Origin of the sequence: Rhizobium sp. NZLR10 (assembly GCF_019685125.1) — a bacterium.
In the GTDB taxonomy this organism is placed as follows: domain Bacteria; phylum Pseudomonadota; class Alphaproteobacteria; order Rhizobiales; family Rhizobiaceae; genus Rhizobium.
In genome coordinates this window covers 169,242-223,816 of the sequence record NZ_JABDWE010000004.1, presented here as the reverse complement: position 1 = coordinate 223,816, position 54,575 = coordinate 169,242, and the positions used below count along the sequence as shown (strand labels likewise).

At 61.7% G+C, this 54,575-nt stretch carries 61 protein-coding genes and 1 pseudogene (2 of these 62 cut by a window edge); 36 read left to right on the top strand and 26 right to left on the bottom strand.

Features of this window, described 5'->3' with window-relative positions; translation table 11 throughout:
- A protein-coding gene (locus HJB82_RS08675) for a DHA2 family efflux MFS transporter permease subunit (RefSeq protein WP_207583491.1) crosses the window boundary here: on the top strand, positions 1–1,329 show its 3' portion. It extends 138 nt beyond the left edge of the window; the window shows 1,329 of its 1,467 coding nt (coding positions 139–1,467); the start codon falls outside the window, past its left edge; it ends in the stop codon at positions 1,327–1,329.
- A gap of 34 nt (positions 1,330–1,363) precedes the next feature.
- On the opposite strand, the gene HJB82_RS08670 is transcribed toward HJB82_RS08675, so the two are convergent.
- A complete protein-coding gene (locus HJB82_RS08670) occupies positions 1,364–1,882 on the bottom strand; it encodes a DUF1697 domain-containing protein (protein ID WP_207583492.1) in 519 nt (172 codons plus the stop codon).
- 99 nt (positions 1,883–1,981) lie between these two features.
- Entirely contained in the window at positions 1,982–4,090 is a 2,109-nt protein-coding gene (locus HJB82_RS08665; protein ID WP_221139824.1) for a S9 family peptidase, read from the bottom strand.
- A 252-nt stretch (positions 4,091–4,342) separates the two neighbouring features.
- Here HJB82_RS08665 and HJB82_RS08660 point away from each other — a divergent pair, with 252 nt between their 5' ends.
- Both HJB82_RS08660 and HJB82_RS08655 read left to right on the top strand, forming a co-directional pair.
- A complete protein-coding gene (locus tag HJB82_RS08660; RefSeq protein WP_007626817.1) occupies positions 4,343–4,732 on the top strand; it encodes a DUF930 domain-containing protein in 390 nt (129 codons plus the stop codon).
- Between the two features lie 104 nt (positions 4,733–4,836).
- On the top strand, positions 4,837–5,634 hold the full coding sequence (locus HJB82_RS08655; RefSeq protein ID WP_221139823.1) for a polysaccharide deacetylase family protein: 798 nt from the start codon (positions 4,837–4,839) through the stop codon (positions 5,632–5,634).
- A 225-nt stretch (positions 5,635–5,859) separates the two neighbouring features.
- Here HJB82_RS08655 and HJB82_RS08650 read toward each other — a convergent pair whose 3' ends face one another.
- From HJB82_RS08650 to HJB82_RS08640, 3 genes are all read right to left on the bottom strand, one after another.
- Positions 5,860–7,152, bottom strand: a complete 1,293-nt coding sequence (locus HJB82_RS08650; protein WP_221139822.1) for an FAD-binding oxidoreductase — start codon at positions 7,150–7,152, stop codon at positions 5,860–5,862.
- A gap of 18 nt (positions 7,153–7,170) precedes the next feature.
- Complete coding sequence (locus tag HJB82_RS08645) at positions 7,171–8,337, bottom strand: AI-2E family transporter (RefSeq protein WP_207583496.1); 1,167 nt, start codon at positions 8,335–8,337, stop codon at positions 7,171–7,173.
- Between the two features lie 262 nt (positions 8,338–8,599).
- Positions 8,600–9,460, bottom strand: a complete 861-nt coding sequence (locus HJB82_RS08640) for a VOC family protein (RefSeq protein WP_221139821.1) — start codon at positions 9,458–9,460, stop codon at positions 8,600–8,602.
- 280 nt (positions 9,461–9,740) lie between these two features.
- On the opposite strand from HJB82_RS08640, the gene HJB82_RS08635 reads away from it, so the two are divergent.
- The 4 genes from HJB82_RS08635 to HJB82_RS08620 all read left to right on the top strand — a co-directional run bounded on the left by HJB82_RS08635 (position 9,741) and on the right by HJB82_RS08620 (position 12,385).
- A complete protein-coding gene (locus HJB82_RS08635) occupies positions 9,741–10,160 on the top strand; it encodes a universal stress protein (protein ID WP_207583498.1) in 420 nt (139 codons plus the stop codon).
- 125 nt (positions 10,161–10,285) lie between these two features.
- Positions 10,286–10,954 carry a PAQR family membrane homeostasis protein TrhA gene (gene trhA, locus HJB82_RS08630; RefSeq protein WP_221115337.1) on the top strand — a complete coding sequence of 223 codons (669 nt, stop codon included), beginning with the start codon at positions 10,286–10,288 and terminating at the stop codon, positions 10,952–10,954.
- A 99-nt stretch (positions 10,955–11,053) separates the two neighbouring features.
- Positions 11,054–11,563, top strand: a complete 510-nt coding sequence (locus tag HJB82_RS08625; RefSeq protein WP_207583500.1) for a GNAT family N-acetyltransferase — start codon at positions 11,054–11,056, stop codon at positions 11,561–11,563.
- A gap of 120 nt (positions 11,564–11,683) precedes the next feature.
- Positions 11,684–12,385, top strand: a complete 702-nt coding sequence (locus tag HJB82_RS08620; protein ID WP_207583501.1) for a pentapeptide repeat-containing protein — start codon at positions 11,684–11,686, stop codon at positions 12,383–12,385.
- Between the two features lie 192 nt (positions 12,386–12,577).
- On the opposite strand, the gene msrB is transcribed toward HJB82_RS08620, so the two are convergent.
- On the bottom strand, positions 12,578–12,991 hold the full coding sequence (gene msrB, locus HJB82_RS08615; RefSeq protein WP_207583502.1) for a peptide-methionine (R)-S-oxide reductase MsrB: 414 nt from the start codon (positions 12,989–12,991) through the stop codon (positions 12,578–12,580).
- A 187-nt stretch (positions 12,992–13,178) separates the two neighbouring features.
- Between msrB and HJB82_RS08610 the strand changes: the two genes are divergently transcribed.
- The 9 genes from HJB82_RS08610 (at position 13,179) to HJB82_RS08570 (ending at position 20,557) form a co-directional block, all read left to right on the top strand.
- The gene (locus tag HJB82_RS08610) at positions 13,179–13,394 is read left to right on the top strand and encodes a hypothetical protein (protein WP_207583503.1); all 216 of its coding nucleotides are present in this window, start codon (positions 13,179–13,181) and stop codon (positions 13,392–13,394) included.
- A 126-nt stretch (positions 13,395–13,520) separates the two neighbouring features.
- Positions 13,521–15,884, top strand: a complete 2,364-nt coding sequence (locus tag HJB82_RS08605) for a putative monovalent cation/H+ antiporter subunit A (protein ID WP_207583504.1) — start codon at positions 13,521–13,523, stop codon at positions 15,882–15,884.
- Positions 15,884–16,324, top strand: coding sequence for a Na(+)/H(+) antiporter subunit B (locus tag HJB82_RS08600; protein WP_221139820.1), 441 nt, complete (start codon positions 15,884–15,886; stop codon positions 16,322–16,324). Before HJB82_RS08605 ends, HJB82_RS08600 begins: the two co-directional genes overlap by 1 nt.
- The gene (locus tag HJB82_RS08595; protein WP_207583506.1) at positions 16,324–16,701 is read left to right on the top strand and encodes a Na+/H+ antiporter subunit C; all 378 of its coding nucleotides are present in this window, start codon (positions 16,324–16,326) and stop codon (positions 16,699–16,701) included. The genes HJB82_RS08600 and HJB82_RS08595 overlap by 1 nt, the downstream gene beginning before the upstream one ends.
- 250 nt (positions 16,702–16,951) lie before the next feature.
- Positions 16,952–18,538, top strand: coding sequence for a Na+/H+ antiporter subunit D (locus HJB82_RS08590; protein WP_221115334.1), 1,587 nt, complete (start codon positions 16,952–16,954; stop codon positions 18,536–18,538).
- Entirely contained in the window at positions 18,535–19,008 is a 474-nt protein-coding gene (locus tag HJB82_RS08585; protein WP_207583508.1) for a Na+/H+ antiporter subunit E, read from the top strand. Before HJB82_RS08590 ends, HJB82_RS08585 begins: the two co-directional genes overlap by 4 nt.
- Positions 19,005–19,358, top strand: a complete 354-nt coding sequence (locus tag HJB82_RS08580; RefSeq protein WP_207583509.1) for a cation:proton antiporter — start codon at positions 19,005–19,007, stop codon at positions 19,356–19,358. Before HJB82_RS08585 ends, HJB82_RS08580 begins: the two co-directional genes overlap by 4 nt.
- On the top strand, positions 19,355–19,687 hold the full coding sequence (mnhG, locus tag HJB82_RS08575; RefSeq protein ID WP_207583510.1) for a monovalent cation/H(+) antiporter subunit G: 333 nt from the start codon (positions 19,355–19,357) through the stop codon (positions 19,685–19,687). The genes HJB82_RS08580 and mnhG overlap by 4 nt, the downstream gene beginning before the upstream one ends.
- Before the next feature lie 438 nt (positions 19,688–20,125).
- Positions 20,126–20,557, top strand: a complete 432-nt coding sequence (locus HJB82_RS08570) for a MucR family transcriptional regulator (RefSeq protein ID WP_007626776.1) — start codon at positions 20,126–20,128, stop codon at positions 20,555–20,557.
- A gap of 204 nt (positions 20,558–20,761) precedes the next feature.
- On the opposite strand, the gene HJB82_RS08565 is transcribed toward HJB82_RS08570, so the two are convergent.
- Together HJB82_RS08565 and HJB82_RS08560 are read right to left on the bottom strand one after the other, a co-directional pair.
- A complete protein-coding gene (locus tag HJB82_RS08565; RefSeq protein WP_207583511.1) occupies positions 20,762–21,184 on the bottom strand; it encodes a SufE family protein in 423 nt (140 codons plus the stop codon).
- 304 nt (positions 21,185–21,488) lie between these two features.
- Positions 21,489–21,983 carry a DUF5330 domain-containing protein gene (locus HJB82_RS08560; protein ID WP_207583512.1) on the bottom strand — a complete coding sequence of 165 codons (495 nt, stop codon included), beginning with the start codon at positions 21,981–21,983 and terminating at the stop codon, positions 21,489–21,491.
- 451 nt (positions 21,984–22,434) lie between these two features.
- Between HJB82_RS08560 and HJB82_RS08555 the strand changes: the two genes are divergently transcribed.
- The 3 genes from HJB82_RS08555 (at position 22,435) to HJB82_RS08545 (ending at position 25,345) form a co-directional block, all read left to right on the top strand.
- A complete protein-coding gene (locus tag HJB82_RS08555; RefSeq protein WP_207583513.1) occupies positions 22,435–23,976 on the top strand; it encodes a HAMP domain-containing sensor histidine kinase in 1,542 nt (513 codons plus the stop codon).
- On the top strand, positions 23,948–24,871 hold the full coding sequence (locus HJB82_RS08550) for a peptidoglycan-binding domain-containing protein (RefSeq protein ID WP_207583514.1): 924 nt from the start codon (positions 23,948–23,950) through the stop codon (positions 24,869–24,871). Before HJB82_RS08555 ends, HJB82_RS08550 begins: the two co-directional genes overlap by 29 nt.
- A 129-nt stretch (positions 24,872–25,000) precedes the next feature.
- Positions 25,001–25,345: a DUF1491 family protein gene (locus HJB82_RS08545; protein ID WP_207583515.1), complete on the top strand. Its 345-nt coding sequence runs from the start codon at positions 25,001–25,003 to the stop codon at positions 25,343–25,345.
- A 30-nt stretch (positions 25,346–25,375) separates the two neighbouring features.
- On the opposite strand, the gene HJB82_RS08540 is transcribed toward HJB82_RS08545, so the two are convergent.
- Positions 25,376–26,425, bottom strand: coding sequence for a DUF2336 domain-containing protein (locus tag HJB82_RS08540; RefSeq protein WP_207583516.1), 1,050 nt, complete (start codon positions 26,423–26,425; stop codon positions 25,376–25,378).
- A 249-nt stretch (positions 26,426–26,674) separates the two neighbouring features.
- Positions 26,675–26,881 (bottom strand): hypothetical protein, encoded by a 207-nt coding sequence (locus HJB82_RS08535; protein ID WP_207583517.1) that lies wholly within the window; start codon positions 26,879–26,881, stop codon positions 26,675–26,677.
- 540 nt (positions 26,882–27,421) lie between these two features.
- Here HJB82_RS08535 and HJB82_RS08530 point away from each other — a divergent pair.
- Positions 27,422–27,589 carry a hypothetical protein gene (locus HJB82_RS08530; protein WP_207583518.1) on the top strand — a complete coding sequence of 56 codons (168 nt, stop codon included), beginning with the start codon at positions 27,422–27,424 and terminating at the stop codon, positions 27,587–27,589.
- A gap of 13 nt (positions 27,590–27,602) precedes the next feature.
- Here the strand turns inward: HJB82_RS08530 and HJB82_RS08525 are convergent, their stop codons facing one another.
- From HJB82_RS08525 to HJB82_RS08515, 3 genes are all read right to left on the bottom strand, one after another.
- Positions 27,603–28,151, bottom strand: coding sequence for a DUF1254 domain-containing protein (locus tag HJB82_RS08525; RefSeq protein ID WP_207583519.1), 549 nt, complete (start codon positions 28,149–28,151; stop codon positions 27,603–27,605).
- Positions 28,144–28,731, bottom strand: a complete 588-nt coding sequence (locus tag HJB82_RS08520) for a DUF1214 domain-containing protein (protein ID WP_207583520.1) — start codon at positions 28,729–28,731, stop codon at positions 28,144–28,146. Before HJB82_RS08520 ends, HJB82_RS08525 begins: the two co-directional genes overlap by 8 nt.
- Positions 28,732–29,071: 340 nt before the next feature.
- Positions 29,072–31,246: a transglycosylase domain-containing protein gene (locus HJB82_RS08515; protein ID WP_221139819.1), complete on the bottom strand. Its 2,175-nt coding sequence runs from the start codon at positions 31,244–31,246 to the stop codon at positions 29,072–29,074.
- 217 nt (positions 31,247–31,463) lie between these two features.
- On the opposite strand from HJB82_RS08515, the gene HJB82_RS08510 reads away from it, so the two are divergent.
- Complete coding sequence (locus HJB82_RS08510; protein ID WP_207583522.1) at positions 31,464–31,943, top strand: YcgN family cysteine cluster protein; 480 nt, start codon at positions 31,464–31,466, stop codon at positions 31,941–31,943.
- Positions 31,944–32,051: 108 nt separating this feature from the next.
- Here HJB82_RS08510 and HJB82_RS08505 read toward each other — a convergent pair whose 3' ends face one another.
- On the bottom strand, positions 32,052–32,615 hold the full coding sequence (locus tag HJB82_RS08505) for a TetR family transcriptional regulator (protein ID WP_207583523.1): 564 nt from the start codon (positions 32,613–32,615) through the stop codon (positions 32,052–32,054).
- A 91-nt stretch (positions 32,616–32,706) separates the two neighbouring features.
- Between HJB82_RS08505 and HJB82_RS08500 the strand changes: the two genes are divergently transcribed.
- Entirely contained in the window at positions 32,707–33,621 is a 915-nt protein-coding gene (locus tag HJB82_RS08500; protein ID WP_221115332.1) for an SDR family oxidoreductase, read from the top strand.
- Between the two features lie 111 nt (positions 33,622–33,732).
- On the opposite strand, the gene HJB82_RS08495 is transcribed toward HJB82_RS08500, so the two are convergent.
- From HJB82_RS08495 to HJB82_RS08475, 5 genes and pseudogenes are all read right to left on the bottom strand, one after another.
- Positions 33,733–34,800, bottom strand: a complete 1,068-nt coding sequence (locus tag HJB82_RS08495; RefSeq protein ID WP_246762734.1) for a fatty acid desaturase — start codon at positions 34,798–34,800, stop codon at positions 33,733–33,735.
- A 315-nt stretch (positions 34,801–35,115) separates the two neighbouring features.
- Positions 35,116–35,259 (bottom strand): hypothetical protein, encoded by a 144-nt coding sequence (locus HJB82_RS08490; protein ID WP_204330206.1) that lies wholly within the window; start codon positions 35,257–35,259, stop codon positions 35,116–35,118.
- Positions 35,260–35,628: 369 nt separating this feature from the next.
- The gene (locus tag HJB82_RS31525) at positions 35,629–35,907 is read right to left on the bottom strand and encodes a hypothetical protein (protein ID WP_311044274.1); all 279 of its coding nucleotides are present in this window, start codon (positions 35,905–35,907) and stop codon (positions 35,629–35,631) included.
- A 142-nt stretch (positions 35,908–36,049) separates the two neighbouring features.
- Complete coding sequence (locus HJB82_RS08480) at positions 36,050–36,427, bottom strand: hypothetical protein (RefSeq protein ID WP_221131451.1); 378 nt, start codon at positions 36,425–36,427, stop codon at positions 36,050–36,052.
- 94 nt (positions 36,428–36,521) lie between these two features.
- Positions 36,522–37,921 (bottom strand): annotated as a pseudogene (locus HJB82_RS08475) (MFS transporter).
- A 124-nt stretch (positions 37,922–38,045) separates the two neighbouring features.
- Here HJB82_RS08475 and HJB82_RS08470 point away from each other — a divergent pair.
- A complete protein-coding gene (locus tag HJB82_RS08470; RefSeq protein ID WP_221131452.1) occupies positions 38,046–39,008 on the top strand; it encodes a LysR family transcriptional regulator in 963 nt (320 codons plus the stop codon).
- Here HJB82_RS08470 and HJB82_RS08465 read toward each other — a convergent pair.
- The 3 genes from HJB82_RS08465 to HJB82_RS08455 all read right to left on the bottom strand — a co-directional run bounded on the left by HJB82_RS08465 (position 38,989) and on the right by HJB82_RS08455 (position 40,619).
- Positions 38,989–39,501 (bottom strand): hypothetical protein, encoded by a 513-nt coding sequence (locus HJB82_RS08465; RefSeq protein ID WP_221139868.1) that lies wholly within the window; start codon positions 39,499–39,501, stop codon positions 38,989–38,991. The genes HJB82_RS08470 and HJB82_RS08465 overlap by 20 nt on opposite strands.
- A complete protein-coding gene (locus HJB82_RS08460) occupies positions 39,419–39,799 on the bottom strand; it encodes a VOC family protein (protein ID WP_221131453.1) in 381 nt (126 codons plus the stop codon). Before HJB82_RS08460 ends, HJB82_RS08465 begins: the two co-directional genes overlap by 83 nt.
- A gap of 202 nt (positions 39,800–40,001) precedes the next feature.
- Positions 40,002–40,619: an NADPH-dependent F420 reductase gene (locus HJB82_RS08455; RefSeq protein ID WP_221131454.1), complete on the bottom strand. Its 618-nt coding sequence runs from the start codon at positions 40,617–40,619 to the stop codon at positions 40,002–40,004.
- A 102-nt stretch (positions 40,620–40,721) separates the two neighbouring features.
- Here HJB82_RS08455 and HJB82_RS08450 point away from each other — a divergent pair, with 102 nt between their 5' ends.
- Complete coding sequence (locus HJB82_RS08450; protein ID WP_221131455.1) at positions 40,722–41,609, top strand: LysR family transcriptional regulator; 888 nt, start codon at positions 40,722–40,724, stop codon at positions 41,607–41,609.
- Positions 41,610–41,676: 67 nt separating this feature from the next.
- On the opposite strand, the gene HJB82_RS08445 is transcribed toward HJB82_RS08450, so the two are convergent.
- Complete coding sequence (locus tag HJB82_RS08445) at positions 41,677–42,582, bottom strand: S1C family serine protease (RefSeq protein WP_221139818.1); 906 nt, start codon at positions 42,580–42,582, stop codon at positions 41,677–41,679.
- A gap of 288 nt (positions 42,583–42,870) precedes the next feature.
- Here HJB82_RS08445 and HJB82_RS08440 point away from each other — a divergent pair, with 288 nt between their 5' ends.
- Both HJB82_RS08440 and HJB82_RS08435 read left to right on the top strand, forming a co-directional pair.
- Positions 42,871–44,274 (top strand): PLP-dependent aminotransferase family protein, encoded by a 1,404-nt coding sequence (locus tag HJB82_RS08440; RefSeq protein ID WP_207583537.1) that lies wholly within the window; start codon positions 42,871–42,873, stop codon positions 44,272–44,274.
- Between the two features lie 342 nt (positions 44,275–44,616).
- Positions 44,617–44,985: a DUF983 domain-containing protein gene (locus HJB82_RS08435; protein ID WP_003587713.1), complete on the top strand. Its 369-nt coding sequence runs from the start codon at positions 44,617–44,619 to the stop codon at positions 44,983–44,985.
- On the opposite strand, the gene HJB82_RS08430 is transcribed toward HJB82_RS08435, so the two are convergent.
- A complete protein-coding gene (locus HJB82_RS08430; protein ID WP_207583538.1) occupies positions 44,955–45,881 on the bottom strand; it encodes a LysR family transcriptional regulator in 927 nt (308 codons plus the stop codon). The two genes, HJB82_RS08435 and HJB82_RS08430, sit on opposite strands and share 31 nt — an antisense overlap.
- Positions 45,882–46,026: 145 nt before the next feature.
- Here HJB82_RS08430 and HJB82_RS08425 point away from each other — a divergent pair, with 145 nt between their 5' ends.
- The 4 genes from HJB82_RS08425 to HJB82_RS08410 all read left to right on the top strand — a co-directional run bounded on the left by HJB82_RS08425 (position 46,027) and on the right by HJB82_RS08410 (position 48,809).
- On the top strand, positions 46,027–46,638 hold the full coding sequence (locus HJB82_RS08425) for a glutathione S-transferase family protein (protein WP_221115328.1): 612 nt from the start codon (positions 46,027–46,029) through the stop codon (positions 46,636–46,638).
- A gap of 60 nt (positions 46,639–46,698) precedes the next feature.
- Positions 46,699–47,652 carry a pyridoxamine 5'-phosphate oxidase family protein gene (locus HJB82_RS08420; protein WP_221139817.1) on the top strand — a complete coding sequence of 318 codons (954 nt, stop codon included), beginning with the start codon at positions 46,699–46,701 and terminating at the stop codon, positions 47,650–47,652.
- A gap of 107 nt (positions 47,653–47,759) precedes the next feature.
- On the top strand, positions 47,760–48,221 hold the full coding sequence (locus HJB82_RS08415) for a nuclear transport factor 2 family protein (protein WP_207583541.1): 462 nt from the start codon (positions 47,760–47,762) through the stop codon (positions 48,219–48,221).
- Between the two features lie 27 nt (positions 48,222–48,248).
- Positions 48,249–48,809, top strand: a complete 561-nt coding sequence (locus tag HJB82_RS08410; RefSeq protein WP_207583542.1) for a TetR/AcrR family transcriptional regulator — start codon at positions 48,249–48,251, stop codon at positions 48,807–48,809.
- A 108-nt stretch (positions 48,810–48,917) separates the two neighbouring features.
- Here HJB82_RS08410 and HJB82_RS31520 read toward each other — a convergent pair whose 3' ends face one another.
- Positions 48,918–49,049, bottom strand: coding sequence for a hypothetical protein (locus HJB82_RS31520; protein ID WP_259669581.1), 132 nt, complete (start codon positions 49,047–49,049; stop codon positions 48,918–48,920).
- 156 nt (positions 49,050–49,205) lie between these two features.
- Here HJB82_RS31520 and HJB82_RS08405 point away from each other — a divergent pair, with 156 nt between their 5' ends.
- Positions 49,206–49,892: a hypothetical protein gene (locus HJB82_RS08405; RefSeq protein ID WP_207583543.1), complete on the top strand. Its 687-nt coding sequence runs from the start codon at positions 49,206–49,208 to the stop codon at positions 49,890–49,892.
- 20 nt (positions 49,893–49,912) lie between these two features.
- Positions 49,913–50,218 carry a Dabb family protein gene (locus HJB82_RS08400; protein ID WP_221131459.1) on the top strand — a complete coding sequence of 102 codons (306 nt, stop codon included), beginning with the start codon at positions 49,913–49,915 and terminating at the stop codon, positions 50,216–50,218.
- A gap of 286 nt (positions 50,219–50,504) precedes the next feature.
- Here the strand turns inward: HJB82_RS08400 and HJB82_RS08395 are convergent, their stop codons facing one another.
- Complete coding sequence (locus tag HJB82_RS08395) at positions 50,505–51,728, bottom strand: MFS transporter (protein ID WP_221139816.1); 1,224 nt, start codon at positions 51,726–51,728, stop codon at positions 50,505–50,507.
- Positions 51,729–52,015: 287 nt separating this feature from the next.
- Between HJB82_RS08395 and HJB82_RS08390 the strand changes: the two genes are divergently transcribed.
- From HJB82_RS08390 to HJB82_RS08375, 4 genes are all read left to right on the top strand, one after another.
- A complete protein-coding gene (locus tag HJB82_RS08390; RefSeq protein WP_207583546.1) occupies positions 52,016–52,264 on the top strand; it encodes a hypothetical protein in 249 nt (82 codons plus the stop codon).
- Positions 52,265–52,318: 54 nt separating this feature from the next.
- Positions 52,319–52,990 (top strand): response regulator transcription factor, encoded by a 672-nt coding sequence (locus HJB82_RS08385; protein ID WP_207583547.1) that lies wholly within the window; start codon positions 52,319–52,321, stop codon positions 52,988–52,990.
- Positions 52,980–54,383 (top strand): HAMP domain-containing sensor histidine kinase, encoded by a 1,404-nt coding sequence (locus tag HJB82_RS08380; RefSeq protein WP_116405261.1) that lies wholly within the window; start codon positions 52,980–52,982, stop codon positions 54,381–54,383. The genes HJB82_RS08385 and HJB82_RS08380 overlap by 11 nt, the downstream gene beginning before the upstream one ends.
- A gap of 118 nt (positions 54,384–54,501) precedes the next feature.
- On the top strand, positions 54,502–54,575 hold the start of the coding sequence (locus HJB82_RS08375) for a hypothetical protein (protein WP_207583548.1). 352 nt of this gene lie beyond the right edge of the window; only the first 74 of its 426 coding nucleotides appear in the window; the start codon lies at positions 54,502–54,504; its stop codon lies off the right edge, out of view.

The following is a 54,575-nucleotide window of genomic DNA, read 5'->3' as shown; positions in this document are numbered from 1 at the left end:
GCGCGCGATTTCAGCGTCAGCGCGCCGGCCATGTCGATCGCCCTGACCTCCTATCTCCTCAGCCTGGCGATCTTCATTCCCGCGAGCGGCCGGATGGCCGACCGTTTTGGCTCTCGCACCGTCTTCCGCGCGGCCATATCCGTCTTCGTGATCGGCTCGATCTTTTGTGCGCTGGCGCCGACGCTGTCGTTCCTGGTGCTGGCGCGGCTGCTTCAGGGCATAGGCGGTGCGATGATGATGCCGGTCGGCCGCCTCGTGCTGATGCGCAGCGTCGACCGCAAGGATATGGTCAGCGCCATGTCCTGGCTGCTGGTGCCGGCGCTGATCGGGCCGATCGTCGGCCCGCCGCTCGGCGGCTTCTTCGTCACCTATCTCGACTGGCGCTGGATCTTCTACATCAACGTGCCGATCGGCATCATCGGCATGATCTTCGTGTCGATCTACATCGACGAGGTGAAGGGCAAGGCGAGCGGCCCGTTCGATACGCTCGGCTTCGTCCTTTCCGGCATCTCGCTCGGTTCGTTGCTCTTCGGCTTCGAAATGTCGAGCCACGAAGGCGAGGGCGCCTTCTCGATCTTCCTGATCGCTATCGGCCTGCTCTTCGGCATCGCCTATCTCCGGCACGCCCGCAAGCATCCGTCGCCGATCATGGATTTCTCGCTGATGAAGGTAGCGAGCTTCGGCACGTCGGTGATCGCCGGGTCGCTGACGCGCATCACCCAGGGCGCCCAGCCCTTCCTGCTGCCGCTGCTCTTCCAGATCGGCTTCGGCCTGTCCGCCGCTGCGGCCGGCCAGATCGTCATCGCCACAGCACTTGGCGCTCTCGCCATGAAACCGATGGCGAAGTTCGTCTTCCGCCGGCTGGGGTTCCGCCGAAGCCTGGTCCTCAACGGCATCTTCGGCACGGTCGGCTATGGCCTCTGCGCCGCCTTCCGGCCGGATTGGCCGATGCCGCTGATCTTCCTCGTCCTGATCCTCAGCGCCTTCTTCCTGTCGTTCCAGTTCACCGCCTACAACACCATTGCCTATGACGAGATCGACAAGGAGCGGATGAGCTCGGCCACGAGTTTCTACACCACCTTCCAGCAGCTCATGCTGTCGCTCGGCATCTGCATCGGGGCCTTAGCGCTGCACGGTTCCATGGCCTTTAGCGGGGCTGAAACGCCTGCGCTTGGTGATTTCTCGGCCGCCTTTATCGTCGTCACGATCATCTCGATCACCGCCACCTTCTGGAACCTGCGCTTCTCGCCGACCGCCGGCGAGGAGATCAGCGGCTACAAGGTGAAACGGACGAAAACTGATGCGACATGCATAAAAACAAAGGCTTGAAGCCCCTCGCTTGAATCAAATTCTGCGCCGGACTTCAGCCCTCCATCGCTGCCGCCATGTCCGCGAGCTTGCGCACGGTGTTGAGGTTGCGCGACGTTCCTGGCTTCAGCGCCGGCAGCTTCAGCTTCGAGCGGCCGGACCCATTGGGGTAATGCACATAGATTTCGCGGGCCGCGAGCTTTGCCTCCTCGCCATCAGGCGCCACCATTTTATCAAGCGCATCGGCAGGCGGTTTTTCGGGCAGGAAATAGACGAGCAGGAAGTTCGGTTTGGCCTTGGGAAAAGGTGCGTTGGCGGCAATGGCGTCGAGCTCGTTGCGGCTTCGCACCATCACCCCCGGCCGCTTGCCCATCTTCTGCCCGAGCGCTGCGTCGAGCTTTTCCTCTACGGTCGTTTCGGATTCGTCCGAGCGGAAGAGTACATTGCCGCTTTGGATGTAGGTTTTCACGTCGGCAAAGCCGAGGCCTTCGCAGATAGCCTTGAGCTCAGCCATCGGGAGCGACCCGGTGCCCCCGACGTTTACGGCGCGGAGGAGGGCGATGTAGACTGCCATTTCTTTCTCCCTCGACTGTCGTGCCGTTCCAGCCCCCTCTGCCATGGGGGAGATGCCCGGCAGGGCAGAGGGGGGCGACCACGGCGCTCCCTAAAGATTTCACATCTTCCCCGCCACCTTGATGGCAAACGCATACTCGAACGCAATCTCTTCCAGCCGCTGAAACCGCCCCGACGCGCCGCCGTGGCCGGCGTCCATGTTGGTCTTGAGCAGGATCGGCGCCTCGCCGGTCGTTTCCTCACGCAGCTTCGCCACCCACTTGGCGGGTTCCCAATAGGTGACGCGCGGGTCGGTCAGGCCGCCGAGCGCCAGGATCGGCGGGTAGGCTTTGGCGCCGACATTGTCGTAGGGCGAGTATGAGGCGATCTGCTCGTATTCTTCCCGACTGTCGATCGGGTTGCCCCATTCCGGCCATTCCGGCGGGGTGAGCGGCAAAGTATCGTCGAGCATCGTGTTGAGCACGTCGACGAAGGGAACGGCGGCGATGATGCCGGCAAACTTCTCCGGCGCCATGTTGGCAACCGCCCCCATCAGCATGCCGCCGGCCGATCCGCCCTCGGCGATGATCTTCGCGTAAGAGGTGAACTTCTGTTGATTCAGATAGTCGGCGGCAGCGACGAAGTCCTTGAAGGTATTCGTCTTCTTGTCCATCTTGCCGTCTTCGTACCAGGAAAACCCCTTGTCCTTGCCGCCGCGGATATGGGCGATGGCATAGACGAAGCCGCGATCGGCGAGCGACAGGCAGTTGGTGTTGAAACCGGCCGGAATGGTGATGCCGTAGGCGCCGTAGCCATAGAGCAGGCAGGGCGCGCTGCCGTCGAGCGCGGTGTCTTTGCGATAGAGCAGGGTGACCGGCACTGTCTCGCCGTCCCATGCCGGGGCGAAGACGCGGCGGGTGATGTAATCGTCGGGATTGTGACCCGACGGCACCTCCTGCGTCTTCAGGAGCGTGCGCTCGCGGGTCACCATGTTGTAATCATAAAGCTGCGACGGCGTCGTCATCGACGAATAGGAGAAACGAACGACATCCGTGTCGTATTCCGCCGCGCCCGAGAGCCCGAGCGAATAGGCTTCCTCGGCAAAGGCGATCGCATGTTCCTCGCCGGTCCTGCGGTCGCGGATCATGATCTGCGGCAGTCCGTCCTTGCGCTCCAGCCACAGAAGATTGCGGGCATAGGCCATGTGGCTGATAATCAGCGTGCCGGGCTTGTGGGCGACCACTTCGCGCCAGTTTTCCTTGACCGGATTGTCGGCCGGCGCTTGCATGATCTTGAAGTCCTTGGCGCCGCCATCATTCGTCAGGATGTAAAAGACGTCGCCGCCCTCGGTCAGCGAATACTCGATGCCTTCCTCGCGCGCCGCCACCAGCTTCGGCTCGGCGGTGAGATCCTTGGTCGACAGCAGCCGGTATTCGCTGGTCTCGTGGTCGTGAATATCGATATAGATGAAGTCGTCGAGCAGCGAGCCGCCGACGCCCATGAAAAAGCCGGCATCGGCTTCCTCATAGACCAGCTGGTCTGCCGATTGCGGCTGGCCGACTATATGGTGGAACACCTTCGAAGGCCGGTGGTTCTCGTCGAGCGCCGAATAGAAGAAGCTCTTGCCGTCGGGCGCCCAGACGCCGCCGCCGCCGGTATTCTCGATCCGGTCTTCGAGGTCTTGTCCGGTCGCGAGGTCGCGCACCTTCAGCGTAAAGAATTCCGAACCCTTATCGTCATAGCCCCAGATGCCGCGGCTATGGTCGCTCGAATGGTCGAGACCGCCGAGACGGAAATAGGCCTTGCCTGATGCCTCCTTGTCGCCGTCGAGCAGCACGGTGCGGATCGTCTCGTCGGCGACGTTGCCGTCGCGGGCGATGCGGAAAAAGCGCGGCTGTTCGCCGCCTGTGACATAAAACGTGCCGTAGGCATAGGCGCCGTCCTTCATCGGCACCGAACTGTCGTCTTCCTTGATGCGGCCGCGCATTTCGGAAAACAGCACCTTCTGCAGCGGCTTGGTGTCTTCCATCGCCGCATTCATATAGGCGTTTTCAGCTTCGAGATGCCGGCGGATCTCGGGATCGAGGATCGAGGGATCCTTGAACATCGCCTGCCAGTTGTCGGCGCGCAGCCAGGCATAGTCGTCCGTGCGGGTGATGCCGTGGCGCGTATCGGAAACGGGCTTTTTCGGTGCGGCAGGCGGTGTCGGCAGGCTTTTGAAAACGGACAAGGAATGGCTCCGGTGGGAATGTCGGGTTGGCAAGAGATAGAGGCGCACTGGTCCCGGATCAAGCGTCAAAGGTGCGCCAAGGGTGCGGGTGGCCTTCCACAAGCAAGGAGGCGGCTCCGCCCGCCTTGCCTTGATGTCACCACAATATTTAAGAATGTCCGCTCTCACAGAGCGAAAATTGCACGCGCCAAGCCTCCGGCAAGCTGCCTGCGGCAGGGTGAAAAATGGACAACAGCAAGGGATTTCTCCGCAATGCCGAAACGTCTGCTCCTGTTTGTATCCCTCGTCAGCCTTGCTGCCCCTGCCTTTGCCGTCGATCCCGCCATCAAGAAGCAACTTGAAAAACTCGATCCCTCGACCCGTCTGGAACAGAGCTGCGACACCGAGGCGATGAGCCGCATCAACCAGGAAAGCGCCGGCTTCAAGCCCGACAAGGTGATCGCCTATACCTTCAAGGACCCGATCCCCGGCGATAATTCGCTGCAGGCCCCGGGCGCGGTCTTCCGCAGCAAGGGCGATTGGTATCATCTCTCCTACAATTGCATCACCGGCCCGCAGCATATCAACGTGCGCGAACTCGACTACCAGATCGGCGACAAGGTGCCGCGCGAGAAGTGGGACAAGTATTATCTCTACGATTGATGCCCTTGGCTTTGTTCGGGCGGCAGCGGTGACATCCGGCCACATGGCGCCATGCAAAAGCATCCGCTAAAATCTGTCGAAACCGACTTGTAGAAGCCTCTGATATGAACCGCATCCTGCTCGTTTCGGCGTTCCTTCTGACCACCATCGCTCCCGTACTGGCGGACGAGCTACCGTCAGCGCTGCCAGCCTCGGCCGCTGTGAGCGCGGCCCCGAGAGCGCCGGTGGCAAAGCTCGTCGAGCCGCATCTGCATATCGCCCGCTCCAACCTTGCTGGCCATGCCCGCATTGCGCTGACCTTCGATGCCTGCATGGGGCAGGCAGATGAGCGCATCCTGTCGACGCTGGTGCGCGAACGCATCCCGGTGACGATCTTCGTCACCGCCCGCTGGCTGAAGCATAACCCTGCCGCGGTTGCCGTGTTCCTGCAGAACCCCGATCTCTTCGAACTCGAAAATCACGGAGAGAACCATATTCCGGCCGTCGACACGCCGACGCTGATCTATGGCATCGCCTCGGCGGGCTCGCCGCAGGCGGTAAGGCAGGAGGTCGAAGGCGGCGCTGCCGCCATGGTCGCGGCCGGGATTCCGGCGCCGCGCTGGTTCCGCGGCTCGACCGCCAAATATGACCTTTCCGCCATCGGCGAAATCCGCGCCATGGGATATCGCATCGCCGGTTATTCGGTAAACGGCGACGGCGGCTCGCTGCTTGGGGCTGCGATTACCGAAAAGCGCATCGCCTCGGCCAAGGATGGCGATGTCGTCATCTCCCACGTCAACCAGCCAACCCATGCCGCGGGCGAGGGCGTGGCCAAGGCGCTGGTCGACCTGAAAGCCAAGGGCGTGCAATTCGTCCGTCTCGAGGACGTCGAGGATATGGGCGACGACAAAACGACGGAGTAGTTTTGTAGGGCGTGCCGTGTGAGCCCCCTCTGCCCTGCCGGGCATCTCCCCACAGGTGGGGAGATCACAAGTGGCCAAACCTTCGCGCTCGTTTACCGCTCCGGCGGGCTGCAACGCCAGTTGTTTGGGGAAGCCGTTGCGTCCAGCCAATCTCCGCACCTGTGGGGGAGATGCCCGGCAGGGCAGAGGGGGGGCTGGCACGGCACAACAGTCAATCCGAAGCCTTTACCGCAGTTCACTCCCAGCCCCCAACCTATCCTCTCCAAACCGCCGCAGCCCCGGCCCATCCCTGTCGAGCGCGAAATCCTCGAACCAGTCGCGATGCATGCCTGCGAGCATCGCCCCGATCATCTGGGCTGCGAGATAGGAAAAGGTGATGCCGTTGCCGCCGTAGCCGTAGGCGGCGAACACATGCGGCATCTCAGGCACCGGGCCGATCAGCGGCAGGCCGTCGGTCGTTTCGCCGAAGGTTCCGCACCAGGCATGTTCCACCCGCGTATCAGCCTTCGGCCATAGCCGCCTTACTTTCTCCTGGATCGCGATGGTCTTGGCCGGCAGCTTGCGGTCGCGGGCTTCGGGATCGGCCGTGCCGTCATCCTCGCCGCCGGCGACGATGCGATTATCCTCGGTCGTGCGCATGTAGAGATAGGGGTGACTGTCCTCCCAGATCAGCGCCCTGTCGCGCCAGAAATTTGCCGGGTCCTGAGGCACGGTGGCGAGCGCCCAGCTCGAGCTGGTGCGGTGCAGCTTCGGCATGTCGATGCCCGGCATCGAATAGCCGGTCGCAAGCACGGCGCGCCGCGCCTCGATGATATGGCCTCCGTCCGTCTCCGCCGTGACGTGATCGCCTTCGCTGTGAAGTGCTGTGACGGAGGCGCTCACCAGTCGCGCGCCGCGCCGGACGGACATTTCGATCAACGCCCAGGTCAGAAGCAGCGGGTCGCACTCCGCCGAACCCGGTGAATAGATCGCCCCATCCCGGTCGAACTCAAATTGCGTGAAGAGATCGGGATGTTCGAGATAGACTCCGGGCAGGCCGGCCCGGCGGCGAAGCTGGCGCTCATCGAGGAGATTGCGTGCCCCTTCGCGACCCTCGGCGAGATAGAGCGTGTTGCGCGGCCGGAAGCCGCAGGCAATCCCGTTTGCGGCGATCAGCTTGGAAAGGCCGGCGACCGCAGCACCGCTGCGGCGATAGATGCCGGCGGCGCGTTCGAAGCCGTAATAGTCCTCAAGCTCGATGAGCGTGCTGTCGATTTCCCATTGCAGCATCGCCGTGCTCGCCACGGTGCTGCCGAAACCGGGCTTCTCCCGGTCGATGATAACAACGGAAAAACCGCGCGCCGTCAGGTGTTCGCCGACCAAAGCGCCAGTGATGCCGCCGCCGATCACGGCGACGTCGGTGGAAAAGCTTTGCTCCATCGGCCGCCACTCCGGCCGTACGCCGCTTTTTCCCCAGAGAGAACGGCCGCTGACCATCTGGTCGTGATCGGATTCGTCGAGATCGAGATCAGAGGCCACGCATGTCTCCCCGGTTGATCATTTCGGCAGTTGCGGCTGCGGCTTTTCCTCGATCAGCAATTCCTCGATGATCGTGATGACGATCAGCGACAGCGGCAGCGCCAGCATAGCGCCGACGGCGCCCCACATCCATGTCCAGAACAGAATGGCGAGAAAGACGACGAAAGGGTTGATTTCCAGCCGCCGTCCCATCACCGCCGGGAAGATCAGGTTTTCCATGAGAAGATGCACGGTAAAGAAGGCCGCGGCCGGTATCAGGCCAATGACGAGGTCATCATGGGAGAGAATGCCGGCGACCGCGACGGCAAGCGTCATCAGCGTGATGCCGAGGTAGGGAATGAAGCTCGACAGGAAGGCGAAGAAGCCCCAGAGCACCGGCGCCGCCAGCCCGCCCGTATAAGCGATGACAGTCATGACGACGCCGAGCCCGATATAGATCAGCGAGGCTGTGGCGAAGTAGAAGCCAAGCACCTGCTCGACGGCATTGATGACGCGGATTGCCGCCAGGCGTTGCGTGCGGGTGCGGAAGGTCATGATGATCGTCTTGCGCAGGTTGACCCGGCTGGCCAGGAAGAGCAGCAGCGCCGCAAAGAAGATCATCCCCTGCACGACAGCCGGCGTCAGGCTGGTCGTCACCACATGCAGCACGTTGCCGGTGTTTTCGAGCAGCGCACCGATCGACATCGGCCCGCTTTCGAATGTCGCCGGCGTGATATGCAGCCATTGGATGCGCTCGAGATAAGGCATGACGCGGTCCATGGTCCGCTCGGCAAAGGCCGGCCCCTCATTGGCAAACGTCATCAGCGGGCCGGCGAGCGAGTTGATCACCAGGAAGATCACCAGCGCCACGCCGCTTGACAGCATGAAGGCGTTGGCCAGTCGCGGCACGCCCATCCTGCTGAGTTTTTCCGCCGCCATGCCGAGGATCATCCCGACGACGACGGCAAGTGTGATCGGAATGAGGATCAGCGACATCATGTAGACGGCGGCAAGGCCGAGAATGCCGAAGATGCCGATGATCGCCCAGGCCATGCTGATATCGAGACCGTCCTTTTCCAGCCGGTGCAGCGGTGGCGGCGGCAGCTCTTCGGCTGCCTCCTTCAGCGTCTGCGCCCAGGCGCTGGTGCGGCGTTCGCCGATCGCGATCTTCTTTGCCTGTTTGCGGATGCCGTTGGCGATGCCCATGCGGTGAGGTCCCCGAAGCCTCATTGCTTCGTCACGAAAACGCGCCGATGCGGTTCCGGTTCCGTGGGGGCCTCCAGGGCGCTTGCCGCGTGTCTTCGCGCATGGAGCATTCCATGCGTGAACGTCTCCAGTCGCTAAAGCGCGTCGCATCAAATTTGATGCATGCGACGCGCTTTAGTCCTTTGTTTGTATGCATGTCGCCCGGAAACACCGGGCACTTCTGGGCAACATGCATCAAGGCTGATCTGTCACGGCAAGGAAATTACGCCAAAAGCGTCAGGCCGATGCCCCACGGGTCCCTGAGGAACACGCCGCCATCGCGCTTCTCGCTCTTGATCTCCAGCGCGTCGAGCTTGGAGATCGCCGCATCCAGCGTCGCCTTGTCGTTGAACCGGACCTTGTAGTCCGAAAGTCCGGTCATATTGTCGGCGCGTGCGACAGCACCCCTGCTGTTCCAGATATTGGCGGCGATATGATGATGGTAGCCGCCGGTTGCAAAGAAACTCGCGCCGGGTCGGCTCGCCATCAGCTTGAGGCCGAGGACGTCGCGGTAAAAGGCGTCGGCCTGAGGGATGTCGCCGACCTGCAGATGCAGGTGGCCGATCGCCGTTCCCACAGCCATGCCGCTCCAGTGCTCATCGGCCGCGCTGTCATAGAGCGCCTGCAGGTCGAGCCGCAGCGTTGCCATGTCGACCATGCCATCCTGATCGAATTTCCATTGTTCGTGAGGCCGGTCGGCATAGATTTCGATCCCGTTGCCTTCGGGGTCGGACAGATAGATTGCCTCGCTGACGAGGTGGTCCGAGGCGCCGTCGAGCACGACGTTATTGTTGGCGGCATGGCGTAGCCAGCGTGCGAGTTCCGCCCGATCCGGCATCAGGAAGGCGGTGTGGAAAAGGCCGGCGGCATTGCGCGGCGCGATTGCGGCGTCCTTGGCAGTCGTCAGCGTCAAAAGCGGCAGATCCCCGACACCCAGCACTTGCCCGCTCGCCGTCTTCTCGATGACCTTCAGCCCGAGCATCGATTGATAGAAGCCGGAAACGACAGCGAGGTCGGTCACCACGAGATGCGACTGGTCGATATAGGCTGGCCGCGTCAGCGCATAGGAAGTTTCGGTCGTCATGGATTGTTCTCCTGCTCCTGATCTGGCCTGTAGAATGGACGGCGCGCCGGCGGTGGCGGCGAATGGCAAGGCCGAGAAAGCTTCGTCGATTCATCCGCCTCTGCATCCTCTGGGCTGCCGTACCTGATCCCTATATGGCGGATTCCGATTGTTCACAGAAGATCCGTTTTTGAAGATGAAGCGTTGAGCAGGTGTTGACGATGACGTCCACTTGATCGCGGTCAAAGCGTCCATATCTTCTTTAGAGGAAGCTTATGCATCTCAGTCATGGAGGGAAGCCATGTACAGGAAGATCATCGTGGCGATCGCGCTCGGCGGCATCGAAAAGGGAGGCACGATCCTCCGCAAGGCCGCGTCCCTGCTCGACGACGGCGGCGAGATCGTAGCGCTCAACGTCATCGAGGATGTGCCGACCTATGTCGCGATCGAACTGCCGGCCAATATGGTCGAGGACGCCATGCAGGACAGCCGCGACACGCTAAAAGCGCTGATCGCCGCAACCGGAATTGCGGCAACCGTCGAGATCCGCAACGGCCCACCTGCCAAAGCGATCATTTCGACCGCCGAAAGCCACGGAGCCGACCTCATTATCGTCGCCTCGCATGTTCCGGACTTTTCCAATTACTTCATCGGCGCCACCGCCGACCGGGTCGTGCGCCACGCCAAATGCTCGGTGCTGGTCGACCGGCAGAAGGTTTGATGCGTAGCTGCTTCGCCGTCAATCAGCCTGTCACGAAGATTTACCGCCCGTGCGCTTTGCCGCAGTTGCGCACCCGTCGGTTCGATGCGACGATTGCAGTCGGGGTCTGAAACGGATTGGCGGGCATGGCCGAGTTCAACGGCATTCGCTGGGCTTACGACAGATATGAACTAATCGCCGATGGTATCGTCCATGGCGTCGGTCTCGTGCTGGCGCTGATCGGGGCCACCGTGCTGATCTTCTACGCCACGCTCTGGAGCTCCTACGGCGCGCTCGCTGCCGCCTGGATCTATGGCGTCGGGCTGGTGTTGACGCTGGCCATTTCCTTTTCCTACAACGCCTGGCCGGTCTCGCGCACCAAATGGTACCTGCGCCGCTTCGATCATTCGGCGATCTTCCTGTTGATCGCCGCCACCTACACGCCCTTTCTCGAACGCGGCGCCGACGACCCGCTGCTCTTGTTCATGCTGGTTGCGATCTGGCTATTCGCCGCCGCCGGCATTATCCTGAAATGCGTCTTTCCCGACCGTTACGACCGTGTTGCCATCCTGCTTTATCTCGCCATGGGCTGGAGCGGCGTGCTGGTGGCCGGGCCTGTCGCTTCGCGCATTCCCTCCACCTCGATGCTGCTGATCGTCATCGGCGGGGTCATCTATTCGCTTGGCGTCATTTTCCATGTCTGGGAGAAGCTGCGCTTTCAGAATGCCATCTGGCACGGTTTCGTCGTCACCGCCGCGGCGGTGCATTATTCGGCCGTCTTCACCTGTTTTAGCCTGCCGGGGCCGGGCCTCTAATCACGGCCGTGCCCAAAGTCGCCGGTATTTCGCATCCGCCGTTTACATCGTTCGAGGCCGGGCGTATGCCCCTTTCGCAGACAATACGAACGGGCAATCATGACAGACGCTGTCCTCCTCCGCGATGCCACCGAAGCCGATCTCCCAGCCATCCGCGATATCTACAATCACGCCGTCGAGCACACGACGGCGATCTGGAACGATACGCTGGTCGATCTCGAAAACCGCCAGGAATGGATGAAGGCGCGCAAGGGCCGCGGGTTTCCGGTCATCGTCGCCGAGCTGGCAGGCAGGGTCGCGGGCTATGCCTCCTATGGCGACTGGCGCTCCTTTGATGGCTACCGCCACACCGTCGAGCATTCCGTCTATGTCGACAAGGATTGCCGCGGCGCCGGCATAGGCGAGCGCCTGATGCGGGAACTGATCACCCGTGCTGCGGCAGGAAATATCCACGTGATGATCGCCGGCATCGAGGCGGAGAACACCGCTTCGATCAGGCTGCATGAAAAGCTTGGTTTTCGCATTGCCGGCAGATTTTCCGAGGTCGGCACCAAGTTCGGCCGCTGGCTGGACCTCACCTGCATGGAGCTTCGCCTGCCTCTGGACTGATCCGGCATCCCATTGTGAAGGGCGCGCCATCTTTTTATTGTAGTCTGAGCTGTGTAAGAAAGTGGAGGCAGCCTGCTTCGCGCGAGGCGGCCTCAGAATGGTATGGAGGTGAACAGTTCAATGGCAATGCACGGATCGTCGCTCGGTCTCCTTGCCCTCGTCCTTCTGGCATTTGCGCCGGTTGCCGCCCCGGCGGCCGATTGCGGCAGCCTGGCCTCGCCGAAGCTCGACTGGCAGGAATGCACCAAGAAGAACCTGATGCTGCAGGGCAGTGATCTCGAAGGCGCCGACCTCGTCGGCACCGATTTCTCGCTGACGGATCTCGCCGGCGCCAACGTCAAATCCGCCAATCTCGAAAAGGCAACTTTGGTGCGTGCCTCACTCGAGGGCGCCCACGCCGAAGGCGCCAACTTCGCCAAGATCGAGGCCTATCGCGCCAGTTTCGCCAATATTGCCGCCGACGGCGCCTCCTTCGCCGGCGCCGAACTGCAGCGGGCCAATTTCGCCGGCGCCACGCTTGCCGGCGCGAGCTTCGAAAAGGCCGAGCTCGGCCGCGCCGATTTCGACAAGGCGGTGCTGACGGGCACGAAATTCTCGTTCGCCAATCTCTCCCGTGCCGATCTCTCCGGCGCCACCTTCGAAGGCCCGCCGATATTCGAGCGCGCTTTCATGTTCCTGACCCGCATCGAAGGCCTTGACCTCTCGGCCGCAGCCGGGCTCGAACAGGCGCAGATCGATCTCGCCTGCGGCGATGCCTCGACCAAGCTGCCGGCCGGCCTTTCGGCGCCGACAACCTGGCCATGCCCTGCCGAACACGAGTGATTGGGCGGGGGCCGGTTAGCGCCGGACGCTGCCCCTCACCCTAACCCTCTCCCCGTAAACGGGGCGAGGGGGCTTGCCATACGAGAGGTTTGTGGGGAACGGAGAGGGTGCGGCACCCCACCTTCACCCCGCAAGCGGGGAGAAGGTGCCGGCAGGCGGATGAGGGGCAAGGCTGGCTTCTGCGCCGAACGCTTACTTCCCAGCCTCGAACACCATGGAATGGCCATTGATGCAGTAGCGCAGGCCGGTCGGCGGCGGGCCGTCGGGAAAGACGTGGCCGAGATGGGCTTCGCAGTTGCCGCAGCGGATTTCGGTGCGCACCATGCCAAAGGCCGTATCGCGATGCTCGGTCACCGCATCCGGCGACACCGCTTCGAAATAGCTCGGCCAGCCGCAGCCGGCATCGAATTTCGTGTCGGAGCGGAAAAGCGGGGCATTACAGCCGACACAGCGGTAAAGTCCTGTCTCGAAGGAATCCCAATAGGGGCCGGTGAAGGCGCGCTCGGTGCCGTGCTGGCGCGTGATGCGGTACTGCTCGGGGGTGAGCTGCTCTTTCCATTCGGCATCGGTCTTATGGATCTTGGCGGTGGTTGCAGTTTCGGACATGCCATGCTCCTTTCGCCGAGGGGCGGTTCCGTTTCGCGAGAAATGTGGTGTGCCGTCGTCAGTTCATCAAGTCTAGAGCGGCGCGCCGTGAGATTGGCCGCATACCGCAATTGGGGGAAGACGCTTGCTTTTACATCCGTTAGGGAGTTTCTGTTAGGGTTAATGTTACGTGCATTGGGGATCACTGGTGTTTGAAGCAGCAATCGTCCTGCTCTACGGCCTCGTAGCCGTGGCCGCCTTGGCGGTCACGCTGTTGGAAGGCTGGGCCAACCATGACGGCTTGACGCTCCATCGTCTCGCCGGGCTTTTCGCCTGCCTGCTTTGGCCGCTAACGCTGCTGATCTTCATCCTGCACGGTTTCGTCGCCCGGCTGCTGACGCGCCGTTCTCGATCGGCGGCCTGATCCATCACCATCGCTGCGCCCCTTCGCCCTCCGATCGAAATTGCTTGAGACGCTCTACCATTTCGCCTAAGTCAGAGGGCAGCCGGTTTTCTCCGGCTTTCGTCTGTTGCTGGTAGAGGAGGAGACATGGCCGATGTCACGGCTCTGACATTTTTGGCCCTGTGTCTGCCGCTCGCCGGCGCTCTTGCCGCCCCCTTCGTCATCCGCATCTTCGGCGCTAACGGCGCCTGGCTCCTGGCGATCGCTCCGTTGCTCGCCTTCCTGCATTTCCTGCGTTTCGTTCCCGAGGTTGCGCGCGGCGAGGTCGTCACCGGCGGCTATTCCTGGGTGCCGAGCTACAATCTCTCCTTCTCCTGGTTCCTCGATGGCCTGTCGCTGGCTTTCGCGCTGCTGATCACCGGCATCGGCACCCTGATCGTGCTATATGCTGGCGGCTATCTCAAGGGACACAAGGATCAAGGCCGCTTCTTCTCCTTCATCTTTCTGTTCATGGGCGCCATGCTTGGCGTCGTCGTTTCCGACAGTTTCCTGATGCTCTTCATCTTCTGGGAACTGACATCGATCACCTCCTTCCTGCTGATCGGCTTCGATCACGAGCGTCAGGCGGCTCGCCGCGCCGCCCTGCAGGCGCTGGTGGTGACCGGCGGGGGAGGGCTCTGCCTGCTGGCCGGCCTGCTGCTGCTCTGGAACATCTCAGGCGTCACGCAGATGTCGCAGCTTATGGGATTTGGCGATGCCGTGCGCGAAAGCCCGCTCTATCTCGCCACTCTCATCCTGGTCCTTGGCGGCGCCTTCACCAAGTCGGCGCAGTTTCCCTTTCATTTCTGGCTGCCGAACGCCATGGAGGCGCCGACGCCGGTGTCTGCCTACCTGCATTCGGCCACCATGGTGAAAGCCGGCGTCTATCTGCTGATGCGGCTCAACCCGGTCATGGGGGCGACGCCGGCCTGGGAAATCCTTCTGCCCTTCTTCGGCGGGCTGACGCTGTTGGTCGGCACCGCGCTTGCCATCCGCCAGACGGACCTGAAGCTCAAGCTCGCCTATACCACCGTCTCTTCGCTTGGCCTGCTCGTCATGCTGATCGGGTTTGGCTCCGAACATGCGGTGGAGGCGGCGGCGCTCTATCTGGTGGCGCATTCGCTGTTCAAGGGCGCGCTCTTCATGGTCGCCGGCATCATCGATCACGAGACCGGCACACGTGATATCACCAGGCTCCGCGGCCTGATGCGGGCGATGCCGCTGACATGGGTGATTGCGCTTGCGGCGGCGTTCTCCATGGCCGGTCTGCCGCCATTCTTCGGCTTCCTCGCCAAGGAGGAGATCTATACGGCCCTGGTCGGCGGCGATGTCCGCGCGCTGACCTTCACCGCAATCACCGTTTTCGGCAACGCGCTGATGTTCGCCGTCGCCTTCGCGGTATCGCTGAAACCCTTTCTCGGCCAACCGGCGGAAACGCCGAACCATCCGCACGAAGCGCCTGTGCTGCTCTGGCTCGGCCCGGCCGTTCTCGCCTCCCTCGGCTTTCTTGGCGCGATCTTTTCAGACTTCACTCACGCCGTCCTGTCCTCTTCCATCGCCGCCGCCATCCGTCAGGACCCTGTAGAGATCGACATTTCGCTGACGCCGCATCTCGGCGGGCCGTTGGCGCTCTCCGCCCTGACCGCGCTGCTTGGTATCGGCGTCTATTGGCAGCTCGATCGCGCCCGCTTTTTGATGGTTGTCTTCCTGCGCGCCGCCGGGAGCGGCCCGGATCACGGTTTCGACCTTGCCATATCCGGCCTTGTTCGCTTCGCCGCCCGCACCATGCGTGTTCTCCAGCCGGGGCGGCTGCAGACCTATGTTGCCTGCACCTTCCTCTCAGTCGCCGCCATCCTCATCATTCCCCCTATCGTCTACGGTGAGCTGCCGCACCCTCCCGCCTGGCCGGCCGATGTCGAGCTTTATGAATGGGCGGTTTTGCTGATTGCCACCTTCGGCCTTGCCGCCGTGCTCGTTGCCCGCGACCGGCTGACGGCGATCGTCTCGCTCGGCATCCAGGGTTTTGCCGTCGCCATCATTTTCCTGCTGTTCGGCGCGCCGGATCTGTCCTTCACCCAGTTCATGGTCGAAACTCTGTCGGTGGTCATTCTCGCCCTGGTCATGACCAGGCTCCGTCTTTTGCCGGCCGACGGGCGCCCGCTCGGTCGCAGGGTCTTCGATGGTGCGCTTGCACTCATTTGCGGCCTCGGCTTCACGCTTCTGCTGCTGCGGGCGACCCAGGTGCCGTTCAACGACGCGCTGACGGTATTCTTCAACGCCTATTCGAAAACGATTGCCCACGGCGCCAATGTCGTCAATGTCATCATCGTCGATTTCCGCGGCACCGACACGCTCGGCGAAATCGCCGTCGTCGCCGTCACCGGCCTTGCCATCCTTGCACTGATCCGCATCCGCGCCGGCACCGAGCGCAAACTTGCGGCCAATGACCCTGCGGTGGAGACAGAGGGCTGATGAACACCCTGATTTTCCGCACGGTTGCTCCGTTCCTCACGGCATTGATGCTGCTATTTTCGGTCTTCGTGCTGCTGCGCGGCCACAACGAGCCGGGCGGCGGCTTCATTGGTGGGCTGATCGCCGCCTCGGGACTGGCGATCTATGGCATTGCCCGCGGGGTTGCCCCCGTTCGCCGCGCGCTGTTTTTCCATCCGCTGTCGCTTGCCGGCTTCGGCCTGCTGCTGTCGACGGTAGCAGGTCTTCTCTCCATTCTCTTCGCCGTTCCCTTCATGACCGGCCTCTGGATCTATCCGAACCTCTTCGGTCTCGAAGTGCCGCTGTCGAGCGTCATGCTCTTCGACATCGGCGTCTATCTCGTCGTGCTCGGCGCCATCACCTCGATCGCCCTGACATTGGAAGAAAAGGAAGTGGCATTGGAAGAAAAGGAGATGGAATGATGGAACCGCTTCTCGCGATCCTCGTCGGCCTGTTCTTCGCCGCAGCCATCTATCTGATGCTATCGAAATTCACGATCAGCATCATGCTCGGCATCGCCATCCTCGGCAATGCCGTCAACCTTCTGCTCTTTACCAGCGGCCGGCTGACGCGTGGGGTGCCGCCGATCATCCCGGCCGGTCTCGACGCCTTGCCTGCCGGCACGGCCAACCCGCTGCCGCAGGCCCTCATCCTGACGGCGATCGTCATCTCCTTCTCCTTCCTCGCCTTCCTGCTGGTGCTGACCTACCGCGCCTATCAGGACCTCGGCACCGACGACACCAGCGAAATGCGCGCCGCCGAGCCCGACGACCGGCCGCTGCCGCCATTGGGGTATTGAGGCGGATGTCGGTGTCGGTGATTACCCCCCTCAGCCCTGCCGGGCATCTCCTCCACAAGGGGGGAGATCGGCTGGGGGCGAAATCTCACCCTGGTCAGATGCCTGGGATGGGCGAAGCGGATGGGGGTGCAATTAATATATCGGGAAGCGGGCGCGTCTTGCCGACCTCCCCCCTTTTGGGGGAGGTGCCCGGCAGGGCAGAGGGGGGTGCGCCACGGTACGCCCCCTGCGATGCCGAGGGCCGTACTTGATGGCCGCTCCCACCTCCACCGTCGATCTCGCCGCCGCCCTGATCACCGCCCCGGTTCCCATCGGCCATTGGCTGGTGATCCTGCCGGTCGCCCATTGCATCACGCTGGGTGCTGTTCTGCTCATGCTGCGCAACCATCCCCGCCTGCAGGCATGGCTCGCCATCTCAGGCCTTGCGATGCTGGCACTGATCGATGCGGCGTTGCTCGCCAAGGTTTCGGCCGAAGGGCCGCTCACCATGGTCATGGGCCGCTGGCTGCCGCCCTTCGGCATCGCCTTCACTGTCGATCTCCTTGGTGCGCTGATGGCCTTCACCGCAGCCCTTGTGGCGCTTGCCGCCGGCATCTATGCGCTTGCCGATATCGGCGAAAGTGGCCGGCGGTACGGTTTCTTTCCGCTGCTCATGTTGCTGATGGCCGGTGTCAGCGGCGCCTTTCTCACTGGCGATGTTTTCAATCTCTATGTCTGGTTCGAAGTTCTGCTGATCTCTTCCTTCGGCCTGATCATCCTTGGCTCCGAACGTCAACAGATCGACGGTGCGCTGAAATATGCGGTGCTGAACCTCATCGCCACGACGCTGTTCCTGATTGGCGTCGGCATCCTCTATGCTGCCTTCGGTACGCTCAACATGGCCGATATCGCGGCAAGGGCGAAGGATTTGCGCGGTACCGCGCCGCTGATGACCCTGGCCAGCCTCTTCCTGCTCGCCTTCGGCATGAAGGCGGCAGCCTTCCCGGTTAATTTCTGGCTGCCCGCCGCCTACCATACGCCGCGCATCGTGGTCTCCGCGCTGTTTGCCGGCCTACTCACCAAGGTCGGGATCTACGCACTGATCCGGGTGATGGTCATGCTGCTGCCGGTAGAGCGACAGGAATTGAGCCTGGTGATCGCGCTTGCCGCCGCCGCGACCATTGTCGTCGGCGCTCTCGGCGCCCTTGCCGAAAACGATATCCGCAGGCTGTTCGGCTATGTCGTCATCTCGGGCATCGGCAACATGCTCGCCGGCGTCGCCCTTGGTGGCCCCGGCGGCGGCCCAGGCGGTGGCCCAGGCGGTGGCATTGACGGCGTCAGCGGCGCGGTCTTCTATGCGCTCCATTCCATGGTTCTGATGACGGCGCTTTATCTGGCTGCCGGCGAGATCGCTCGGCGTGGCGGTGGCTTTTTACTGTCCGAGCTCGGCGGGCTCTATCGGCAGAGCGGCGCCTTCGCCGCGCTCTCCCTCGTTCTCTTCCTTGCCGCCTGCGGCCTACCGCCTTTTTCCGGCTTCTGGCCGAAGGTCATTCTCGTCAAGGCCTCGCTCGATCTCGGTGACTGGTGGCTGGCGGCCGTAATCCTCGTCGGCGGTTTTCTAACGACGATCGCCTTCGGCCGCCTCTTCCTGCTCGCCTATTGGCGCCCGGCGCCGGTAGAACTGATGCCGTCCGAGGCCAGATGGCGCACCGGCCTGCCACTGGCGGCATTAACGGCGCTCACCATCGGCTTCGGCATCCTGCCGGAACAGCTGCTGGCGCTGTCGCAATCGGCCGCTGCCGGTCTTGCCGATCCAGCGGCCTATCTCCATTCGGTCTTCCCCGGAGACGCGCGGTGATCGCCTTTCTCTTCAACCTGCTGCTTGCCATTGCCTGGGTCGCCGTTACCGGTAGCGGCTCGCTGCACAATCTCGTCTTCGGCTTCCTGCTTGGCGCCCTGGCGCTGGCCGTCATCCGCGAACCTTTCGGCGGCACGGGATATCTGCGCCGCGCTCGTCTGGTGCTCTCGCTCGCCGCTCTGTTCCTGAAGGAATTGTCGTTGTCGGCTTGGAAAGTCACGCTCACCATCCTCTCGCCTGATATGAAGCTGAAGCCGGGCATCTTCGCCTTCCCTCTGACGGTGACGAGTGATTTCGAGATCACTTTGCTCGCAAACCTCATCACCCTGACACCCGGCACGCTTTCGGTCGATGTCTCCACCGATCGCCGCACGCTCTATGTCCACGCGCTCGATTGCTCCGATCCCGAGACAACCAGGCGGGATATCGCCAATGGTTTCGAACGCAAGATCATGGAGGCTTTCCGGTGATCACACCTGCCGCCATTATCGCGGTCGCATCCTCGGCTGCCCTTGTCATCCTCGGCCTGGCGTCGATTCTGACGGTCTGGCGCGTCGTTGCCGGCCCGACATTGCCGGATCGCATCCTCGCCCTCGATATGCTGACGGGCATCGCTATCGGTTTCATCGCCGTCATCGCGATCAAAACAGGCTTTTCGCTCTATATCGATATCGCCATCTCGCTCGGCCTCGTCGGCTTCCTGGCGACGGTCGCCTTCGCCCGATTCGTGCTGTCGCGCGGCAACATCAAATCGCCGGCATCTGCCTCTCCGGTAAAGACCGGCGCGAAAGGGCGTCATGCGGGAGGAAAGAAGCGATGATCGATTATATTCTGGCTGCCATTGTCGCTCTGCTGCTGATCGCCGGTGCGTTTTTTGCTCTTTCGGCGGCGATCGGCCTGGTCAGGCTGCCCGATCTCTATACCCGCATGCACGCGGCCTCGAAGGTGGGTACCGTCGGCGCCGGGCTGCTGCTCCTTGCCGCCGGTCTCTATTCGCAGGACCTGGCGATTCTCGTCCGCGCCATTGCCGGCTTCGTCTTCCTGTTGCTGACGGCGCCGGTCTCTGCCCATCTGTTGGCCAGAGCCGCCCACCTCTCGGGATATGAGCTCGGGGCTGTTTCGGTCCGCGACGATATGCACAAGCGCTGAGCCTATGCTGTGCGCTGCTTTACCAGATTTATGCAAAACTTATGCACAGGAACCTGTGAGTAAAGCTTGCCCGTGGGTGCCTTAATTCTTCATCTGTCATTTTTTCTCAAGAAAAACGACAAATAATAATTGGCCTTTTGGCCAAACGATGCTATTTGAAAATGCAAGTAGAGTTCTGATTGTGAGTTACAATCGTACTGCTTCCAAGTCCCTCAGTTTTGATTTTTTATGTCTAAACTGCGGCCATCGCCTGGGGCATGACGTAGTGGTTTGCAGTCAGGCAGTATAAGAACAGGTCTCGCTCTTCGGAATCTAGGGGTGGATTTCGCGTTTTTCGAAACAGAAGGTCGGTCATGTGCTTTTGCTGTTCGCTTCTACGAGGCGGGTCTTTGACGTAACAGTCAAAGGCCGTTTGAGCATGCTAACAGGAGAAAAAATATGACGGAAATGGCGACCGGCAATGCGCCGGAGCTGCTTGTGGAACTGACGGCCGACATCGTCGCGGCTTATGTCAGCAACCATGTTGTCCCGGTCAGCGACTTGGCAAATCTGATTTCCGACGTGCATTCGGCACTGAGCAACACGTCCGTACCGCAGCCTGCTGCGGCCATCGTCGAAAAACAGAAGCCTGCAGTCTCTGTCCGCAAGTCCGTACAGGACGAGCAGATCACGTGTCTGGAATGCGGCGGCAACTTCAAGTCCCTCAAGCGTCACCTGATGACGCATCACAGCCTCTCGCCGGAAGACTACCGCGAGAAGTGGGACCTGCCGACCGACTACCCGATGGTAGCGCCCGCTTATGCCGAAGCGCGTTCGCGCCTGGCAAAGGAGATGGGCCTGGGTCAGCGCCGCAAGCGCGGCCGCGGCTGAGCTTTTTCGAAAGCCACCAACGACAAAAGCCGGGTCTTGTGCCCGGCTTTTCTGTATGCGCTCGAGGCGGGGGCGCTGCTCTATGCTTCGCTGGCGGCCGCAGACTGTATTCCTGTACTATCAGCAAGTGTTAATATACTGATCCGCTGAGCCGGCGCTGTGCGAATCGCTTGGCCCGGGATCTGGCAAAGCCCGTCAAACACTTCAAGCCGCGGCGCGAATCGTCGCTTCTTCCCGGATCCTGTTGACCATCGACCGCAGTCCGTTCGAGCGCTGTGACGACAGGTTCTCCACCAGACCGATCTTCGAGAAAATCTCGAAGGCATCGAGCCCGGCGATCTCGGATGCCGTCTTGCCGGAATAGGTGGCGAGCACGATGGCGACGAGGCCGCGCACGATATGGGCGTCCGAATCACCCTCGAAGCTCATCACCGGGTTGTCGGGATCGCCTGTCGTATGCGTCACCAGCCACACCTGGCTGGCGCAGCCCATTACCTTGTTTTCGGACGTACGCTTCTCCTCGGCCAGGTCGGGCAGCGCCTTGCCGAGTTCGATGACATAGCGGTAACGGTCTTCCCAATCGTCCAGGAAGGCGAAGTCGTCGATGATCTGGTCGAGGGATGCCATGGAGAAGCCTTTCACGATTCAAGCAATTCCAACAAAGCTGCGCAGCGGTTCGGGTCCGGAATGCGTCAGGAAATGCTCTAGATGTGCATATAGGTGAAAGATCGGCGGATTTGAACCGTTAAAGCAATTCCGGGAAAAGTGCGAAGCGGTTTTTCGTCCGGAATTGCGTACACAAAGATAAAAAGAAACGCCGCGAGGGATGGGCATCCTCACGGCGCAGCAACATGCTGAATTAAACAGGGCAGGCACGTCAGGCATGGGGCATTTCCGCGTCATGCGGACCACCGATGCAAGTTCAGAAAAATCAGATCGCCGGCTTCGGCGTGGGTAGCGGGATCGCGCCGGTGACAACGGTCTCGGCAGAGGCGTCATCCTCGACCGGCGGCCGGTAAGGCATCGGCTGGTTCAGCGCGGCCTTTGCCTCACGCAGCTTTTCCTGGATTGCAGGTGCGGCCAGCGAAGGCATGTTGAGCGCCACCGGCACCTGCGGTTCGGCGCGCTTTGCGGTCGCCGGCGCCTCGTCCTTTAACTGGCTGTCGAGAAGTTCGTAGGCCACGCGAGCGCCTTCACGGGCCCGGTAGCCGAGCGCCGTGGCGGTTTCGGCGCCCTTGGCGCAGACCTCGGGCTTTTCCGAGCACATGCCTGTGAGATAGTCATAGGCGCCGCTTGCCGCCGTAAACGCGTCGGAAAGCTGCAATTGCGGGCCGTTGGCGAGCTTGTCGGAACTCTCCGTGCTGAAGACGGAAAGAAGCACGAGCACAAGGCCAAACCAGAAGGATCCTTTGATCAGAAACCACATTGTCGTTGCCCATCCTGTTTTCCCGTCCGGTTCTTGTCGCCGAATCAGGCCGGTTGTCCGGTGTGTTTTCACCCTACCGCCAAGTTGCGAACGCCGCTTTTCGAAACTCACGGGCATTTGCGGCAAATTTAGTTCAAATTTTAGCGAACGGTATTTGACGGACATTTTAGTCGAATGCGAGCGATCGCCGTTAAGCATCAGGGCAGCACCTGCTTGCAATTGCAGGGCTTTTGCCCGCTCGCCTTGCCACAGGAGTTAATGCAATGCTGAAATATGAGGAAAATCCGTCGCTTACCTGCTATTAACCACAAAAGGCAAAGAGCCTTCCAGATGCTTCAAAACGGGAATTTCGGGGGTTTCGGGCTGTGAACAGCGCTTTTGCCTTAGCCTTTCTTTAAGTCGCCAAGGCCTATTGTCCGGATCGATAGACAGCCTTTCGGGCGGGTATTGCGTGCGTGTATTGAGTAACATTGGCGGCTGGGTGACGGCCCTCGTAGACCGGGCGGCGACAAGCTGGCTCTCCCGGACGGGCGGCGGCGAAGCCGTGCGCCAACGCGAGCTCGCGATCCTGCGCCGCCTCGTGCTGTTCTCATCGGCCGCTCTTATTGCCGCTCCTGTCGGCCTCTCGGCGGTCACCAGTCCGGCCGTCGCCTTGCCGGCAGGTGTCGCCATGGTCTGCGCTGCCTTTCTCTTTTCCGCCGTCGGCAGCATCGCGCTCGCCCGTCAGGGCTCATCCGCCGGTATCGCGACGCAATCGGCCGAGGATTTCTTCCTTGCCGCCACCCCCGGCCTCGTCTTCTTCCTCGACCCGCATGGCAGCGTGGCGACTGTCGGCGGCCGTGACCGGCGCGATTTTCTCGCCTGGATGCGCGATCCCAAGGGCAGGGGTTTCCTAGAACAGGTGCATGTCTCCGACCGCATCCTTTTCCTGCAGGCGCTCGATGGCCTGCGCCGGGGCGAGGATGCTCAATGCGTCGATCTGCGCATCGACCGCCCCTCGGTCGCGCGTGATCAACGCCAGTTCGCTTATCTCAGAATGGACATGACGGCCCGGCGCGACGCCGATGGCGAACTTGCCGCTGTCATTGCCCAGTTGCACGATGTCTCCGTCGAACAGCAGCTGCGTGCCGAGGCTCAAAACCGCGTCGCCGATGCCGAATCGGCAAACGACGCCAAATCGCGCTTCCTCGCCGCCGTCAGCCACGAGCTGCGCACGCCGCTGAACGCTATTCTCGGTTTTTCCGACATCCTGATCGGAGAATATTTCGGCAAGTTCGAAAACGATCGCCAGCGCGAATATGTCGGCCTTGTGCGCGAATCCGGCGCGCACCTCTTGTCCGTCGTCAACACCATGCTCGACATGAGCAAGATCGAAGCCGGCCGTTACGAGCTGATCCTCGATGCCTTCGATATATCAAGCTCGGTCAAATCCTGCGAATCGATGCTGGCATTGCAGGCCAAGACCAAGGGCCTGACGCTGACCAGCCGTATCCAGCGCGGTCTCGGCGAGATCGTCGCCGATCAGCGCGCCATCCAGCAGATCCTAATCAATCTCGTCGGCAATGCCATCAAGTTCACCGAGGCAGGCGGCGTCGTCTCGGTCGATGCGGCGGCGCGCGACGGCATCCTCAAGCTAACGGTCAGCGATACCGGCATCGGTATTGCGGCCGACAAGCTGGCATTGCTCGGCCAGCCCTTCGTCCAGATCCAGAACGACTATACCCGCCGCTTCGAAGGCACCGGCCTTGGTCTTTCCCTGGTCAAGGGGCTGGTGGCGCTGCATGGCGGGCATTTCGCCATCGCCAGCCAGCCCGGCGAAGGCACGATCATCACCATCGAGATCGCGGTGGACGGCTCGGGCGCCGTGTGCGCCGAAGACGCCGGTCATGGCGCGACTGTCGAGTTCCCGCCGCGGCTGAAGGGCGCGGTCCATACAGGTGCAGAACTGGGGGAGGGGCGTTTCGATGGCCGCGCGCAAGCGAAAATCGCCTAAGGGAAAAAGGGGACGGCAGCAGCCGGGCCTCCTGATGTCAGGTGCCGCCGCCCTGGGCGGTCTCAGCCTGCAGGGCGCATCCGTGCTCGGCGGCGTCATCGGCCGCAATCCTTCGGTTGCCGGCGGCACGATCACCTTCGTCGTCATCTTCTCCTTCGTCGCCGCCAACGCGCTCTGGTATCAGCCGGGCCTGCATCCGCATCCGATTTTCCGCACCCGCGATCCGCAGTCTCCAAATGTGCTCGGCGCCCGCCGCCCAGCCGAGGAGCAGCAGGGCGACGTCACCACCTTCCGGATCGAACGGCCGGAGGATACCGCGACCACCACCAACGCAACGCCGGCGCCTGCCGCGCCCGGCCAGCAGCCGAACCAACTTGTCATGGACATCCAACAGCAGCTGGTGCGCCGTGGCCTCTATAACGGCATACCCGACGGCGTCATCGGCCCCCGCACCAGTGCGGCCATCCTGTTCTTCGAGGAAACCGTCGGCATGGTCCAGACCGGCGATCCGACACCCGGGGTACTGGCGGCGCTGAAGACCGATGCCGCCGGCCCATCGACCGTGCCCGCGGAAAAGCCGCCCGAGGATGTGAGCTCGAAGGCGGCGGCGGAAGACCCGGTGGCAGCGGCGATCCGCAGCGCCGAGAAGACCGTCAGAACCGCTTCGTCATCCGCAAAGCAGGTTCCATCAAGCGAAATCACCAATGTCGACCTGGTGCTGAAGATCCAGAAGGGTCTTTCCAACATGGCCTATGCCAATGTCGGCGTCGACGGCGTCGCCGGCGAGCAGACCCGCGCGGCCATCCGCCATTTCCAGAAGCACTACAACCTGCTCGAAGATGGCGAGCCAAACCAGGCGGTTCTGAAAAAACTCAAGGAAATCGGCGCGATTTAAACTCGAAACCGCCCTTACCATGACCGGAAACTCTCGCAGCCTCAGGGGCCTGGCGATGTTGTCTGGAACACCGCCAATTGCGGCGATCGCCGCATTGCCGCCGTCCGCGCCCCGGTCTATACCGCCCCGATGAGATTACGCGCCGACATCTTCGTTTCCGCACTCCTGCGCCGCGTCTTCGCCAGCGGCGATTTTGCCGCCGTCGAAAAGAAGGGTGCGGAGGAGGCGGGTGCGATCTTCATCCTCCAGCACTTCCGCGATGGCCTGGAAACGCTCTATGCGCCAGCGCCGCAGACCGCCTTCGGCGAGAGCGAGGCCGGCGACCGGCTGTTCGAAATCCGCCTGTCGCGCAGCGATCCGGAAGCGGTGCGTGCCATGCTGGAGCGCGAACGCAGGTTCGACCCCGATCTCTGGATCGTCGAGCTGGAGGCGGAGGAATTGGGAGACATGCTCCCGCTTGCAAAAGATGGCTGACAGCCGAGCCGAATGACCGAGGCTGTCAGCTCAGCGCGATCGCCGTCCGAGGACACGCAAGTCGCGTTGCGGCGGTGACTGTCGGATGAAGCGGTGGTTTTCCGTTTCCTGGAGCGCCGGCGCATTAGCCACTTCGGGCTTATAGGTGTAGCGATCGGCGCGGCGCCAGGCGTCCACACGTTCATGGCATTCTTCTGGATCGAGCGCATCGAGCACCATCCAGCCGCGTGTGACGTTGTGCTGCTGTTCGGCAAGGTGTGGATAGAGCTTCTCGAGTACGAAGACGGCGTCCAGAAAGCCCATGCCGAGGCTCGTCAGCGTCGTCGCGAGCTGTTGGCCGGAAAGATCGAGCATGATGCGCTCGGCAAGCCAGCGGCTGGCCGACAGCGCATCGGCAAGCGCGGTTGCGAAATGCGTCGCCTCGCGCGAGCGGGCGAAGCGTACCAGCAAAGCCTCCTGAATATCGGTGAGCGTGCGCAGGCCGAGCCTGTCCTCGTCGGCCCGGCCGAGATGACCGGCAAGACCGAGGATACGCTCGCGCAGCGCCTCCTCATTGGCAATCCTCTGCCCCTGTAGCGCCTCCGCCTCAGTGGTCTCGGTCGGCGCCGGCGAAAGCGCAACCGTCTGCGCTTCTGTGATTGGCGCTGGCGCGGCCGCCGGCCGCGGTTGGCTCTGGCGCAGCGCCACCAGCGCATCGATGACCTTCGGCGAGAGTGAATCGCGGCTGACGATCGCCCTGACATGCGCTGCACCCTGCGTGCGCGCGATGGTAATCAGCGTGTCGTCGGCAATTGCCTTGGAGGCGGCAAGAAAAGGGGCTGCGATCTCGATCGGCTGGTTGCCGATGAACAGCGCCACGGCTGCCGGCATGTTTGCGCATTGGGAGAGCGCCGCGACCGCTTGGCGCTTGGCCTCATCGGAGGAGGCCTGGAATAGCGGCATGAAAAGCTCGGCGAATTGGCGCAGTTCGGACCGTGTCGGATGAGACAGGTTCTCAAAACTGCTGACAGTCGCCATCAATACCACGTCCTTTTTCCTGACGGCCAATGGGCCCTCTAGGTCTCGAAACCGGTCACGCACAAGAACACCCCGAAAACGCCGAACCAAGGGGAACCACGGGCCGATATGCGCTGGCGGAACGCATGTCGGACCACATGGGTTATGAACAAATCCTACACCGGTACGGTTAATGCATGCTGAAGATTTTATTAAAATTTGACGGAATTATACACGCGGGACGTGTCGCGACATCATCGGCCGGCAGTCCAACAATGCCGATTTGAAAAGGCGTTGCAGCGATTGCTCATCGCTGGTGACGGGGGGGAAAGTTCAGGCGGCCCTGCGATCGCGTAGCGCGTGCAGCAGGGTTTCGCGGCTGTCGTGACCGGCCTGATAAAGGTCGAGGGCTGCGGATGCCGCAAACTGCGCCTCGACGCTCTTGACGTCGATGCGCCGTTCCGCGCACCAGGCATCGAGCGCACCGCGCAACACGTCGAGATCCTCAGGCGAGAAAGATGAATTCACCAGCAAAGACATCGCCGGCCCTCCGCATTCCGGCAAGAGCGCGCAATATCCGCGATCGACCGGTGCCCGGAAACGTGTGATCGACGATTGAACCATACGCGCATCCGAATCGGTCGCAATTAAATATTTTCATGAAGTATTTTTGCAACAGTATGCATTTCCGGCCGAGTAACCTGCCGGTGTTCATGCCAACCATATGAATTGTTTCTAATTTTATACATCGATGCCAAGCCGTGTCTCTGCGTGGGCGGGTGAAACCAAATCATCTCTTCGCGCGTTAGAGAGGAAGTAACGTGAACTGTGTTTGGCGTCCACCGAACATTAGTAAACTGTTAACTGACATCTGTCTCAATTCGGCTAGGAACGACGCGATTTGAGTGTTTGGATCGTTGAAAGTCCTGATCACGGTATTTCAATCAGGTGCCGTGGGAAAGGCGCGAATGCCCTCGGTCCGGTCACTCCGGCACTGCAGGACGCGCTGGCTCGCACATTGGCGGGCAGGGTGAAATCCATCGCAAGTTCATCCGTCTCGGGCAGTGCATGGAGACGAGAATGGCAATAGTAGTCGCATTGGCGGATTGGCAGCCGCGGGCGCCGCGTCGCCCGGACAAACAACCCCGCGAAGCCAAGATCCTATGGTTCACCGGCGTCCGCTACGAGCGGCTGGCCGAGAGCCCCAGGCGCGTGCCGGCGCCCGCGCCGCGCGTCAACACGAAGTGACGCCTGCTCAACCTTAGCGGGCGATGAATTGCTCGCAGCCGGCTTCCGTCAGGAAGTTCCGCGCTGCCTCATCGAAACTTGCCTGCGGCGCCAGCGTCCGCAGCACGGCGTAGCCGTCCGGTCGGGCCATCTCCACCAGAATCGCCTGCTGCAATTCCTGCGGCAGGTTCTTGCGCAGGTCGGTCAGCTGGATCGGACCGCCTGCCAGCACATCGAGCGCGCCGCCGACAGAGGTCCTGTCGTTCATGCTGAAGACCTCGTTGGAGGCGCTGTCGTAGATCGCGATCGACCAGAAGGGCACATTGCCCTTGGCAGTGAAATGCACCGGCGCATCTTCGACGTCGAAGGAGCAGACGGCGGTGCGCACGAAGGGATCGCCATTGGCAAGGCCTGCCTCGTCATATCGGCCGCCGAGCAGGGTGAAATTATTCAGGTCACCCTCCGCCTCTACGCGGGTCGCCGCATCCTTGCCGGTGAAATGCGGCAGCGAAAGGATGATGACGAGGTGCAGCAGCGCGGCGCCGAAAAGGCCGGTCAGGATGGCGAAGAATATCCTAAGCATTGCCGCATCCGGTCTTGGTGAGCTTCGGCATGGCAAGGTCGATCACCCCGGAACTGCCGGCGGTCGGCGTGTCGAACAGCGTCAGCACAAGCCGGAAGGTGCCGGCCTCTGGCAAGGCCAGCCAGTTGCCCGGCTGCGCGACGGCTGAGATTTCGATCGAGAAGCTGCTGTCCGGCTGGCGCAGCACCGTCCAGGAATTGAGCGCTGCCGGATGTCCGGTCGTCACCGCCGCCGGATTGCCGCCATTGTCGGCGGTAAACAGGGTCCAGAGCCGGGCAGGCGGCGTCTGCCCGCTGATGCGGTAGCGGCAACCGGCATTCAGCCGCGCGCCATCATCGTCGACGCTCGCCGTAAAGGTCAGGCCTTCGGCGCTGCCATAAAGCAGTTTGCCGGCGCGCGCGCGGTGCGACTTGGCATAAGGATCGGCCTCGACCGTCTGCAACGCCGGAAAAGCCTCCCAGGCGCCGAGCTTGATCGCCCCGAAACCCTGTGTGGCATCCAGCGCATAAAGCGAAATCATGATCCCGCCGCCGAAGGCGACGATCAGCGTGACCAGGATGAAGAGGGGAAACCGAAACACGTCATGACCTTGGAAACCATATCAGATGAAAGGGTTACCACTGATTCTGGCGGGGTGGAATGCCACGCGACGACATGGATGCCGATCAGTCCGGTTAACGTCGAAAGCTGCCCCTCACCCTAACCCCGACGGGCGGGCCTTGCGAGATGTGTATATGCCCTAGCGTAAACGGGGCGAGGGGACGTGCCCTGCGAGAGGCAGGCGAGAAACGGAGAGGGCGCGGCTATCTCCCTTCGCCCCCTTTGCGGGGAGAAGGTGCCTGCAGGCGGAGGAGGGGCCGCCTCGCCGATCTCCTTGGCATCGTGCCGACACGAACAAAAGCGCCGCATCCACCCAGAATCTATTCCACACTCGCGACCTTTTGCGGCGCAAGCGGAGCGGCATCCTTCAGCTTTTTGCCGAGATCTTTCAAGATATTCGTCGACTGAACCGAGAGCATGCGCGGCCGGATGAGCTGCGGCAATCCATCCTGCGGCTTGGCGGCGGCGGTCTTGGCGAGATCCTTTTCCGAGGGCAGGGGATTTTCGACCCCAGGTATGGCCCGCAGCGTCACACCCTGATGGGCGTAGTCCATGGCGCGCTTGAAGGTCATCGCCGGCAGCGAGCCGCCGGTCATGTTGTTGGTCGAGGTGTAGTCGTCATTGCCGAACCAGACGGCGCAGGTGTAGTTGCCGGTGAACCCGACAAACCAGGCGTCGCGATAGGCCTGGGTCGTGCCGGTCTTGCCCGCTGTCAGAATGCCATTGTCGAGGGCTGCCTTGCGCGCCGTGCCGACATAGGGAACGCGCGACAGCATCTGGTTCATATAGGCGTCTGCCTTTTCGGACAGCACGCGTTTGGCTGCCGGCTCGTCACCGTCGAAATCGTAGAGCACGTCGCCGTCATAATCGAGGACCTGGGTGATGCCGTGGCGGCGCGACTGGTAGCCGCCGGCCGGGAAGGTGGCATAGGCCGTCGCTTGATCGAGCACCGTCACCTCGGATGTGCCAATCGGGATGGTGACGTCGTCGCGGATCGGCGTCTCGACGCCGAGGTTTTTCGCCATCGCCCGGATTGGCTGAATGCCGAGTTTTTCCTTGGCGAGCCGCACCGGCACGGTGTTGATCGACTGGGCGATCGCGGTCTCGAGCGTTATGCGGCCGGCATAGTGGTTGGCATAATTATGCGGGCTCCAATTGCCCCAGGAGATCGGCGCGTCGACGATGGTCGTTTGCGGCGTCATCCCGCTCTCCATCGCCACCGAATAGGTATAGACCTTGAAAGAGGAGCCCGGCTGGCGCAGCGCCCTGGTGGCGCGGTTGAACTGGCTCTCGCCGTAATCGCGGCCGCCGACCATGGCGCGCACGGCGCCGCCATTCTCGATCATCACCATGGCGCCCTGCTTGGCGTGATAGGCCTCGCCATATTCCCGCAGCGACGTTTCGACTGAATCCTCAGCCGCCTGCTGGATGCCCATGTCGATCGTCGTGCGCACGATCAGCGAATGCTGGTGGAAACGCGGCGAAAGCCGCTGCACCTCGTCGAAGGCCCAGTCTAGGAAGAAGTCGGGCGATTCCACCTCGTTGCGGTCGACGACGGTGGCCGGGTTGCGCCGGGCGGCAATCACCTGGCCCTCGGTCATCAGCCCGCTCTGCACGAGATTGGTCAGCACCTCGTTGGCGCGCGCACGCGCTGCCGGCAGGTTGACATGCGGGGCGTATTTCGCGGGCGCCTTGAACAGGCCGGCGAGCATGGCGGATTCGGCGAGGTTTACATCGGTGATATTCTTGCCGAAATAGAACTGTGCCGCCGCGGCTGCGCCAAACGTGCCGCCGCCCATATAGGCCCGGTCGAGATAGGTGGAGAGGATTTCCTTCTTGGAAAGGTTTGCCTCGAGCCAAAGTGCCAGGAACGCCTCGGTGACCTTGCGGTCGATCGAGCGTTCGTTGGAGAGGAACAGGTTCTTGGCCAACTGCTGGGTCAGCGTCGAGCCACCCTGCACGACTTCGCCGGCCTGGGCGTTGGTGACCATAGCGCGGAAGAGGCCGATGGCGTCGATGCCGAAATGGTCGAAGAAGCGCCGGTCTTCGGTGGCGAGCACGGACTTGATCAGGGAATCGGGCAGTTCATCGATCGGCACGGAATTTTGATGGATGACGCCGCGATGGCCGATGACGTTGCCGTAGCGGTCGGTGAAGGTGACGGCGAAATCGCCGCGGTTGCGCCAGTCCTCCTTGGTCGCCTCGAAGGCCGGCTGGGCAAGCAGCAGCATCAGCACCGAGCCGGCGGCCCCGAGCGTCAGCCCTTCGCCGGCAAGTTCGAAGACCATGCGCTTCCAGCCCCGCACGCGGAAGCGGCGGAAGAAGATGGTGATGTCTTCCCAGATCTCGGCGGCGCGGAAGCCTGCGTTCCAGACGGTCGAATCGATCCACGAATCGATGCGCAGCAGAATGTGACGGCTCTTCGTCGGACGCTTGTCCGCCGCTTTTTCTGGTCCATTTTCTGGCCCCTTTTCGGGGTTGTCCGGATCCTGCACGTCCTGTATTCCCGCCTGATCGCGCTTCGCTCATATCCGACCGTCGGAAAGCGACGAAAGCGCGAGGCCGCCATATGGCCGCAATGCTCTCCGATACCAGAAGAAAGTTCTCCGGTACCAGGAGCATGCTGAAGAATTGATTGATTTCGCGCCTGATAACAAGAGAGATAGATGGGGGTCACGTGAATTTGCGGGCCGCTGTTGCAAGAAACGAACGATGAACGATCTGCCCTTCTGGAAGAGCAAGACACTGGCCGAAATGACCGTCGCCGAGTGGGAAAGCCTCTGCGACGGCTGCGGCCTCTGTTGCCTCAACAAGATCGAGGAATGGGATAGCGGCGATATCTACTTCACCTCGGTCAGCTGCAAGCTGCTCGACGGCCAAAGCTGTCGCTGCTCGAGCTATGAGAACCGCTGGGATTTCGTGCCGGATTGCGTGCAACTGACCAAGGAGAACGTGCCCGATATCGCCTGGCTGCCGCCCACCTGCGGCTACCGGCTGGTCAACGAAGGCCGCGATCTCTACTGGTGGCATCCGCTCGTCTCCGGCGATCCGGAAACCGTTCATGCCGCCGGCATTTCCGCCCGAGGGCGCACCATCAACGAAAATGAGATCGATATCGACGATCTCGAAGACTACGTCGTCGACTGGCCGCTGACCGTGGGCGAAGAGAAGGATGAGGAAGAAGAAGCCTAGCTGGAGCAGGATGATTTTAGGCCCGCCTAAAATCTGAATCCTGTTCTCAATTAAAGAGTTAGAGCATGATGTCATAAGAAAATCGCTCACACTTTTCGGCGTCATGCTCTAGATGCGGGCTACCGCCGCGAGGAAACGCCGCAGTTCCGTCTCCACATAAACATCCACCGGCCCATTTGCACTAAAACCCCACCAGGTGAGCGAGCCCTGCCATTGCGACAGCATCAGCCGGGCGATCGACTCCGGCGCGGTTGTCGATCCGAAACAGCGAACGATCGCCACCGTCAGCGCTTTTCCCCAGGTGGCCCCGCGGGCGCGCAGCACCGGATCACGAAAGTCTTCACGAAGCACCAGCAGTCCCTCGCCATAGGCGGCGGCATTGTCGCCGTAATCCAGCGACAGGCCGACAAGCAGGGCGATCGCGCCTTCCGGCGTTTTCGGCACGCTCTCGGCAAGCCTCGTGGTTTCCGCATCCAGCCCGTCCCAGGCGTATAGCAGCGCTGCACGCAGCATCGCCGCCTTCGTCGCAAACCGCTGCACCAGCGTCGAGCCGGAAAGGCCGCTGGCTTTGGCCACTGCAGCAAAAGTCGCCGCATCCGGCCCCTCGGCATGGATCAGTGCCAGCACCATGGCGAGAAGCTGTTCATCGGAAAGCGTGCGGCGGCGCGGCATGAAATTCCTCTTGCATTCGCCCCATTTATGAACGAACGTTCGTTTATATACAATCGGCTTTTTTTTGAGTTCTAGCGTGGAGGATGGAGAAGTGACAGCGAACTTGCGGGAGAAAGTGGCTTTGGTGGCAGGCGCAACGCGCGGCGCCGGCCGCGGCATCGCGGTGGAACTCGGTGCTGTCGGCGCCACCGTCTACGTAACAGGACGCACGACGCGTGCCCGGCAATCCGAATATGCGCGACCGGAGACGATCGAGGAGACGGCCGAACTGGTAACGGCTGCGGGCGGCAGGGGCATTGCCGTGCAGGTCGACCATCTCGTTGTGGCTGAGGTCGAGGCGCTGGTGGCCCGCATCCGGGCGGAGACCGGCAAGCTCGATATTCTCGTCAACGACATCTGGGGCGGCGAGAAGCTGTTCGAATGGGACAAGGCAGTCTGGGAGCATTCGCTGGACAACGGCCTGCGCATGCTGCGGCTCGGCATCGAAACACATCTGATCACCGCCCACTACGCCCTGCCGCTGATGATCGAACGGCCGGGTGGACTGCTGGTGGAGATGACCGATGGCACGGCCGAATACAACGCCAGCCATTACCGGCTGTCGCCCTTCTATGACCTCGTCAAAACGGGTGTCACTCGCATGGCCTGGGCGCATGCTCAGGATTTGGCAAAACGCGGCGCCACTGCAGTTTCAATCACGCCTGGCTGGCTGCGCTCCGAAATGATGCTGGATGCTTTTGGTGTTCGAGAGGAGAACTGGCGCGAGGCGACGAAGACGCAGCCGCATTTCGCCATTTCCGAAACCCCGCGCTTCGTCGGCCGCGCGGTGGCGGCCATCGCCGCCGATCCCGACCGCGCCCGCTGGAACGGCCAGTCGCTGTCGAGCGGTGGACTGGCCAAGGTCTACGGCTTCGATGACATCGACGGCTCGCGGCCGGATTGCTGGCGCTACATGGTGGAAGTGCAGGAGCCGGGCAAGCCGGCGGACGTGACCGGCTATCGCTAATGCATGTCATCAGGAAGTGTGCAGCAGTTCCGGAATAACGACCTGCCTAAAACAAAGGATCAAGCGCGTTGCATCAATCAAATTTGATGCAACGCGCTTTAAGGCCTCTGATTACCGCGCGGCTGCGAGCCGCGCCGCATCGCGAAACGACACCAGCCGTTTGGTCTGTTCGTCCCACAGCACAAGCTTGACGCAACGCAGGCTTTCCATGAGCGTGATCCGGCCGAGGTCGGCAAGCTCAGGATGGTCTCGCAGCACCTCCGGCAGCCGGTAATAGGGCACCCGGCTCGACAGATGATGCACGTGGTGGATGCCGATATTGCCGGTAATCCAGCGCAGCACCGGCGGCAGGTCGTAATGCGAGGCGCCGTGGAGGGCGGCATGCTGGAACTGCCAGTCCGGATCCTTCGACCAATGGGTTTCCTCGAATTGATGCTGGACGTAGAACAGCCAGACACCGGCAGCACCGGCCAGAAGGACGGTCGGCAGATGCACCAGGAGGAAGGGGACGATCCCGACGGCCCAGATCAGCAGCGCTGCGACCAGTGCGATGGCAAGATTGGTCGCCATGGTCGAGACCCAGGGCAGAGCGCCGGAGCGCATCATGCCGAAAGGCAGGCGCTGCTTGATGAGGAACAGCCATGCCGGCCCGATCCCGAACATCACGATCGGGTGCCGGTAAAGCCGATAGCCAAGACGGCCCCAGCGCGACAGCGCATTGTATTCGGCGATCGTCAGCGTTTCGATGTCGCCGACGCCGCGCTCGTCCAGGTTCCCGGCCGAGGCGTGGTGTTCCGCATGCGCCCGGCGCCAATAGTCGTAAGGCGTCAGCGTCAGGACGCCGATCGTGCGCCCAACCCAGTCGTCGACGCCGCGGCGCGCGAAAAACGAGCCATGGCCGCAATCATGCTGGATCATGAACAGCCGCAGCAGAAAAGCGGCGGCGGGAACGACCAGGATCAGGCCGGGCCAGAAGCTGTAATGAACCGAGGCCCATGCGGCAGCCCAAAACAGCGCGAAGGGGACGACGGTGACGGCAAGCTCGAAAGCGCTACGTCCGGCTCTCGGCTGGCGATATCCGGCAAGAATCTTCAACCAGCGCTTTTCAGCAAAAAGCTCGTTGTGGCCCGCGGAGGGTTCCAAGGTTGCGGCGGGTTCGGCCAAAGGGGCCACTTGCATTTCCTCGCTCTCGTTGCGGCGCGCGGATTCGATCACAGAATAGCGCCATGAAAGGCCGCGATACTCGAAAGGCCGAGTGCGATCACCACAGCCGAGCGAATGAGAAAGAGCGGATAGTCGAAACGGTACATTGTATGAAAAGAGGTCATGGCTGCAGCACTTCCCGTTTTTCTGAAAACATGTCAATGGCGATAATGTCACGCCGGCGCGCGGCGCGGCCGATAGAACGCGCCATCACCTTCAAATCACACATGATTTTGTGCGCAAATCGATCCTGATTTCCGCTGTATGTGCGTGGGGGCTCGATGAGAGCGTCTATTTCTTTGGAGCACTGCCCTGCGGGGCGGTCGTGGTCGCCGTCTTCATCTGGTTGGCGAATGTGCTTTCCGTCTTAGCCGCCTGCTTGTCCTTCTTCGGCTTCCGGACCTCACGATTGCTTCTTACCTGTCCTTTTGCCATGGATAAATCTCCCGTTTGATCGAAAACTGAAAGCCGCAGCCTGCGCGGTGTTCGCCCACTTGTCGGTCGCGACCGGAGATCGCGGGGTCGTCATGAGGGCGACCCGACAACGCCGGGCCGCAGGAATTGAATGAAATGATGCCTGCTGAAACCGCATCGAAGTCTGGAGGCGGATGACCTGAGAGGTCACCAAAAGCCAAACCCGACGTTGAGACGGGACGTCACCATGCTTCGCGATCAGGAAAATGGCGGGGCCGGAATCCGGTCACCGCAAATGCCACATCGGCCAGATCAGCGAGCCATCTTCTTACACTGAAATTACGGTGCCATTAAGGCCATTGCCGCAAGAAAGCCATATTTCCACAGGGCTTAATCATTGATGGGAAACAGGCGGATCAGCTTGGTTCTTTCCATTTCCGCTCGGCCTGATGCCGACATGATGCCACAGGCCAGGCAAAGGCCTCTATCCCGCCCGATATCGACAGGTACTTGCATGCCGCCGGCCTTGAGCAGGCGGTCGGTCATCGACAAAAGCAGGTCCAGCCGCGCCTGGCAACCGTCCGCTTCAAGGAGCGCCACCCGGCGCTCCCTGTCAATCTCTGCAAGTTCCTCGGCATGCTGTCGTTGTTGGTAAGCCCCGAACTGCACTCATCCAAAATAACCGGCCGCTGCAACGCAGATACAGAGCAACAGGGTTTTTCGCACAATAATCCTTCGGAGCCGGGCAGCTCGGTTATGCGCAGTTTCAAAGTGAGAGCGTCCTTGGAGCATCTGAAAGACGCGCGGGGCATTAGACGGCGGCACGTTTTTCGCGGGGCAATCCCTGTATCGCATATCGGTTACAGACCGGGACGACCGGTTTCGGCGGTGCCTTCGGCTTGCCGAAATGGTATTCGAGCGCCCGTGAGAGCATGGCCGGCGAGGTGACACCCTCCTCGAACAATCTGATCAAAAGCACGGCGGCGACGTTGAAGACCCGTTGGTCCTCGATCAGGATTCTGGCGTCATAGCCGGCGTCGTCGAGCACGCCCTGAAGCATGTCGAGATCGGACGAGGTCAGATGTGACTTTTCGGAAGTGGAAGACATAGGTCCTCCTTTCATCGGGGCGAGGGTATGAAAACCCTCAGTCGGCAGCGCCCGTACAATGGCTGCCGAAGGCGAGACCATGCGCCTTTCGCCGGAGCAAGGCAACGGGATTCTGCTGCTAATATTCGCTTTGTCTTATGAAGAGCCCGCACCGATCAGGGTGCGGGCGCAACGGTCATTCCGCCGCCTGATAGGCCGACGTCCGGGCGGCCGATGTCCGCGGACCGGCGGCTGCAAGCAGGGTAATCGCGACCGCGAGCAGCGCGACGAAGGCGATGCCGGCGACATAAGGATCCCAGCCGAAATGCGGTGCGGCGCCGAACACTGCCGAGGCGGCTGCGAGCACGATGCCGCCGCCGATCTGGAAAGAAGCGAAGAGCAGTCCGGAGGCAAGCCCCGATTTGTCATCCTCCACGTCGGAAAGGGCTGCGACCTGCACTGAAGGGTAGGTCAGGGCGTAACCGAGGCCGAGCGGGATTTGTGAGAACAGCACAAGCAGGATCGGGTCGACATGTCCGAGTGCGGTTACCCAGAAAATATAGCTGAAGGCCTGCAGGCCGACACCCGCCGCCATCAGGCCGGTGGCGCCGCGATTTTGCGCGAGTGTCGCAAAACGTGGCGCCAGGAACATCACGAAGACGCCGCCAAGCGCAAAGCAGAAGCCGGTGGTGAAGGCCGACCAGCCGATGACGTTCTGGTAATAGAGCGTCGCCAGAAACTGGAAGCCGACATAGGAACCCTGGAAGAGGGCGGCGATCGCATTGGCATGCCGGAGTTTCGCCCGGCGGAACATGCCAAGCGGCACCATCGGATCGGCATGGCGCGCTTCGACCAGCAGGAAGAGCAGGATCAGCGCCAGCGACGCGACGAGCGAACCCCAGGTCGCAAAAGCCTGCCAGCCGGCGGCAGCGGCATTGGTGATGCCGAAGACGAAGAGCAACAGGCCGGGGGTGATCGTCAGCGCGCCGGCCCAGTCGAAGGCGGGCCGCGGTCCCGTTCTTTTCGGGTCGGCCGGCAGCGCCAACGGCGCAAGAAAGAGCGTCAGGATGGCAACCGGCGCGCCCATGACGAGCGTCGCCCGCCAACTGAAGATCGTCGCCGCACCGCCGAGGACCATGCCGAGCACGAAGCCGGTGGCGCCGGTGGAGGCGAAGACCCCAAGCGCTTTTGCCCGCGCCTTCCCCTCGCCGAAGACGGAGAGCAGCAGCGCAAGGGCGGCAGGCGCGGTGAAGGCGGCGGCAATGCCCTTGATCAATCGGGCACCAATCAGCGTCGGCCCGCTGTCGACAAAGCCGCCGCGATGCTGGCGGCGGCAAAAATCGCCAGCGACCACAGGAAGACGCGGCGGTGGCCGAAGACGTCGGCAACCCGGCCGCCGAGCAGTAGAAAGCCGCCATAGCCGAGCACATACGCGCTGACGGCCCATTGCAGCGATGTCGCCTCCATGCCGAGTTCGGCCTGGATGGCGGGCAGCGCGACACCGATGGTGGAGACGTCCATGGCGTCGAGAAAGTTGGCGGCACAGAGCAGCAGCAGTGCCAGCCCCGCTCCGCCTTTCGATTTGGAAAGTGTCATCGAAATCGTTCCTTCTTTGCTGCCGCCTCGTCGAGGGAGGTTGCGCGGACGGCAGGGAACGAGAAAATGTACAGCTTCCTAACCTATTGCAAATTGATAGTAGCCATGCCAGGTATTACTCACGATGATGAATGATGCTACGCTTCGAAAAATCGATCTGAACCTTTTGCTGGCCTTTTCGGTGCTGATGCAGGAGCGCAATGTCAGCCGCGCCGCCGAGCGCCTGCTGCTCGGCCAGCCAGGCCTGTCGGCCGCTTTGCGGCGCCTGCGCGAGGCGCTGGATGACGAACTCTTCGTGCGTGTCGGCCGCGGTCTGCAGCCGACGCCGCGCGCCCTTTCCATTGCCCCGGCGATCGAGGATGCGCTATCGGGCATCGAACGCGCCATCCGCCCGCAGGCCGAGTTTGATCCGGCAAGCTGGCAGGGCGAGTTCCGCATCGGCATGTGCGACAATCTCGAATCAGCTTTCTTCGGCCCGCTTGCCGCCCGTCTTCTCCAGCTTTCGCCGGGCGCCCGGCTGATCGGCATCGCGTCCGAAAAGCGCGATGCCGCCCGCCGGTTGGACGAGGGGGTCTTCGACTTCAGCGTTTCCGTGCATGACGAACCGGCCTCCTGGCACATCCGCGCGCCGCTGTTCGACCAGGCCTCGATCTGCATTTACGATGACGCTCAACTCCGGCTGAAGGCGCCGCTGAGCCTTGAGGATTTCGCCACTGTCGCCCATCTCACCGTCTCGTTCGAAGGCAATGCCTCGACCAGCATCGACACCGCACTGAGCCGCACCGGCCATGTCAGGCGTGTGGTGGCGACGGTGCCGCGCTTTTCCGCCCTGCCGACGGCGTTGCGGGCGATGCCCGCCATCGCCATCGTGCCGGAATCGATCGGTCGCTGCATGGCGCAACTGCATGGGCTGACCATCTCAGCGCCGCCGCTTTCGCTGCCGGCCGATCCGGTGACCATGCTCTACCGCCGGGTCGACCAAGCCGACGGCCGGGCGCGCTGGTTCCGCCGCCTGTTCCTCGACGTCGCCGGCGAGGCGCTCATAGCCTCCGGCTGCCGCGTCTCGATCATGAGAGCGGCGGCCTAAGCAATTCCAGGAAAAGTGCGAAGCGGTTTTCCGTCCGGAATTGCGTAGAAATAATAAGCAATTCCAGGAAAAGTGCGAAGCGGTTTTCCGTCCGGAATTGCGTAGAAATAATAAGCAATTCCAGGAAAAGTGCGAAGCGGTTTTCCGTCCGGAATTGCGTAGAAATAATAAGCAATTCCAGGAAAAGTGCGAAGCGGTTTTCCGTCCGGAATTGCGTAGAAATAATAAGCAATTCCAGGAAAAGTGCGAAGCGGTTTTCCGTCCGGAATTGCGTAGAAATAATAAGCAATTCCAGGAAAAGTGCGAAGCGGTTTTCCGTCCGGAATTGCGTAGAAATAATAAGCAATTCCAGGAAAAGTGCGAAGCGGTTTTCCGTCTGGAATTGCGTAAAAATAAAATGCTGATCCCTATTATAGCTCGCCTTTGTGGAAATAGGCTTCGAGGCGGTAGCCATCCGGGTCGATGATGAACGCGGCGTAATAAAAGCGTCCATAATCCGGCCGGATACCCGGTTCGCCATTGTCGGTGCCGCCGGATGCGACTGCGGCCGCGTAAAAGGCATCGACCGCCGCCTCGTTCGGCGCGACGAAGCAGAAATGCAGCCCGGATCGCATATCGGCAACAACCGGTTGCTCGACCTGCATCACCCAGAGCCCGACCTGTTCCGGGCCGTAGCCGATCATCTTGTCGGAATTGGATAGGCGCTCATATCCGAGCGGCGCCAGTGCCGCATCATAGAAACGGCGGGATTTGTCGAGGTCTTTTACGCCAATGGAAACATGATCGAACATGGACCGCAAAACTCCTATCACCGCTCGTTCCAGAGGGATTTTCATCCTCAAGATGGCACGACGCCACCATCTTTCAACCGCCGTCTCAAATTAACGGCCGGCTTTGGTCGTCACGGCTTGGCAGGCAGCGGCGGAAGTCGGTCAGCTGTCCAATCAGGCGATAGGAATGACTGGCCCCGCATGGGCGAGACCAGTCGTGATCTCAGCCGTCGACGGCAGCCCATTTCGGGGCAATACCCGTACCGCGACCCAGGCCGTAACCCAGGCGGATATTAAGCATTCCCAAGGGTTCGAGCAGGCGAGCGGCATCGAGCGAGCCAGTTTTCTCGACAGCAAAGTCGGCGTCCTTCACCAGCGCTGCGGACGTGTCGACAGCGTCATCGTCCCCGGCCAGGAACACCGGTATGGTGGAGGTGTGCTTTGGGGAAGCCGCAAACAGTTCGGCAAAGATGGTATTGAAGGCCTTCACGACCTTGGCGCCTGTCGCCCTGTGCTGGATTTCCTCGGCTGCCGACGTATCGTGACCAAACAGCAGGCCGGAGAAATCGGGCTTTAGCGGATTGGTCATGTCGACGACGATTTTGCCTTGCAATGCTGCGGTTCCGGCAAATTCGAGCGCCGAAGCATAAGGCAGCGCGAGTACAAGAATATCGGCTTCGGCCACGGCCGAGGAGATCGGTGCGCTCGTAGCGCCGATCTCCTCGGCAAGCGACTTTGCCGCGGCCTCATTCCGCGATGCGAGGATGAGCTCGCGCTTGCCTGCCAGGCGACGCGCCAAGCCGGCACCCATGTTTCCAGTTCCGATAATAGCGGTTTTCATATGGTCGGTTCCTTCATCGAGTTGAATGACTTGGATATAGCCGACCGCGATCCCATCATGAATAGCATTGAATGTCTGTACATAATTGCATAAAAGTATCGAATGACCGATCTCGCCAATTTGAAGACTTTTGTAGCCGTCGCGACGGCCGGTAGTTTCGCCAAAGCTGCCGCCAGGCTGAACCTATCGCCCGCCATGGTGGGCCGGCGCATTCAGGCTTTGGAAACAGATTATGGTGTCAAGCTGATCGAGCGCACCACGCGAACCCAGAGGCTCACCGAGATCGGCCTCAGATTCCTGGAGAGAGCAAGCAGGGTCATCGATGAGCTGGAGCAGTTGAACGACCTCGCCGGTCCAGCCAACCACGAAATATCCGGCCACCTCCGCATCAGCGGCCCGACGACTCTGGGCGTCAAGCGGCTGGCATCGTCCATTGCTCGCTTTGCCAATCAGCATCCCGCTGTCAGCCTGGAGCTTAATCTTACGGACCGAAACGTCGATCTGATCGCGGAAGGCTATGACCTTGCCGTTCGGGTGGCGCATCTGCGGCCATCTTCCTTGATCGCAAGAAGGATCGGCACCTATCGCTTCGTCTGCTGCGCGTCTCCCGGTTATCTCACCAAGAACGGCGTGCCGACCCATCCCGAGCACTTGCAACAGCACCGCTGCATCCTAAGCCTCAATCTCGTCCCGCGCGATCAATGGCACTTCGAAGATAAAGATGGACGGGCGCTGGCGGCAAAGATCAACAGCAATATCGGTATCGACAATGGCGAAGCCATGCGTGTTGCCGCGGTGGAGGACGCCGGCATCGTCTATGCACCGCTGGTCCTGGTAGAGGAAGACATCGCCGCTGGGCGGCTGACTGAGGTGCTCGCCGATTGGGAAAAGTATAGCCTGCCGATCCATGCGGTTCACCCGTCGCGGCAATTCGTGCCGCGACGGGTGAAGGCCGCGATCGGCTGGATCGCCGGAGATCTCCGCCGTTAGATGGTGCAGGCAGAAAGCGCGGTTGGCGGTGTGCAGTCCCCGGCAGATTTCACGCTGCCGGCCGACCTTACTGCAGCTGCGGCTTCTTGAGAAAGCTGTTGCGGTCGGCGGATTTGATGCGCAGCCAGGCTTCGCGGCCGTTCCTGAGTATCCGGATCGGAATCTCAGCGCCGGCCGGGCCGCTGCTCCAAACCTTGCGATAGAAGTCGGCCAGACCATCGACCTCTTCGTCGCGGATCTCCGAGATGATGTCGCCCTGTCGCAGGCCGGCCTTTGCGGCCGGACCGTCTTCGGCAACGCTCATCACCACCACGCCGCCATTGCTCTCGGCGGAGAATGCGCCGAGCCAGGGCCGCGGCGGCTTGTTGACCCGGCCGCGGTTCAACAGATCGTCGAGGATCGGCGGCAAAAGGTCGATCGGCACGACCATGTTGATATCGGCGACCTCGTCGCCCTGGCTCATCTGCAGGCGAAGGGAACCGATGCCGAGAAGCTTGCCGTCCCAACCGATCAGCGCCGCACCGCCCCATGAGGGATGGGCCGGCGCCGTGAAAATCGCTTCGTCCAGCAGATATTCCCAGTAGCCGGCGAATTCCTGCCGGGCGACGATGTTTGCCTCGACGAATTCTCCGATGCCATCGGCAAGCACGACAGGATCGCCGGCCTTGGCGCTTGCCGCGTCGCCGAGATCCACGGCCGGCGCATCAAGGGGCCCAAGCGCCTGCACCAGGCCGAAGCCGCTTTCCTGATCATAGGCGAGTGCATGCGCGGGAACGACGCGCCCGTCATGGGTGGTCAGCCAGACCTCTTCGGCCTCGGTGATGAGATAGCCGATGGTCAGCACCAGCCCATTGTCGCGAATGACCACGCCGCTGCCCTCCCGGACAATGCCCAGCGTCTCCGCTGTGAAGGCATCTTCCGGAATGGAAGAACGAACGGCCACGACTGACCGCAAAATCGGATCAATATTCATGCTTTCATCCCGATGAGGCACCGGCCCGAAAGGATGAAAGCCGGCGCATTTCACCCTGAATAAGTAAGAAGACGGACGGGTGGCGGCAAGGCTGCAGCGGATGGAATTTCCAAATCGGGGAAACCCAGGGGATGCATTCAATGCGCGATCAAATACGTTGTAAATGGCCGTTCCGTGCCAAGGTTCGGCACAACCAAACTTGTGGACGCGATATTTTTGATGACAGCGTCACCGTGCAACAATATACGGTCAATCCTATCAGGAATCAGGCTGACACGGATTTACGACATGAAAGACTGGCATCCCGATCTCAGCCGCAGCAGCAGCCCTCGTTATATGGCGATCGCCGATGTGATCGAAATGGATCTGCGCAGCGGCCATCTGGTGGCCGGCGACCGGCTGCCGCCGCAACGCGAACTCGCCAAGCGGCTGAATGTCGATTTCACGACGGTGGCGAGAGGTTATGTCGAGGCGCAGAAGCGCGGGCTTGTCGATTCGCATGTCGGCCGCGGCACCTTCGTCACCGGTGGCGCCGATAAGGAGCGCCAAGGTTTCGCGCCCGGCGCCGCCCCCGATCCGCGCCGCGCATCCGTCGTCGATTTCTCGATGAACATGCCGCCGGAACCGAACGATCCGGAACTGCTCGCCCGCATGCGCGAGGGCATGTCGGCGGTGGCCGCCAACCTCATTCCGCTTCTGCGCTATCAGGGTTTTGGCGGCTCCGGCATGGACAAGGATGCCGCCGCCGCCTGGCTCAGCCGTCGCGGGCTGGTGCCCTCGCAGGAGCGGATATTCGTCACCCCTGGCGCCCATCCGGCCCTGCTGGCGATCTTCGGCCTGCTGGCAAAGCCGGGTGAAACCGTGCTTTCGGAAATCATCACCTATCCTGGCATGCGATCGATCGCTGCCCAGCTGCGGCTCAATCTGACCGGTCTGCCGATGGACGAGGACGGTATCCTGCCGGACGCTTTTGCCGAGGCCTGCGAGAGATTGAAGCCGAAGGCACTCTATCTCAATCCGACGCTGCAGAACCCGACGACGCTGACGATCCCGGCCAAGCGCCGTGAGGAAATCTCAGCTGTTGCCCGCAAATACCACGTGCCGATCGTCGAAGACGATGCCTACGGCTTCATTCCGCTGCAAGGCCCGGCGCCCCTCGCGGCAATAGCCCCCGATCTCACCTGGCATATCGGCGGACTGGCGAAATGCATCGGCGCGGGTCTGCGCCTTGCCTATGTCGTGGCGCCGGATAGCAAGGCCGTTTGGCCCTTCGTCAGCGCCATGCGCGCCAACAATGTCATGGCCTCGCCGCTGACCGTGGCGCTCGCCACCCGTTGGATCGAGGACGGCACCGCCGATACGATCCTGCGTTTCATCCGCGCCGAGGCCGCCGCCCGCCAGCAGATGGTCGCTGCCATCCTGCCGGCCGACAGCTACCGCGCCGATCCGATCAGTTTCAATATCTGGCTGCCGCTCTCCAACGGCTGGACCCGCTCCACCTTCGGCAGCCACACCCGCTCCTCCGGCATCGGCGTCGCGGCAAGCGATGTCTTCACAGTCGAGGGGACGGCACCCGAGGCCGTGCGTGTCTGCCTTGGCGGGCCGATCACCCGGGAGAAGCTGCAGGGCGCGCTGGAGTTCATGGCCCATGCGCTTGAGGGCCCGCCGGAAATGGCGGCTTCGTTCTTCTGACGTTCAAGCCTCGTGGCTGACGCCGTCGACGCATCCGAAAGCCGGAAGCGGTCGGGGTAATCGGCCGCGCCATGATTCACCCAAGATGAAGCCTAATGCATGTCGCCCGGAAGTGTGCAGCGGTTCCGGGATAAGGACATGCATAAAAACAAGAGCTAATGCGCATCGCATGAATCTAGTCCAATGCGACGCGCATTAGCCGTCAGCTGCCGCCAGCCGGCGGGACTGTGCGGCATTCTGACGAATTGACTGGTAATGTCGAGATGATGCAGTTATATTGAATGCATACATTGCTGAGCATTGATTGACTCGATGTTCCGCGCAGAAAAAGGCGATATCATCATGGAGACCGAATACCCCCCGCTTCCTCCGCTGCAGACCGGCATCAGGGGACGCTGCCCGCGCTGCGGCCAGGGCCATATGTTCAAGGGCTTCCTGACCTTGCAGCCGGAATGCGAGGCCTGCGGCCTCGATTATTCCTTCGCCGATCCGGCTGATGGTCCGGCTTTTTTCGTCATCTGCTTTGCCTGCATACCGAGCGTGCTGCTCGGCGTCTGGCTGGAGGTCGCTTTCACGGCGCCGATCTGGGTGCAGCTTCTGGTCACCGGCCCCTTCATGCTCGCCACCTGCATACCGCCGCTGCGGCCGCTGAAGGGCTGGCTGGTCGCCAGCCAGTATTTCTACAAGGCGGAAGAGGGCAAACTCGCCTGAGATCTGTTCAGCGTCGCGCGCAGGCGCGGCGTGGCGAAATTGATGAGCGCCCGCAATTTCAGCGGCACCAATCCCTGCTGGGGATAGACGAGATGCACCGGTGCCGGCGGCGGTTCGAAATCGACAAGCAGCGGCGTGAGTTGACCGGCCATCTCAGCGCCTGCGGCCTGGTAGGAAAGTACCCGGGTGATGCCGAGGCCGGCGACCGCCGCATCGACCGCAGCCTCGGCGGTGTTGACGCCAAGCCGTGAGCGGATCGGCACGATGAGGTCACGTTTTCCCTCGGTGAATGTCCAACTCAGCGTCGAGGCCATGGCCTCGAAGGTGACGCAGTCATGGGCGGTGAGATCGCCTGGCTGCTGAGGTGCGACGTGCCGCGTCAGATAATCCGGGCTGGCATAGACCGTCCGGCGGATTGCGCCGAGCCTGGTGGCGATCATGTTGCTGTCCGGCAGGTTGCCGATACGGAGCGCCACATCGATATGATCCTCGACGAGGTTGGACAGCCGGTCGCCAAGCATCAGCCGCAGATTGATATCGGGGTAGGCCTTCAGGAAATCCACCACCACAGGCAGGACATGCAGCCGCCCGAAGACGATCGGCGCAGTCATCGTCAACTCGCCCTTCGGTACGCTGTATTCACCGGCCGCCGCCCGTTCCGCCTCTTCCACCCGATCGAGAATTTCCCGCGCCGCCTCCACATAGGAGCGGCCTGCCTCCGTCAGCGCGACCTTCCTGTTGGTTCTCTGCAGCAACTGGGCGTTCAGATGTGCTTCCAGTTCGGAAACCTTGCGGCTGACAGTTGCCAGCGGGGACCGCAGATGCCGGGATGCGGCCGACAGGCTGCCCTGTTCGACCACGGCAAGAAGCACGGTCATGGCGTCGAGGCGGTCCATCCTATCCTTCCATAAATTGGGAATATACCTTCCAGAATAGCACTCTACTGCACGCAAATGGAAGGCAATAAATTATGCCGCAGATGGTTCGAAGCGGCCATCATCAATCGCGGCCCGTCGATCGCAAAGATCAGAGGAAAACATCATGAAACTCTACTACCATCCGCTATCCGGTCATTCGCACCGGGTTCACCTGTTCCTGTCTCTGCTGGGCGTGCCCTATGAACTGGTCGAGCTCGACCTGGCGGCAGGCGACCACAAAGCGCCGGAGTTTCTGAAGCTCAATCCCTTTGGCCAAGTGCCGGTACTCGACGATAATGGCACGGTCATTGCCGATTCCTCTGCCATCCTCGTCTATCTCGCGCGCAAATATGGCCGTAACGACTGGCTGCCGGAAGAGGCATTGGCCGCGGCGCGAACACAGAAATGGTTGTCGGTTGCATCAGGCGAAATCGCCTACGGGGTGTGCGCTGCTCGCTTGGTGACCGTCTTCGGCGCCGATTTCCGTACTGAGGAGGTGATCACCCGGGCGCACCGCATTCTCGCGCTGATCGACGCGGAACTCGCCGACCGCAATTTCCTACTCGGCAACAATCCGGTGATCGCCGACGTCGCGCTCTACAGCTACATCGCCAATGCGCCGGAGGGCAATGTCGATCTCTCGGCTTATCCAAACGTCCGCGCCTGGCTCGCGCGCATCGAGGCGTTGCCGGGTTTCGTCGGCTTTCGCAAGACGAAGATCGGCCTTGCCGCATGAGACGTCGCCGGGACGGATCACCGTCCCGGTTTCCCAAATGGTGCCCGCAAGGAGGCCGTAATGCTGGAGCAGACAAGACAGGACGCCACATCACCCTGGCATCAAGGTGAACTCGCCATGCAGCGTAGCGTCGGGGTCGTCGAACGCATGGACGGACCCGGACGCAATTTCGTCCGCAAGGCAATGCCGGAGCAGCACCGCGCCTTCTTTCCAATGCTGCCTTTTGTCGTCCTCGGCGCCGTCGATGCCAAAGGCGATGTCTGGGCGACGGTGCGGGCTGAGCGACCGGGCTTCATGTCCTCACCGGATCCGGAGGTCCTGGATGTCGACCTGCGGCGCGACCCGGCCGATCCCGCCGATGCCGGCATGGAGGACGGCAATGCGATCGCAATGCTCGGCATCCAACTCGAGACCCGCCGGCGCAACCGGCTGAACGGCGTGATCCGCAGAACGGATGCCGAAGCTTTCCGCGTGCGTGTCGGCCAGAGCTTCGGCAACTGCCCGCAGTATATCCAGCCGCGCTCTTCCGTCTTTGTCCGCGATCCCGATAGGCCGACAGCGGTGGCGCCGCTGCATTCCGGTCAACTCGACCATCGCATGCGGCAGATGATCGAGGGTGCCGACACCTTCTTCGTCGCCTCCTATGTTGATCGCGACAATGGCGAGCGGCAGGTGGACGTCTCCCATCGCGGCGGCGATGCCGGCTTCGTCCGTCTCAGTGCTGGCGGCGTGCTGACCATTCCCGATTTTGCCGGCAATCGGTTCTTCAACACCCTCGGCAATTTCCTCGTCAACCCGAAGGCCGGTCTGGTCTTCATCGATTTTGAAACCGGCGACATGCTGCAGATGACCGGAACGGCAGAAGTGCTGGTGGATTCGCCCGAAATCACCAGCTTTCAAAGGGCGGAACGGCTGTGGCGTTTCACGCCGGAAGAGATCGTGTTTCGCCCGGATGCTCTGCCGCTGCGATGGAGCAAGGAGAGCGCCGATCTGCTGCGCCGTTCCCGCGGGTGAGGGGGACGCTTGGCTGCATCTCGACCTCTGCGGCAAAACGTTACCTTGGCGCCTTGCAACAATTGTACCGATCGGTACAATGATAACCATTCACTACAGGAGCGCCCATGTCCAGCCTGGCCCCAGCCTTCACCCTTGAGACCGCCACCCGAAAAGTCCGCCTTGCCGAGGACGGCTGGAACAGCCGCGATCCGGAGCGCGTCTCGCTCGTCTATACGCCGGACAGTTGCTGGCGGAACCGCGCCGAATTCGTCAACGGTCGAGCCGAGATCGTCGCCTTTCTCACCCGCAAATGGGCCAAGGAATTGGACTACCGGCTGATCAAGGAGATCTGGGCCTTCACCGATGATCGCATCGCCGTGCGCTTCGCTTACGAATGGCACGACGACAGCGGCAACTGGTTCCGCTCCTATGGCAACGAGAACTGGGAATTCGATGCCGCCGGTCTGATGCAGCGCCGCTTCGCCTGCATCAACGACCTGCCGATTCGGGAATCGGAACGACAGTACCACTGGCCGCTCGGCCGGCGGCCCGACGATCATCCCGGTCTGAGCGAACTCGGCCTCTGACGCAAGCCAGGCCAAGGAACTCCGCCGGTGAAGACCGTCTACGAACGCGCCGACATCGTGCCGTTGCTGGCGGAAATCTTCCGCGAACTCGGCTATGAGGCCACGTCGCTCAGCCGCATAACCGAACGCATCGGCATCGGCAAGGGCAGTCTTTATCACTTCTTTCCCGGTGGCAAGGAGGAGATGGCGGGTGCCGTGCTCGCCGATGTCGATGCCTGGTTCGAACAGGCGATCTATCAGCCGTTAAGAAAGGACGACGCTCGTCAGGCTATCGCGGCGATGTGGACGCATGTGAACGATTATTTTCGCTCCGGCCGGCGCATCTGCCTCGTCGGCGCCTTCGCGCTTGATGAGACCCGGGAACGATTTTCGCCAGCAATCGGCGGCTATTTCATTCGCTGGATCGACGCCTTGCGTTCGGCGTTGATGCGGGCGGGCTGTGCAGAGGAGGAGGCGCAGGCGCTGGCCGAGGAGAGCGTCGCCGGCATTCAAGGCGCACTGGTGCTGTCGCGGGCGCTGGACGACACAACGGTCTTCACCCGATCGCTGCAGACGCTGGCGAAACGGCTCGAAGTCGTGATGCGATGAGGGCGGTCAAAGCGGCTGGGATGTTCCATTGCAGCCGTAAAGAATTCACCCGGCCACGATTGATTGGCCGGGGCCTCGATCGGGCGCTGGGCGGCGCTCGATCTTATATCAGCGTTGTTGTTGAGGCTGCTGGGTCGGGCGCGGATTTTCCCGTTCAGGGCGAATCTGGCGCCATTCATTTTCCATCTGGTCGACGACGTGCTGGGGAATGGTGGTTTGCGTTGTGGCGGGCGTCTGCATCGGAAGTCTCCTCGTTCTGTGGTAAGGCTTCAGGGCAAAGAGATGCATCGCACAAGACAAAAGGCGTGTAAATCAGTGGCTTAAACACTTTAAACGATTAAATAGATTTTAATCGATTAAGACGGTTTTAACCACGATATTTTTGGGAAGCGCGGAATGGTTGTCCACATGGACCGGGGTTTCTTTTTCGATGCGGTGCGGGACCAACTCTTCAAGGGAGAGATGACGCATCCTCAGGTAGTGGGCATCACTGCGATTATCGACGCTTGGGAAGAGCGGTTTCCCCATGCCGATCGGCGGTGGCTCGCCTATATCCTCGCAACCGCTTACCATGAGACCGCCTATACGATGCAGCCGGTGCGCGAGACGCTGGCGCACAGCGATAAACGCGCGGTCGAGATCCTGGAGACGGCCTTTGCTGCAGGCAAGCTTTCCTGGGTGAAAACCCCGTACTGGCGGCCGGACGAGGATGGTCGCAGCTGGCATGGACGCGGTCTGGTGCAACTCACCCACAAGCGGAACTATGAGGCGATGAGCACGCTGACGGGCATCGACCTCGTTGCCGATCCCGACCGGGCGATGGAGATGGCGGCGGCGGTAACGATCCTGATCGAAGGCATGCTGCAGGGCAGCTTTACCGGCCACAAGCTCGCCGATCACCTGAACTTGACGACGGAGGATTGGGTGAACGCACGCCGCATCGTCAACGGCACCGACCGGGCGGAAAAGCTCGCGGCTTACGCCATCATCTTCGCTGCGGCGATACGTCCGGATGCCCCGCATGGCATGTTCGCGCGGTTGAAGGCCTGGGGCTTGCGTGTTATCGCCCGGCTGACCCTCTGAAACTTGACAGGAGCTTCCGCGTGATCCGCCATATCGTCTTCTTCACCGTGCAGGAGGAACATCTGCAGGAGGTGAGGGCCGGGCTTTCGGTTCTGACCGGCATTCCTCATGCGCGGTTGCTGGAGATCGGCACCAATGTGAAAACCGATCAATTGGGCACCGAGATCGATCTCGTAGTCTACGGCGAATTCGACGACGAGGCGGCCCTTGCCGCCTATAAGGCCCATCCGGATTACCAGCTCTCGATCGAGCGCGTGCGGCCGCTCCGGGAAAAGCGCATCGCCGCCGATTACGACTGCTCCACGGCGGTGACGCGGCCGCTTTGAATCTCGCAAGCGTGCTGTTGCCATGCCACATTCCGTCGAAATTTCAGATGGAAGACTGATTTTCCGGAGGGGGGTCGCGCCCCGAAGTTCACTCAACTGTTGAGCCGCCGGACTCAACTTTCGAAAAAGCGGCGGCAAGCGATTCAAAAGATTCGCCAAAGCGGGCTGCGTGCTAATGGTCAGCTGGCTGCAGCAGTCGCGATACGCGGTCGGAAAGCCGCTCTCGTCCTGATGATGATGATAATCAAGACAGATTAAGAATGGCTGACTTGCCGGGCCCGGGCTCTCACGAGACGACCGGGCTCGGGTGCGATGCGTGGGCGCTGCGCACCACCGCCATCAACATCAGCACGAAACTCAACGACAAGGCGGCGAGAACGGCGCAGGCGACGAGTGCCGGGCCGGTGCCAGCGCGGTCGAGGATGGCGGTGAAGATGACCGGGGCGATGGCGTTGGCGAGGTTTTGCGGCAGCGACAGCCGGGCCGACTGCAGACCGTATTCGGCAGGTGAAAACAGCGCCAGCGGCAGAAGCGCGCGGGCGACGGTCATGACGCCGGCGCCAAAGCCGTAGAGCAGAATGAAGGTGACGAGCAGCGGTGTTGACGAGCCGGCGACCAGCATGATCAGGAAACTGATCATCATCAGGCCGATGCCCATCGCCGCGCTGAGCATGGGGTTGCCGCGCCGGCCGAGCAGCATGTCGAGGAAACGCGCCGAGATGCCGAGCACGCCGCGTGCCGAGCCGAGCTGCAGCGCGAAGGCCGGCGAGGCGCCGGACTGACGGAAGATTTCGAGCAGCGATGGCGAGATGCCGAAGGTGATGAAGGTCGAGATCGTCGTCGCCGCGGCAATCAGCAGGAAGGCTTTGCGCCGTGCCACCTTCGACAGCGGCACCGGGGCAATGTCTGCCGCGCTGCCTTCGATATGCATTACGATCGGTTTCGGCAGGGCGAAAAGATGCAGCGGCAGACAGACGAAGAATTGCAGCCCCGCGCAGACGAGAAAGGTGAGGCGCCAGCCGAGCGTCTCGTTGAGCAGGCTGAGGATCGGCCAGAAGATGGCGCTCGAAAGCCCGGTGAACAGCATGAGAATAGCGATGACGCGTTTGCCGTTCGCCCCTTCGCGCTCGACGACGGCCGTATAGGCCGGTGCCGAAAGGCCACAGGCGCCGCCGATGCCGATGATCACCCAGGCGGCGGCATAAAACACGATGCCGTTTGCGGCGGAAAGCAGAAGCAAGCCAAGCGCAAAGGTCAGTGAGGCGGCCGATAACACTCGGGCGGCGCCGTAGCGGGAGAGCCAGCGGCCGGTCGCGGGACCAATGATGGCGCTGACCATCATCATGATCGTCAGGCCGGCAAACGCGACCTCGTTCGCCAAGCCAAGAGCGGGTGCCACGACGCGGCCCATGACCCCGAGCATGTCGAACGTCGTGCCCCAGCCGATCAACTGGGTGATGGCAAGCACGGTGACCGTCTGCGCCGAGCGGAAGCGGAAGGAATTTGGCATTGGTGCTGAAATGGCCTGAATGCGGAAACACCAAGGACATACCAGTTTCAATCGGCCGGTAAAAGTTGCGATCGCAATTCCCGCCACACCTGATACCGAACGACTTTTTCCGATGCGGAGGAGGCCGCCGAAGCCTGCCGCGGCAGCGGTTTTCAGCAGCTGACACCGGTTGCCGTCAGCAGTCGAGAATGGTTCTAAATGCCCTGCGTTACAGCGCATTCATTTGCCATTCAGGTCGCGTGAGTACATATTCGGGCCACATTGGCATTACCTTGAAAGCATAGCACATGGCCTTTCCTCTGAGCGTCGCAGCGTTGGCCGCCGGACTGGTGGTATCGGCGCCCTCATCGGACGTCGTGGGCACTCTCGTTCACAGCGTGGCAGGTGACTGCAGCGCCGCCGCAGCCCAGGTGGTTGAGCAAACGGGCGGCCAGCTCCTGTCCGTGCAACCGGTGGGCGACACCTGCATCATCACCGTTCTGGTGTCGGGAAACGGCCAGCGTCCACGCAAAGTGACGGTAAAGGTTCCGATGTAGGCGGAATCGGTCTATTCAGGACATGATCGATTTGAAGCGGGCGAAGGCGGACCGATGCGCATTCTGGTAGTCGAAGACGATGTTAATCTGAACCGGCAGCTGGCCGACACGCTGAAGGAGGCGGGCTATGTCGTCGACCAGGCGTTCGACGGCGAGGAAGGCCATTTCCTCGGCGATACCGAACCTTATGACGCCATAATTCTCGATATCGGCTTGCCGGAGCTGGACGGGGTCACCGTCCTTGAAAAATGGCGCGGCGCCGGCCGCGGCATGCCGGTGCTGATCCTGACGGCGCGCGACCGCTGGAGCGACAAGGTCGCCGGTATCGACGCAGGGGCCGACGACTACGTCACCAAACCCTTCCATGTCGAGGAAGTGCTGGCGCGAATTCGGGCGCTGATCCGGCGCGCGGCGGGGCATTCCTCATCCGAGATCATCTGCGGGCCGGTGCGGCTCGATACCAAATCCTCCAAGGCGACGGTCAATGGCACGACGCTGAAGCTGACCTCGCACGAATACCGCCTTCTCGCCTATCTCATGCATCATATGGGCGAGGTCGTCTCCCGCACAGAACTGGTCGAGCACATGTACGACCAGGATTTTGACCGCGATTCCAACACGATCGAGGTCTTTGTCGGCCGTCTGCGCAAGAAGATGGGCGTCGATCTGATCGAAACGGTGCGCGGTCTCGGATACCGCATCCAAGCGCCGAAACATGCGAATTAAGTCGCTCACCGCACGTGTTTTGTTGTTGACCACAGTCTGGTCGACGGTGGCGCTGGTGGTGATCGGCCTGTTGATCTCCACCCTCTACCGCAAGAGCGCCGAACGCGGTTTCCAGGATCTGCTGCGGGCGCAGCTCTATAACGTCATCAACTCTGTGACGATCGGCGATCAGGGAGCGCTCAGCGGCAGCCCGCAGCTCGGCGACCTGCGTTTTGCCCAGCCGAAGACCGGTTGGTATTGGGTGGTGGAGCCGCTCGGCACCTATACGACGGCACCGCTGGTGTCGCCCTCGCTCGGCTCGGCGCTCATTCCGGTTCCCTCCGTCGTCGAGGCGCCTTTCGACAAGAATTACGAACGCTACTATCAGGTGACGGATGCCTCCGGGAACCGCGTGCAGGTGGCGGAAACCGAAGTGGTGCTCGATACTGACGGGCGCGCGGCGCGCGTCCGCGTCACCGGCAATGTCGATGTCGTCGAAGACGACGTGCGCACCTTTTCCCATAGCCTCTATCTGGCGCTGGCCGGCTTCGGCGTCGGCAGCCTGATCGTCAATGCCCTGGCGATTCTCTATGGCCTGAAGCCACTCGACAAGGCACGTGCCGCCTTGGAGCGCATCCGCGCCGGCGAGAGCGAGCAGCTCAAAGGCGACTTCCCGCGTGAGATTTTGCCGCTCGCCAACGAGGTCAACGCGCTGATCGACAGCAACCGCCGCATCGTCGAGCGGGCCCGCATGCAGGTCGGCAATCTCGCCCATTCGCTGAAGACCCCGATTGCCGTGCTTCTCAACGAGGCGCGCGTGCTCGAAAAATCCCATGGCGAACTGGTGCGCAGCCAGGCGGAATCGATGCAGGGACAGGTGCAGTCCTATCTCAACCGCGCCCGCATCGCTGCGCAACGCGAATCCGTGCTCGCCCGCACCGATGCCGAGCCGGCGCTCGAGCGGCTGGTGCGCGTCATGCGCCGGCTGAACGTCGATACCGAATTCGATCTCGTCGTCTCGCCGCCGCATCTGGCCGTCGCTATGGAGCAACAGGATCTCGAGGAGACCGTCGGCAATCTCTTGGAGAATGCGGCGCGTTTTGCCAAAAGCAAGGTACGGCTTTCGGCCGTCGAGGCCGGCGACGACGTCAAGGGAGCGGAGGCGAGTGCGCGCCGCCACTGGGTGGAGCTCGCCGTCGAGGATGACGGGCCGGGCCTCGAGCCCGATCAGATCCGCGAGGCGCTGAAGCGCGGCCGCAGGCTCGACGAAAGCAAGCCCGGAACCGGGCTCGGCCTTTCGATCGTCACCGAGATCTCCAGTGAGTATCAAGGACGGCTCGAGCTTTCCCGCGGCGAATGGGGCGGGCTCAAGGCGAAGCTTATCCTGCCCGGCATCACAAAGGATGTTGCATGAGCAACTGCTTGATGTCACAAAGATACTGGCAAATGCATAGCATGCTTTGCCTTAATGCTGACACGGGGACGCTGCACTTCGATCGGCTGAAATTGACCCCTGATCGTGGTTCGACGCAATGATTTTACGCTCGCAAGGCATGATCGCTTCCGCTCTTCTCGTCGCCGTCGCGCTCACCGGCTGCACGACGAC

Bases quoted from the DNA above. Each gene is read 5' to 3' on its own strand.
- HJB82_RS08670 (WP_207583492.1), bottom strand. From the start codon at position 1,882: ATGGCAGTCTACATCGCCCTCCTCCGCGCCGTAAACGTCGGGGGCACC.
- HJB82_RS08660 (WP_007626817.1), top strand. From the start codon at position 4,343: ATGCCGAAACGTCTGCTCCTGTTTGTATCCCTCGTCAGCCTTGCTGCC.
- HJB82_RS08655 (WP_221139823.1), top strand. From the start codon at position 4,837: ATGAACCGCATCCTGCTCGTTTCGGCGTTCCTTCTGACCACCATCGCT.
- HJB82_RS08645 (WP_207583496.1), bottom strand. From the start codon at position 8,337: ATGGGCATCGCCAACGGCATCCGCAAACAGGCAAAGAAGATCGCGATC.
- HJB82_RS08640 (WP_221139821.1), bottom strand. From the start codon at position 9,460: ATGACGACCGAAACTTCCTATGCGCTGACGCGGCCAGCCTATATCGAC.
- HJB82_RS08635 (WP_207583498.1), top strand. From the start codon at position 9,741: ATGTACAGGAAGATCATCGTGGCGATCGCGCTCGGCGGCATCGAAAAG.
- trhA (WP_221115337.1), top strand. From the start codon at position 10,286: ATGGCCGAGTTCAACGGCATTCGCTGGGCTTACGACAGATATGAACTA.
- HJB82_RS08625 (WP_207583500.1), top strand. From the start codon at position 11,054: ATGACAGACGCTGTCCTCCTCCGCGATGCCACCGAAGCCGATCTCCCA.
- HJB82_RS08620 (WP_207583501.1), top strand. From the start codon at position 11,684: ATGGCAATGCACGGATCGTCGCTCGGTCTCCTTGCCCTCGTCCTTCTG.
- msrB (WP_207583502.1), bottom strand. From the start codon at position 12,991: ATGTCCGAAACTGCAACCACCGCCAAGATCCATAAGACCGATGCCGAA.
- HJB82_RS08605 (WP_207583504.1), top strand. From the start codon at position 13,521: ATGGCCGATGTCACGGCTCTGACATTTTTGGCCCTGTGTCTGCCGCTC.
- HJB82_RS08600 (WP_221139820.1), top strand. From the start codon at position 15,884: ATGAACACCCTGATTTTCCGCACGGTTGCTCCGTTCCTCACGGCATTG.
- HJB82_RS08595 (WP_207583506.1), top strand. From the start codon at position 16,324: ATGGAACCGCTTCTCGCGATCCTCGTCGGCCTGTTCTTCGCCGCAGCC.
- HJB82_RS08590 (WP_221115334.1), top strand. From the start codon at position 16,952: ATGGCCGCTCCCACCTCCACCGTCGATCTCGCCGCCGCCCTGATCACC.
- mnhG (WP_207583510.1), top strand. From the start codon at position 19,355: ATGATCGATTATATTCTGGCTGCCATTGTCGCTCTGCTGCTGATCGCC.
- HJB82_RS08570 (WP_007626776.1), top strand. From the start codon at position 20,126: ATGACGGAAATGGCGACCGGCAATGCGCCGGAGCTGCTTGTGGAACTG.
- HJB82_RS08565 (WP_207583511.1), bottom strand. From the start codon at position 21,184: ATGGCATCCCTCGACCAGATCATCGACGACTTCGCCTTCCTGGACGAT.
- HJB82_RS08560 (WP_207583512.1), bottom strand. From the start codon at position 21,983: ATGTGGTTTCTGATCAAAGGATCCTTCTGGTTTGGCCTTGTGCTCGTG.
- HJB82_RS08550 (WP_207583514.1), top strand. From the start codon at position 23,948: ATGGCCGCGCGCAAGCGAAAATCGCCTAAGGGAAAAAGGGGACGGCAG.
- HJB82_RS08545 (WP_207583515.1), top strand. From the start codon at position 25,001: ATGAGATTACGCGCCGACATCTTCGTTTCCGCACTCCTGCGCCGCGTC.
- HJB82_RS08535 (WP_207583517.1), bottom strand. From the start codon at position 26,881: ATGTCTTTGCTGGTGAATTCATCTTTCTCGCCTGAGGATCTCGACGTG.
- HJB82_RS08530 (WP_207583518.1), top strand. From the start codon at position 27,422: ATGGCAATAGTAGTCGCATTGGCGGATTGGCAGCCGCGGGCGCCGCGT.
- HJB82_RS08525 (WP_207583519.1), bottom strand. From the start codon at position 28,151: ATGCTTAGGATATTCTTCGCCATCCTGACCGGCCTTTTCGGCGCCGCG.
- HJB82_RS08510 (WP_207583522.1), top strand. From the start codon at position 31,464: ATGAACGATCTGCCCTTCTGGAAGAGCAAGACACTGGCCGAAATGACC.
- HJB82_RS08505 (WP_207583523.1), bottom strand. From the start codon at position 32,615: ATGCCGCGCCGCCGCACGCTTTCCGATGAACAGCTTCTCGCCATGGTG.
- HJB82_RS08495 (WP_246762734.1), bottom strand. From the start codon at position 34,800: ATGCAAGTGGCCCCTTTGGCCGAACCCGCCGCAACCTTGGAACCCTCC.
- HJB82_RS08490 (WP_204330206.1), bottom strand. From the start codon at position 35,259: ATGGCAAAAGGACAGGTAAGAAGCAATCGTGAGGTCCGGAAGCCGAAG.
- HJB82_RS08480 (WP_221131451.1), bottom strand. From the start codon at position 36,427: ATGGTCTCGCCTTCGGCAGCCATTGTACGGGCGCTGCCGACTGAGGGT.
- HJB82_RS08470 (WP_221131452.1), top strand. From the start codon at position 38,046: ATGATGAATGATGCTACGCTTCGAAAAATCGATCTGAACCTTTTGCTG.
- HJB82_RS08465 (WP_221139868.1), bottom strand. From the start codon at position 39,501: ATGGACGCTTTTATTACGCCGCGTTCATCATCGACCCGGATGGCTACC.
- HJB82_RS08460 (WP_221131453.1), bottom strand. From the start codon at position 39,799: ATGTTCGATCATGTTTCCATTGGCGTAAAAGACCTCGACAAATCCCGC.
- HJB82_RS08455 (WP_221131454.1), bottom strand. From the start codon at position 40,619: ATGAAAACCGCTATTATCGGAACTGGAAACATGGGTGCCGGCTTGGCG.
- HJB82_RS08450 (WP_221131455.1), top strand. From the start codon at position 40,722: ATGACCGATCTCGCCAATTTGAAGACTTTTGTAGCCGTCGCGACGGCC.
- HJB82_RS08445 (WP_221139818.1), bottom strand. From the start codon at position 42,582: ATGAATATTGATCCGATTTTGCGGTCAGTCGTGGCCGTTCGTTCTTCC.
- HJB82_RS08440 (WP_207583537.1), top strand. From the start codon at position 42,871: ATGAAAGACTGGCATCCCGATCTCAGCCGCAGCAGCAGCCCTCGTTAT.
- HJB82_RS08435 (WP_003587713.1), top strand. From the start codon at position 44,617: ATGGAGACCGAATACCCCCCGCTTCCTCCGCTGCAGACCGGCATCAGG.
- HJB82_RS08430 (WP_207583538.1), bottom strand. From the start codon at position 45,881: ATGGACCGCCTCGACGCCATGACCGTGCTTCTTGCCGTGGTCGAACAG.
- HJB82_RS08425 (WP_221115328.1), top strand. From the start codon at position 46,027: ATGAAACTCTACTACCATCCGCTATCCGGTCATTCGCACCGGGTTCAC.
- HJB82_RS08420 (WP_221139817.1), top strand. From the start codon at position 46,699: ATGCTGGAGCAGACAAGACAGGACGCCACATCACCCTGGCATCAAGGT.
- HJB82_RS08415 (WP_207583541.1), top strand. From the start codon at position 47,760: ATGTCCAGCCTGGCCCCAGCCTTCACCCTTGAGACCGCCACCCGAAAA.
- HJB82_RS31520 (WP_259669581.1), bottom strand. From the start codon at position 49,049: ATGCAGACGCCCGCCACAACGCAAACCACCATTCCCCAGCACGTCGTC.
- HJB82_RS08405 (WP_207583543.1), top strand. From the start codon at position 49,206: ATGGTTGTCCACATGGACCGGGGTTTCTTTTTCGATGCGGTGCGGGAC.
- HJB82_RS08395 (WP_221139816.1), bottom strand. From the start codon at position 51,728: ATGCCAAATTCCTTCCGCTTCCGCTCGGCGCAGACGGTCACCGTGCTT.
- HJB82_RS08390 (WP_207583546.1), top strand. From the start codon at position 52,016: ATGGCCTTTCCTCTGAGCGTCGCAGCGTTGGCCGCCGGACTGGTGGTA.
- HJB82_RS08385 (WP_207583547.1), top strand. From the start codon at position 52,319: ATGCGCATTCTGGTAGTCGAAGACGATGTTAATCTGAACCGGCAGCTG.
- HJB82_RS08380 (WP_116405261.1), top strand. From the start codon at position 52,980: ATGCGAATTAAGTCGCTCACCGCACGTGTTTTGTTGTTGACCACAGTC.